Source organism: Crossiella sp. SN42 (assembly GCF_023897065.1).
Lineage (GTDB): Bacteria > Actinomycetota > Actinomycetes > Mycobacteriales > Pseudonocardiaceae > Crossiella.
Genome location: NZ_JAMHIV010000046.1, coordinates 1 through 57,671, shown reverse-complemented (window position 1 = coordinate 57,671; position 57,671 = coordinate 1). Strand labels below are relative to the sequence as shown.

Below are 57,671 nucleotides of genomic sequence, written 5' to 3'. Positions count from 1 at the left end.
GAGGGACGACCGGGATGCAGGTGGCAGTGACCGGGGGTACCGGGTTCGTCGGCGTCCGCCTGATCCGTCGGCTGCTGGCCGAGGGGCACACCGTGCTCGCCCCCGCCCGCACCGCCTCCGCCGCCACCCGCCTGCGCGCCCTGGGCGCCACCCCGGTCCCGGTCCTGGCCGCGCTGGGCAGCGCCGAGGTCGTCTTCCAGACCACCCGGTCCGCCCTGCCCCGCCACCCCCGCCTGGTGCTGCTCAGCTCCGACGCCGCCGTCCAGCACGGCCGCCCCTTGGTCGGCGCCACCGAAGACCTCCCGCTCCGCCCGCACTCGCCCTCGCCGGTGGCCGCCGCCCAGGCCCGCGCCGAGTCGGCCGCGCTGGCCCGCGGCGCGGTGATCGTCCGGCCGAGACTGCTGTGGGGCGCGGGCGATCCGGCGCTGCCCCGGCTGTGGGCCGCGGTGCGCGCGGGCCGGTTCAGCTGGGTCGGCGGCGGCTGTCAGCTGACCGACACCACGCACGTGGACAACGCGGTGCACGCGCTGCTGCTGGCCGCCCGGCACGGTCAACCCGGCGAGACCTACTTCGTCACCGACCAGGATCCGGTGGCCTACCGCCACTTCATCGCCGACCTGCTCGCCGCCGACGGCCTGACCGCCCCGGCCCGCACCCTCTCCTACCGCCGCGCGCACACCCTGACCGCGCTCAGCGAGGCGGCCTGGCGCGCCCTGCGCCTGCCCGGCAGGCCACCCCTGGACTACCTGACCCTGTGGCGCGCGGGCCTGGAGTGCACTGTGGACACTGCCAAGGCCCGCGCCCAGCTCGGCTACGAACCGGTCCGCTCCCGCGGCCAGGGCCTGGCGGAACTGCGGGATGCCTTGTCCTGCAACGCCTAGGGGGCTGGCCCCACCGCGAACTGTCGAGCTGCCCGGATCGAGCCGGCGCCGCGGGGCGCACAGGATGAACCCATGACCTTCAACCGGACAACGGTGCGCCGCGCCGCGGTCGTCCTGGCCGCGGGCGCGGTGTGCGCAACCCTGACCGCGGGCAGCGCGGGCGCGATCGTCGGTGGCAGCAAGGCGACGGGGCACTACCCGTTCATGGCCTCGATCCCGATCTCGCTGCCCGGCACGGACCTCAACGGGGTGTGCGGGGCCTCGCTGGTGCACCCGCGCTGGGTGCTCACCGCGGCGCACTGCCTCGACCCCGGGGTGGGCGCCAAGCCGGACGGGACCGTGCGGATCGGCAGCTCCCGCCGCTCCACGGGGGGCTCGGTGCGCGCGATCGAGTTCACCGTGACGCACCCCGGCTACCGGCAGGGCGAGCCCAACCAGGACGACGTCGCGCTGATCCGCCTGGACCGCCCGGTGCGGCAGCAGCCGATCCGGATCGCCGACGAGCCCGGCAGGCCCGGCACGCCGACCCGGCTGCTCGGCTTCGGCACCGTGGTCGACGCCGAGCCGCTCAAGGCCGTCTTCCCCGAACGCCTCCAGCAGCTCGGCACCCGGATCGGCGCGAGGACCGAGTGCGCGCCCGGCTATGCCGGCGACACCCGGCTGTGCACGGTGAGCCGGGTGCCGCGCGCGATGGCCTGCTTCGGCGACTCCGGCGGACCGCAGATCCGGCGCGGGCAGCACAGCCGCTGGGAGCTGGTCGGGGTCACCTCAGGCCCCGGCGACGGGCCGGGCGACTGCGCGAACGGCCCCGGCCTCTACAGCAGCGCGCCGGCCTACGCGGACTGGGTCCGGCGGACCATCGCCAAGAACCTAGTGCCCTGAGTCGGACGTTCGGTGGCGGTATCGGCGGTCCAGCTTTCCGCTGGGCGTGCCGCAGGGAAGCCCTCGTACCGGGTTGTACGTGGGCTTGCCGGCGGTGCGGTCAGCGGGAAGCTGGGCCGTCGAGACCGCTGGCGAACGTCCGACTCAGGGCACTAGCTCCACCACCACAGCCAGAGCGCGAGCGCGGCCACCACGAACACGCCGATCCCGGCGCACCAGGCCCCGGCCCCGGTGCGCCGGTCGGCGTAGGACTGCAACAGCACCGCGACCGCCGCGGCCAGCAGGTGCCCGCCGACCGCGATCCAGCCCGGTCCGGCCCAGGACTCGGTGGCGGCGAAGATCTGCGCGCCGATCACCAGGACCGCCAGCAGCACCACGGTGGCCGCCACCGAGCCGCTGAGGCCGCGGAGCACCGCGCCCAGCCGGACCCGGCGGGGCCGTTCGTCCAATGCTCCGGTCATGGCGCCAGCATCGCCCACGGCTCGAGCTCCGGTGCGGCCGCCTGGCCTTCCGGGCAGTGCCTGCGGAAGTCGCACCAGGAGCAGTGCCGTCCGGTCACCGGTGGGAACAGCGCGTCCCGGTCGCCACCGGCGGCCAGCTGCTCCCCGGCCAGGGCCAGTTCCTGCGCGGCCTCCTCGGCGCGGCGGACCTGGCGGGCCAGTGACTCGTCGGTGTGCTCCCAGGCGGCCACCTCGCCGGTGGGCAGGTGGTGCAGCTCGACCAGGTGGCAGGGGCGGCGCAGGGTGCGGGCGGCGGCCAGCGCGTAGAGCGCCAGCGCCTGCGAGCCCCTGGCGTCGTCGGTGGTCAGCGCGTGCCTGCCGGTCTTGTAGTCGACGATGACCAGCTCGCCGTCCCGCTCGTCGATCCGGTCCACCCTGCCCTCGGCCACGATGGTTCCGGTCGGCGTGGACACCCAGCGCTCCAGCCCGACCGGCTCGATGGTCACGTCCAGGTTCCGCACGTACTCGTGCACCCAGCCGCGGGCCCGCTCCCGGTAGGTCCCGGCCTGCTCGCCGTCGGCGAAGCCGTCGCCCTTCCAGTGCTTGACCACCAGCGACTCGGCCTGCTCCGGCGTGCGCCTGGCCACCGGCAGGTCGAAGAAGGCGCGCAAGGCGTTGTGCACCACCGCGCCCAGGGTGTTGTGCGCCCAGGCGCCGCCGCGCGCGGGCGCCGGGCGGTCCAGGTAGTTCATCCGGTAGCGCCGCGGGCAGCCGGTCCAGGTGGCCAGCTTCGCCGGCGTCACCCGCACCAGCTTGCGCGGCATGCCTTCGAGTTCCAGTCCGAGCTGAGCCACGCCACTCACCGTACTCAGCCGAGCACCGGCACCGCACTCGCCTTCGACACCAGCGCCTCCAGCTGCTCCGGCGCGGTGCTCTCCGCGCCGAGCCGGACGGTCTTGTTGGTGCCGTGGTAGTCGCTGGAGCCGGTCACCACCAGGTTCTGCTCCTCGGCCAGCGCGCGCAGCTCATCCCGGTCGGCGGGCTCGTGGTCGGGGTGGTCGACCTCCACCCCGGTCAGCCCGTGGCCCACCAGCTCCCTGATCACCTCGGCGGTGACCACCGGGCCGCGCCGCCGGGCGAAGGGGTGTGCGAACACGGTCACCCCACCGGCCGCGGCGATCATCTGCACCGCGCGCTCCACCGGGGTGTCGGTGCGCGGCAGGTAGTAGGCCCCGCCGTCGCGCAGGTACCGGGCGAAGGCCTCGTCCACCGTGTTCACCAGCCCGGCCGCGACCAGCACCCTGGCCAGGTGCGGGCGGCCGACCGAGGCGTCGGGGGCGAGCCCGGCGAACATCGCGTCCGGGTCCACCGGCAGCCCGTCGGCGGCCATCCGCTCGGCGATCAGGCGCAGCCGGGCGCGGCGCTCGGCGCGCAGCCGGGTCTGCTCGGCCACCACCGCGGGCGCGTCCGGGTCGAACAGGTAGGCCAGCAGGTGCACGGTGAGCCTGCCGCCGCGGCCGTCCGGCGCGATGCAGGACAGTTCCGCGCCCCTGACCACACGAAGGCCGGCCGGGCGGGCCTGCTCAGCCTCGGCCCAGCCGGCCGTCGTGTCGTGGTCGGTGATCGCCACCGCGTGCAGTCCGGCGGCCGATGCCGCGGCCATCAGCTCGGCCGGGGTGTCGGTCCCGTCGGACGCGGTCGTGTGGGCGTGCAGGTCGATGAGCACGCCCACGAGTGTGGACTACTCAGCCGATGATCTTCTTACCGGCCGTTTGCTTCTTCGCCTTCATCATGGTGAAGCGCTCGGCCTGGGCCTTCTTGTCACCGAACACCAGCTCGGAGATGGCGTCGTTGATCTGCTCCGGCTTCGGCAGGTACTCGATCTTGTTGAGCGCCTGGATCTGACCGGCCGACTCGACCACGATCGTGCCGTAGCCGAGCATGCGCCCGGTCATGGTCCGCTCGAAGGTCAGGTCGGTCACCTTGGTCACCGGCATCATGGCCACCTTGGTGGTGAACACGCCGCTGGTGATCATGAAGCGCTTGTCCGTGATGACCAGCCGCTCGACCCACCAGTCGATGACGATGTAGGCGAACCGGAGCAGGATGACCAGCGCCGCGTACCACAGGAGGTTCTGGATGATCCAGGCATCCGGTGGCAGCAGGTAGGAGATCATCACTGCTCCGGCGAGCAGCGCCATCGCCTCGAAGATATCCCAGAGCAGACTGGCCCAGTGCCGGCGCACGCGGATGACGCGTCGCTCGGTGTCGAGCAGGTACTCGTCGGAGTCACGAGGCGAGAACACGTGTGGCTACCTCCGGCCGCTAGTTGAACAGCGACCGGACGAAGGTGATGATCGACTCAGCCGCGCCACGAAGCGTGCCGAGGATGCCGGTGACGCCGTCGGCTGCCTGTGTTGGCTGTGTGACGAGCAAGAAGAGAACCAGAGCAACACCTGCGAAGATCAGGATCTTCTTCAAGTTCATGTAAACCAACCCCGTCCGCTAACGGCCTTGTTGGCGCCTGCGGAACCGTTGTACCGCACTCCGCCGCGCTATGGCAGATTTGTACCGCACTTGGGGCAGCGGATCACGTGGCCTTCCCAGGTGAACTACTCTCCGTGGTCATGCCGGAGGCCCAGGACCAGCGCGTCCGCTGTGTCGGCGCAGTCGTCTTCGACCCGTTCGGCCGCATTCTGTTGATACGCCGCGGCCGGCCCCCTTCGGCCGGTTGCTGGTCCATCCCCGGCGGCCGGGTGGACCCCGGCGAAGATGATCACAGGGCCGTGATCAGGGAGTTGTCCGAGGAGACCGGTCTGACCGGCACGATCGATCGCTGGATCGGTTCGGTAGACCGGCCCTCACCGGCGGGTATCTACGAGATCCACGACTACTCCGTCCGCGCCGATCCCGGCCTCATCCGGCCTGGTGACGACGCCTCCGCGGTGGCCTGGATGGACGGTGTGATGTTCGACGCACTGCACAGCGCAGGGTCCCTTTCGCCCGGTTTGGCGGAGGCGCTCGCCGGGTGGGGAGCGCTCCCCGCCGGAGCCGTGGCCGGGACCGGGCCGGCCTAGTTCGGACCGAGCCAGGTGAGTCCCCGGGTCAGCCGATCGGCGGTAGCCAGCCTGCGCACCCGGGGCTCGCCGCCGGTCCAGTTGATCACGCTCAGCACTCGGTCAGCCTCGGCCAGGTGAGCCGCCCCGTCGCGCGGTTCGCCGGGAAACGCCTGGTAACCCTCTTGGCTGACCCACCACAGTGGACGATGACTCGCGAGCGTGCGCAAGGCGTCCAGCCAGGCCGCCGCGAACTCGGCCGGGCGGCCGTCCAGCAGCCCGCAGCTGGTCACCACCAGCGGGTGCTCGGCCGGAATCCGGGCCGCCGCCTCCGCCAGTCCGGTGACCGGGTCGGCCCGCAGCAACGGCGGTTTGGCCGCGACCACCTCGTCCGCGGCCAGCCGGAGCAGCCGGAGCCTGCGCGGCTGGTCCGGCCAGACGCAGGCCTCCAGCCAGGTCAGCTCGTCCTCGTCGGCCACGTCCACCGGATCGGCGTCCAGACCGATCCTGGCCGCGATGGCGGGCAGCTTGGCCTGCTTGCCGAAGCCGTCGGCCGGCTTGGCCGCCGTCTCGGTGACCTGGCAGTCCAGCACCAGCCGGGCGGTCTTCTTGCCCCGGCTGATGTCCGGGCCGCCGCCGGCCACCGCGTAGCGGAAGCCGTAGCGGTCCGGCACCAGCCGGAACCCGGCCCCCGCGCCGGCCTCCAGCAGGCCGATCGGGGCCTTGCCCGCCTCCTTGGCCACCACGGCCAGGCCCGGGTAGAGCAGCGCGGCCGGGCGGACCAGCTCCTCCCGGACCGAGCGCTCGGCCAGGAACGGGCGGATCGCCTCGGCCCGCTCCAGCACGAAGGCGCGGAACAGCGGCCACAGCTCGCCGTCCGGGCCGTCCGCGCCGCCCAGGGAGGAGTAGTAGCGGGTCAGCGGGTGCCAGGGCTCGCGGAAGAGCACCCGCTGGGCCGCGGCCAGGAACAGCTCCGGCGAGGCGTCCCCGACCAGGGCGCTCACCTCGGCGTCCCCGGCCGCACCGGCGCTCAGGCACTCGTACAGCGGGGAGGCCGCGGCCTGGGCGGCGGCGAACTCGCGCAGCCTCTCGGCGGCAGGCGCGCTCACCGCGCTCAGGCCTTCGGCTCGGGGCGGCCGGGCTGCTCGCCGCCGCGCGCCTCGCCGTAGGAGCGCTTGGGCACCATCACCTTGCGCCGGAACACGCAGACCACGGTGCCGTCCTGCTTGTAGCCCTTGGTCTCCACGTAGACCACGCCGCGGTCGTCCTTGGACTTGGACTCGGTCTTGTCCAGGACCTCGGTCTCGCCGTAGATGGTGTCGCCGTGGAAGGTCGGCTTGACGTGCCGCAGCGACTCCACCTCCAGGTTGGCGATGGCCTTGCCGGAGACATCCGCCACTGACATGCCCAGCAGCAGCGAGTAGATGTAGTTGCCGACCACCACGTTCTTGCCGAAGTCGGTGGTCTCCCCCGCGTAGTGCGCGTCCATGTGCAGGGGGTGGTGGTTCATGGTGAGCAGGCAGAACAGGTGGTCGTCGTACTCGGTGACCGTCTTTCCCGGCCAGTGCTTGTACACCGCGCCGACCTCGAACTCCTCGAAGTACCGCCCGAACTGCACGCTGCCTCCCAAAGGTGGTGGCCGATCGACCATGACCGGGGAGGACAGTCTTGCCCGGGTACGGGTAGTCTCGACAACCGGTCTGTGAGCGAATCCACCGTTCCGGCCATGGCCCCGAGGAGGTGAGACGCGATGGGTACAGACAGCAACCCTCCCAGTACCGACCGCGTCCTCGCCGGTGGGCTCGCTACAACGAGGTAGGACCCATCGACCGGTCGGGACGCGCTATCGCGCCGGAGCCCCAGCCAGGTTCTGGCGGCACACCCGTGTTCGCGTCGCGTTCGACTGGAGCCTTCCATGTCCGTTCTGCCCACGCTCGGCCTGCGCGGCCGTGCTCCTCGTAACGGAAGTGCCATGCCGCAGCAGATCCCGGTGCCGCTGTCCGCCTACGTGGTGGACTGCGGCGTGTACGTCGACGGCAAGCGCCTGCCTGGGCGCTGGACCCACACCGGCGCGGTGGAGGAGGTCCGCAAGCGCGGCTCCGGCTTCGTCTGGATCGGCCTGCACGAGCCGGACGAGCAGCAGATCCAGAGCATCGCGGAGACCTTCGGGCTGCACGAGCTGGCGGTGGAGGACGCGGTGCACGCGCACCAGCGACCCAAGCTGGAGCGCTACGACGACAGCCTGTTCATGGTGCTCAAGACGGTGCGCTACGTCGCACACGAGTCGCCGACCACGGCGAACGAGATCGTGGAGACCGGCGAGGTGATGGTCTTCGTCGGCCGGAACTTCGTGATCACGGTCCGGCACGGCAAGCACCAGGCGCTGGCCGGGCTGCGCGCCGAGCTGGAGCAGGACGAGGAGAAGCTCGCCCTCGGTCCGGCCGCGGTGCTGCACGCCATCGCCGACCACGTGGTGGACACCTACCTGGACGTGACCAGCGCGGTCGAGGACGACATCGACACCCTCGAGGTGGAGGTCTTCGACCCGCGCAGCGCGGTGGACCCCGAGCAGATCTACCTGATGAAGCGCGAGGTCATGGAGCTGCGCCGGGCGGTGGGCCCGCTGGCCACCCCGCTGCGGCGGCTGGCCGAGGGCTACATCCCGCTGGTGCCGGATGAGGTGCGCACCTTCTTCCGGGACGTGGACGACCATCTCACCACCGTGCACGACCGGATCGTCACCTTCGACGAGATGCTGACCACGCTGATCGACGCGGTGCTGGCCAAGATCACGCTGCGGCAGAACAACGACATGCGCAAGATCAGCGCCTGGGTGGCCATCATCTCGGTGCCCACGATGATCGCCGGGATCTACGGCATGAACTTCGACGTCATGCCGGAGCTGAAGTGGACCTACGGCTACCCGGTCATCCTGTCGGTGATCCTGGTGGCCTGCCTGGTCCTGTACCGCATCTTCCGCCGCAACCAGTGGCTGTGAACCCATGTTGCTGAAAGCAGTACGCAGCCTGCGCACCTGGATCGTGCTCTTCGCCGCGGTCTGGATCACCGCGCTGATCATCATGATCACCAACCAGCCGGAGAAGGGCGCGGCCTCGGTGGAGGAGCTGGCCACCGGCGTGACCGACGCGCTGCGGGCGGCCGACGCGGAACGGCTGGCCGAGCTGGTCTCGCTGCCCAACGGGGCGGAGGAGGCCGCGCAGGCCACCGTGTCCGGGTTCGCCGAGGCCGGGGTCCGCGACATCAGCACCACCCCGGAACTGCTGCGCGGCCGGATGCAGCTGACCGTGAGCTACCTGCGGCCGGACGGCGCCCGGGGCACCCTGCACCTGCCGACGGTGCACGCGGACAACCGGTGGCAGGTGAACCCGATCCCGCTGCCCTGAGGGCTGTGTGACAGGACACCGCGGTCATCCGACCTTCGGATGGTCTGTTGGTAGGTAGCGGCGCGCATCATCGGGTTTCCTCTCCCAGCCGCCAGGGGGTTCCCGGTGTCCCGACTTCGCCTTGTGCTGCCCGCGTTCGCCCTGCTCGCCTGGCTTGTGGTGGGCGCGATCGGGTGGCCTGACCTGGGGAAACTCTCCCAGGTGCAGCGCAATGACAATGCCTCCTTCCTGCCTGCCAGCGCCGAGGCGACCAGGGCCGCGGACGAGCAGAAGCGGTTCACCGAGGCCGATGTGCTGCCCGCGGTGCTGGTCTTCGAGCGCGGCTCCGGGCTGACACCGTCCGATCAGGACGCGATCGCGCGCGCGGTGCGGCGGGCGTCCACTGTGGACGGCCTCAAAGGACCGGCTTCGGCGGTGCTGCCCGCGCCGGACGGGAAGGCGGCGCAGGCGCTGGTGCCGGTGGACGGCAGCGACGGGTTCCGGGCCGGTGAGACGGTCAAGGTGTTGCGGGAGAAGGTCGGGGACGGCCTGCCCGAGGGGCTGCACGCGCATGTGACCGGACCGGCCGGGATCGTCGGGGACTTCGCGGCCACCTTCGGCGGGATCGACGGGCTGCTGCTCGGGGTCACCGCGGCGGTGGTGGCGCTGATCCTGGTGCTGGTCTACCGGAGTCCGCTGCTGCCGGTGGTGGTGCTGGCCTCGGCCGGGCTGGCGCTGCTGGGCGCGGCGGCGGTGGTCTACCGGCTGGCCAGGGACGAGGTGCTCACGCTGAACGGGCAGAGCCAGGGCATCCTGTTCATCCTGGTCTTCGGCGCGTCCACGGACTACGCGCTGCTGCTGGTCGCGCGGTACCGGGAGGAGCTGCGGCAGGCAGGACCGAGGCTGGCCATGCGGCGGGCCTGGCGGGCCTCGCTGGAACCGATCTGCGCCTCCGCCGGGACCGTGGTGCTGGGCATGCTGTGCCTGCTGTTCAGCGACCTCAACTCGAACAAGGGGCTCGGGCCGGTGGCCGCGATCGGCATCGGCACCTCGCTGCTGGCCTCGCTGACCTTCCTGCCCGCCGCGCTGATGTTGCTGGGGCGCGGTGCTTTCTGGCCGCGCAAGCCAGCCGCGGCCAAGGACGGGATCTGGGGCAGGGTGGCCAGGCTGGTGGGCGCCAGGCCGCGCTGGACCTGGGTGCTGACCACCGCGGTGCTGCTGTTCGGGGTGGCGTTCGTGCCCCAGCTCAAGGCGGACGGGGTGGCCCAGACCGACGTGTTCCTGTCCACAGTGGACTCCGTGTCCGGGCAGCAGGCGCTGGGTCGGCACTTCCCCGGCGGCAGCGGCTCACCCGCGGTGATCGTGACCGCGGAGCAGACCGCGGAGCGGGTGGTCGCGGTGGCGCGGGATGTGCCGGGGGTGGCGGAGGTGGCGGCGTTGCCGAAGGTCGTGGACGGGCGGGTGGAGATCAACGCCACCCTGCGGGACGCGGCGGACAGTGAGGCGGCGATCGAGGCGGTGCGGGCGCTGCGCACCGCGGTGCACGGGGTGCCGGGGGCGGATGCGGTGGTGGGCGGGCCGACCGCGGCCCAGCTGGACGTGCAGGACACCGCGTTGCGGGACCGGGCGCTGATCATTCCGTTGGTGGTGCTGGTGATCCTGGTGGTGCTGGCGCTGCTGCTGCGCTCGCTGCTGGCCCCGCTGCTGCTGATGCTGACCGTGGTGCTGTCCTTCGCGGCCACCCTCGGCGTCTCCGCGCTGGTGTTCAACCACGTCTTCGACTTCCCCGGCGCGGATCCCGGGGTTCCGTTGTACGCCTTCGTGTTCCTGGTCGCGCTGGGCATCGACTACAACATCTTCCTGATGACCAGGGTGCGCGAGGAGGCCGCCCGCCGGGGCACCGAGGCTGGCACCCTGGTCGGGCTGTCGGTGACCGGCGGGGTGATCACCTCGGCCGGGGTGGTGCTGGCCGCGACCTTCGCCGCGCTGGCGGTGCTGCCGATCCTGTTCCTGGCCCAGATCGCGTTCCTGGTGGCCTTCGGCGTGCTGCTGGACACGCTGGTGGTGCGCTCGCTGCTGGTGCCCGCGCTCGCGGTGGACCTGGGGCGGGCGATCTGGTGGCCCAGCAAGCTTTCCCGCGCGCGGCAAGTGTCGGTGCTCAGTGACGTCGCAGCAGTGCGGCGAGCGGCGCGCTCACGGTGACGGCGGCCGCGGCCACCAGCACGGCGGTGTGCAGGCCGCTGGTGAAGCTGCGACCCCCGTCCAGGATCGAGCCGAGCACCGCGATGCCCGCCAGCCCACCGAGTTGACCGGCCACCTGCTGCACCGCCGAGGCCAGCCCGGCCTCCGCCGGCGGCGCGGCGGCCAGGATCGCCTCGGTGGCGGCGACCAGGGCCAGCCCGCCGCCGAGGCCCAGCGGCACGGTGGCCAGCGCGACCGCGGTGGCGCCGGAGGCCACGTCCAGCGTGGTCATGGTGAACAGTCCGGCCGCGACCAGCAGCAGACCGGCGACCGCGGGCGGGACCGGGCCGTGGCGGCGGGTCAGCGCGCCGCCGAGCGGGGCGCTGAGCACCACCACGCCGGTGACCGGGACCAGCCACAGCCCGGCGGTCACCGGGTCGAGGGCCTTGAGGTTCTGCAGGTACAGGGTGAGCAGGAACAGCACGCCGAACAGCGCGCCGAAGGTGACCGCGACCAGCGCCACCCCGGCCCGGAACTGCCTGGGGCGCACCAGGTCCAGCACCTGACGGAGGCGCAGTGCCTGGTCCGTGCGGGACTCCTGGACGAAGAGCAGGGTGAGCGCGATGGCGAGCAGGCCGACCGGCAGGTTGACGTAGAAGATCGCCGACCAGCCGCCCGCGGCCACCAGCAGGCCGCCGAGCAGCGGTCCGGCGGCCAGGCCGAGCGCGGCCACCGCGCTCCACACGCCGATCGCCGGCGCCAGCGTGCGCGGCGGGAAGCTGGCCCGCAGCAAGGCGAGCGCGGCCGGTTGCAGCATGGCGCTGAACACCCCTTGCAGCGCGCGCAGGGCGATCACCAACCAGACCTGTCCGGCCAGCGCGATGGCCAGCGAGGTCAGGGTGAAACCGGCCACCCCGCACAGGAACACCGCGCGCCGCCCGTAGCGGTCGGCCAGCGCGCCTGCCGGGAGCAGGGCGAGCGCGGTGGCCAGCAGGTAGGCGTTGGCCACCCACTGCAGGCCGGTCAGGGAGGCGCCGAGGTCGGCGGCCAGGTCCGGGCCGGCGATGGTGAGCGCGGTGCCGTCCACGCCGGTCATCACCGAGCCGACCGCGACCGCGGTGAGCACGAGCCAGGGCGAACGGGTCAGTTCCTCGGTTTTCACGAATTCCCACTAACGTCGAATTGAGGCTTCTCGTATGCACAGTGAACGCTGGCGCGACGACCGCGTGGTTGACATCCAGGTGAAATCTTCCGCGTTACGCCGGGAGGCCGAACTCACACTTCTGGTTCCCCGGCAGTGGCGCGAAAGCAAACAGGGCTGGCCGACGCTGTACCTGTTGCACGGCGCGGGCGATGACCATACCTGCTGGCTCCGCTGGACAGATATCCTTCACTTGGCCGACGAGGCCGGGATTCTGGTCGTGATGCCGCCGGGCGGCCGGGTCGGGCTGTACAGCGACTGGCTGGCGCCGGATCACGTGGGAACGATCCCACACTGGGATGAATTCGTTTTCAGTGAAGTTCCCGAGCTGCTGGAAAAGCATTACCGGGCCAGTGACGTCCGGGCCGGGGCCGGGGTCTCGATGGGCGGCTACGGCGTGCTGCGCGGCGCGCAGCGGCATCCCGGCTTCTTCCGCGCGGTCGCCTCCTTCAGCGGTCTGCTGCACACCACCCGCCGCGGCATGCCGGCCTTCGCCCGCGCGATGCTCCGCCGGGAAGGGGAAAAGGCCAGCTCACTGTGGGCGTCGCGGGCGCACTGGCTGGCCGAGGACCCCTACCGCAACGCCGAGGCGCTGCGCGGCACCCCGCTGCACCTGTCCACCGGCGACGGGCGGCGCGGCCCGCTGGACCGGCGGTTCTCCGGCGGCTCGGTGCTGGAGTGGATCATCGGCCCCGGCACGCTCGACCTGGCCGCGCGACTGGGGCAGCTGGGCATTCCGGTGAGCCTGCACGCCTATGCGGGCACGCACACCTGGCCTTATTGGCGGCGCGAACTGAACACTACCTTTCCTTTTCTGCTCTCGGCACTACGAAAGTAGGGTCTGGCACGTGCCTGGGTTCACATACCCAGGGAGGTTGCATTCCTAACGATCCGTTCGACAATGGATTCACACCGGCCATTCGACGACGCACGGCCGCTCCCTCAGCTCCCTTCCCCGAAAAGGGTGACTCTCCGATGAACCACATCGAATTCGCCGTGCCGGCACAGCACGACTTCACCGGGTCGATGCCGCTCACCGGTTTTCTGCACCGAAACGCGAACAGCGACCGCCCGGCATTCACCTTCGTCGACTACAACGAGGACCGGGCCGGGATCGAGCACACGCTGACCTGGCGCGAGCTGGACCTGCGGGCCCGCGCGCTGGCCGGGCAGCTGCGCCAGACCACCGCGCCGGGAGCCAGGGTGGCCATCCTGACCCCGCACGACCTCAACTACGTGGTCGCGTTCCTGGGCTGCCTGTACGCGGGCGTGATCGGCGTGCCGCTGTTCGCGCCCGAGGTGAGCCTGCACGGGTCCCGGCTGGTCGGCGCGCTGGCCGACTGCGATCCCGAGGTGTGGCTGGCCACGGAGAACGCGTTGCCGCAGGTGCGCAAGCTGCTCGACGGCGAGCTGGCGCCCAGCCCGAAGCAGGTGCTCGCGGTGGACAAGGTGGATCCGTCGGCGGCGGCGGGTTTCCGGCCCGCGCTGGTGTCCATGGACGACCCGGCCTACCTCCAGTACACCTCCGGCTCCACCAGGGCGCCCAGCGGCGCGGTGATCACGCACCGGAACCTGGTGGTGAACTCCGCGCAGATCGCCGCGGCCTACGGCATGGACGCCGGTTACACCTGCTCCGGCTGGATCCCGTTCTTCCACGACATGGGCCTGATGTCGATGCTCGCGGTGCCGGTGCTGCTGGGCGCGCACTCGGTGTTCTGCACCCCGTTCGCCTTCCTGCAGCGGCCGGAGCGCTGGCTGCGCCAGCTGGCCGCGCACCCGAACACGCTGACCGCGGCGCCGAACTTCGCCTACGACTACGCCGTCGCGCGCACCAGTGACGAGTTCAAGTCCACTGTGAACCTGTCCAGGGTCAAGATCATGATCAACGGCAGCGAGCCGGTGCGGGCCAAGACGATCGAGCGGTTCAACGCCGCCTTCGGCCCGGCCGGACTGGCCCCCGAGGCGCACCGCCCGTCCTACGGCCTGGCCGAGGCCACCGTGTACGTCACCGCCACCGGAGCCGCCGGACCAACCGTGCTCAAGGTTGACCGGGCCGAGCTCAGCGCGGGCAGGCTGACACCGTCCACTTCGGACACCGCACTCGAACTGGTCGGCGCGGGCACCGGCATCGCGTTGCGGGTGCTGGTGGTCGACCCGGCCACCGGCGCGGCGCTGCCCGAGGGCGCGGTCGGCGAGGTGTGGGTGCACGGGCCGAACGTGGCCGACGGCTACTGGCAGAAACCCGAGGAGTCCGCACAGGACTTCGACGGCCACCTGACCAGCGGCCCGGACTCGGCCCCGGAACGCGGCTGGCTGCGCACCGGCGACCTGGGCGCGCTGCACCAGGGCGAGCTGTTCATCACCGGCCGGGCCAAGGACCTGATCATCATCGACGGCAAGAACCACTACCCGCAGGACATCGAGGGCACCGTGCACGAGGCGCACCCCGCGGTCCGGCGGGACTACGTGGCCGCCTTCGCGCTCACCGAGGGCGCGGACGAGCGCGTGGTGGTGATCGCCGAGTACTCCCGGCACGTGCCGGAGCCGGACCGGGACCCGGCCGCGGTCGCCCTAGCGGTGCGCCAGGCCGTCTCGGCCCACCACGACCTGCGGCTGGCCGACTTCCGGCTGGTGCCGCCCGGCAAGGTGCGGCGCACCTCCAGCGGCAAGATCGCCCGCGGCGCGACCAGGGACCAGTACCTCAGCGGGGCATACGGAGAGCTGCTATGACCACCAGGCAACAACTCCAGGACTGGCTGCTGCGCCGGGTGGCCGAGACCGTCGGCCGCACGCCGGAGGAGATCGACGTGCACCAGCCGCTGGACAGCTACGGGCTGTCCTCGCGGGACGCGGTGGCGCTGTCCGGTCAGCTGGAGGACCACCTCGACCGCAGTCTTCCGGCGACGCTGGTCTGGGAGCACCCGACGATCGCCGGAATCAGCGCGGCCCTGCTCGATGGGGCCGCGCCACGGGCCGCTGACGCCGTCCCGCCCGCGGCGTCAGCGGCCCCGCAAGCCACCGAGCCGATCGCGGTGGTCGGCCTCGGCTGCCGCCTGCCCGGCGGGGTCGACGGCCCGGAAGCCTTCTGGGACCTGCTTTCCAGCGGCCGTGAGGTCATCTCCGAGGTGCCCGAGCAGCGCTGGGCCGGGCACGCCGGTTCGCCGGAGGCGGCCGAGGTGCTGGCCCGCACCACCCGCTGGGGCGGCTACCTGGACGACATCACCGGCTTCGACGCCGACTTCTTCGGCATCAGCCCGCGCGAGGCGGCCGGCATGGACCCGCAGCAACGACTGCTGCTGGAGGTCAGCTGGGAAGCCCTGGAGCACGCCGGGATCGCGCCCGCCGGGCTGCGCGGCAGCCGGACCGGGGTGTTCGTCGGGATCAGCGGCAACGAGTACGGGCAGCTGGCGATCAGCGAGGCCGAGCGGATCGACGCCTGGAGCGGCACCGGCGCGGCGCTGAGCATCGCGGCCAACCGGCTCTCCTACGTGCTGGACCTGCGTGGGCCGAGTGTGGCGGTGGACAGCGCCTGCTCCTCCTCGCTGGTCGCGGTGCACCTGGCCATGCAGAGCCTGCGCGCCGGGGAGAGCGAGGTGGCCCTGGCCGGCGGCGTGAACCTGTTGCTGGGCCCCGGTGTCACGGTCAACTTCGACCAGATGGGCGTCACCTCGCCAGATGGCCGGTGCCGGGCCTTCGACGCCGCGGCCAACGGCATGGTCCGGGCCGAGGGCGCGGGCGTGGTGGTGCTCAAGCGCTTGGCCGACGCCCGGCGGGACGGGGACCGGGTGCTCGCGGTGCTGCGCGGGTCGGCGGTCAACTCCGACGGCCGGTCCAACGGCATCACCGCACCCAACCCGGAGGCCCAGGAAGCCTTGCTGCGCACGGCTTACGCCAACGCGGGCATCGCACCGTCCGAAGTGGACTACGTGGAGGCACACGGCACCGGCACGCTGCTCGGCGATCCGATCGAGGCCGGTTCGCTGGGCGCGGTGCTCGGCGCGGACCGCGAGCCCGGCGCGCCGCTGCTGATCGGGTCGGTGAAGACCAACGTGGGTCACCTGGAGGCCGCGGCCGGCATCACCGGGCTGATCAAGGTGGTGCTGTCGCTGGCCCACGACGCCATCCCGGCCAGCCTGCACTTCACCGAGCCCAACCCGCACATCCCGTTCGACCGGCTTGGACTGGCGGTGGCCGCCGAGTCCCAGCCGTGGCCGCGTCAGGACCGCCCGGCCCGCGCCGGAGTCTCCGGTTTCGGGTTCGGCGGCACCAACGCGCACGTGATCGTCGAGGAGGTAGCCGCGACTGCCTCTGTTTCGACGGTGGAGGGGCCGGATGGCTACCTGTTGTCCGGCCCCTCTCCAGAACGAATCCGGGACAGCGCGGGCCGGCTGGCCGAGTGGCTGGCCACCGCGCAGACCGATCTCGGCGCGGTCCGCGACGCGCTGCACCGGCGGTTCGCCGGGCCGAGCCGGGCGCTGGTCACCGCCGAGAACAAGGCCGAGCTGCTGGAAGGCTTGCGCACGTTGGCCGCTGGCCGGGTCGCGCCGAACATCGCGGTGAGCCGGGGCGACCGGCTCGGTTCCGGGGTGGTGTGGGTGTTCTCCGGGCACGGCTCGCAGTGGGCGGGCATGGGCGCGGAGCTGCTGGCCACCGAGCCGGTGTTCGCCGAGGCGCTGTCCGAAGTGGACGAACTGGTGCGCGCGGCGGCCGGGTTCTCGCCGCTGGAGCTGTTGTCGGCCAAGGCCGAGCTGAACGGGTTCGCCGTGGTACAGCCGACGCTGTTCGCGGTGCAGGTGGCCCTGGCCGAGCTGTGGCGTGCCGCCGGGGTGCGGCCGGACGCGGTGATCGGGCACTCGGTGGGCGAGGTGGCCGCGGCCGTGGTGAGCGGCGCGCTGTCACTGGCCGACGGGGTGCGGGTGGTCACCGCGCGGTCCCGGCTGGCCGCGGAGCTGGCTCAGCCGGGGGTGATGGCCGCGCTGGAGCTGCGCGCGGACGAGCTGCCCGAGCTGGCCGCCGGACTGTCCGATGTGGACATCGCGGTGCGGAACGCGCCCGGCCAGACCGTGGTCGCCGGACCGGCCGAGGCGGTGGCCGAGCTGGTGGCCCGGGTGGAGGCGAGCGGGCGGATGGCCCGGCTGGTCAAGGTGGACGTGGCCAGCCACTCCGCCCTGGTCGAGCCGGTGCTGCCCGCGCTGGCCGCCGAGCTGCGCGGACTGCGCGGCCGCAAGCCGGAGATCCCCTTCTACAGCACGGTGTCCGAGCAGCCGAGGTTCGACTCCGGCTACTGGGTGGCCAACCTGCGGCAGCCGGTGCGCTTCGCCGAGGCGGTCTCCCGCGCGCTGGCCGACGGGTTCGGCGTGTTCCTGGAGATCGCCCCGCACCCGGTGCTGGCCCAGGCGATCACCGAGACCGCGCGGGCCGAGGAGGCCGATCCGGTGGTGCTGGCCAGCCTGCGCCGCCAGGAGCCGGAACGCAGGCAGCTGCGGCACGAGCTGGGCAGGCTGCGCCTGGCCGGGCATCCGCTGCCCAAGGCCGGGGCCGGGTTCGCCGAACTGCCCACCACGCCCTGGCGGCACCAGCCGTACTGGGTCGCGCCGAGCCGCCGCCGCGGTGGCGCCACCGCCGGACATCCGTTGCTGGGCACGCACCTGGAGCTGCCGGAGGACGGCAGGCACCTGTGGTCGGCCGAGGTCGGGCTGGAGGCGCTGCCCTGGCTGACCGACCACCGGGTGGACGACGTGCCGGTGCTGCCGGGCGTGGCCTACGCCGAGATCGCGCTGTCCGCGGCCAGCGCGGCCTTCGGGCTGCCGGTCGGGCAGGTGCAGGCCAGCGACGTGGCGCTGCACCGGCCGCTGGCGCTGGGCGCGCGCACCGGGCTGACCACGGTGCTGATCCCCGGCGGCGGGCTGCGCGGACTGGTCAACATCTACAGCCGGGCCGAGGACGACAGCTGGACGCTGCACGCCACCGCCAAGGTGGCCGCGGCCGAACCGGCGGAGGCCAAGCTGGCGCCCTTCGACGGCTCGGACCTGTTGTCCGGCCCGGGAATCGAGCGGGCCGAGCTGTACCGGCGGCTGCGCGCCCTCGGCCAGCAGCACGGCCCGGCCTTCGCCGGGGTGACCGAGGTGCACGCCACCGGCGACGGCACCGCCGCGGCCAGCGTGGTGCTGCCCGAGCAGGCCCCGCCGAACTCGCGGTTCGCCGCGCACCCCGCGGTGCTGGACTCCTGCCTGCAGGTGCTCGGCGCGGCGCTGCCGCCGGTGGCGGACAACGAGCTGCACCTGCCGATGGAGTTCGGCGCGGTGCGGGTCTACGGCGAGGTCAGCCAGGGCGGCCTGTGCCAGGTCCGGGTCTCCGGCGAGGGCGGCGGCATCCTGGCCGACGTCCAGCTCAGCGATCCGGACGGCAGGCTGGTGCTGGAGATCAACGGCGTGTTCGTGCGCAAGGTGCGCCGGACCGAGCTGACCGTGCCGCTGGGTGAGCTGCTGCTGGAAACGGTGTGGCAGCGCGCGGATCTGCCGCCCGCCCCGGTGGGCGAGACCAGCGGGACCTGGCTGGTGATCGGCGAGGACGACAAGCTGGTCTGCGACCTGGCCGACGGCCTCGCCGCCGCGGGCAGGCACCCGATCCTGCTGTCCACTGTGGACATCACCGCCGAGCTGCTGGCCGAGGTGCTGGACCAGGCGGCGCCGGCCGGGATCGTGCTGGTGCAACCGGATCCGGACGGTCCGGAGGGCCTGGACGCGGCGCTGCGGCTGACCGTGGCCGCCTCCGCCGTGGTCGGCGCGGTCGCCGAACGCGGCCTGACCCCGAGGTTGTGGCTGGTCGGCGGGGGCGGGGCCGATGTGGTGGGCGCGGAGCTGGTGCGCCCGGCCGCGGCCGCGCTGCGCGGACTGGCCAGGGTGCTGGCCTTCGAGCAGCCCGCGCTGCGGGCCAGCTGGGTGGACGTGGACGCCACCGCGGCGGTGGCCGAACTGCTGGCCGAGCTGCTCGGCGGCGGCACCGAGGACGAGGTGGCCTGGCGCGGCGGGGTCCGGTACGCGGCCCGGCTGCGGCGGGCGACCCTGCCCGAACCGGCCGAGGCGCCGGTGGTGCGCTCCGGCGGCGCGTACGTGGTCACCGGCGGACTCGGCGGACTCGGCCTGGTGCTGGCGAGCTGGCTGGTGGAGCGGGGCGCGGGCAAGGTGGTGCTCAACGGCCGGTCCAACCCCGGCACCACCGCCCGGCAGATGATCACCGAGCTGCGCGCCGCTGGTGCCGTGGTCGAGGTGGTCACCGGGGACATCGCCGAACCCGGGGTGGCCGAACGGCTGGTCGAGGTGGCCCAGGACGGGTCCAGCCTGCGCGGTGTGGTGCACGCGGCCGCGGTGCTGGACGACCGGGTGCTGGGCCGGCTGGACGCGGACAACGTGCGCCGGGTGTGGCGGCCCAAGGCCTACGGCGCCTGGCGGCTGCACGAGGCCACCAGCGGGCTGCCACTGGACTGGTGGCTCGGCTTCTCCTCCGCGGCCGCGCTGCTCGGCTCACCGGGCCAGGCCGCCTACGCCGCGGCGAACGCCTACCTGGACGCGGTCACCGCCCGCCGCCGCGGCGAGGGCCAGGTGGCGGCCACCATCAACTGGGGCACCTGGGCTGAGGTCGGCCTGGCCGCCCAGCGCGAGGTCGGCGCGGTCGCCGCGATCACCCCGGACCAGGGTGTGGCCGCGCTGGAGGCGGTGCTGGCCTCCGGCCGCCCGGCCACCGGCGTGCTGCGCCTGGACGTGCGGGCGCTGGCCGAGCTGTTCCCGGAGGCGGCCAGGACGCCGTTCTTCGCCGAGCTGGTCCCGGCCGCGCCGGTCGCCGAGGTCGAGTGGCCCGGGGTCGAAGCACTGTCCACAGTGGACCCAGCGGAGGCCCGCCGGATCGCGGCCGGGCAGCTGCGGGCCAGGGTGGCCGGGCTGATGGGCTTCGCCGCCGAGTCGCTGCCCGCGGAGTCGCCGCTGACCGGGCTCGGCCTGGACTCGCTGCTGGCGGTCCGGGTGAAGAACGCGGTGCAGCACGACTTCGGGCTCACCCTGCCCACCGCGCTGCTGCTGCGCGGCGCGAGCCTGGCCGAGCTGGAGACCTGGCTGTTCGGCGAACTTTCGCTGGGGGCCAGGGAGTCCGGTCCCGCGCAGCCGGTCAGGGTGCCGCCGAGGGACGCGGCCGAACGGTTGGTCAGCGCGGTGTGGCAGGAGGTGCTGCTGCGCCCGGTCGGGGTCACCGAGACCTTCGAGTCCGCCGGTGGCACCCCGGTGCAGGCCGAGCGGATCGCCGGGCTGCTGGCCGAGCGCAGCGGCCGGGTGCTGCGGGTGGACGAGCTGTTCGCGGTGCCCACGGTGGAGGGCATGGCCCGCTGGGTGCGGGAGCGCGAGGTCGGCAGCGGCCAGTCGCCGCTGCGGGTGCTGCGCAGGGACGGCGGCCAGCCACCGCTGTTCTTCTTCCACCCGGCCGGCGGCGACACCGCGGTCTACCGGCAGCTGGTCGACCTGCTCGACCCCGACCAGCCCGCCTACGGCCTGGACCGGGTGGACCACGTGCGCGAGCTGCCGGAGAAGGCGGGCTGCTACCTGGACCACGTGCGCGCGGTGCAGCCCAGCGGCCCCTACCGGCTGGCCGGCTGGTCCCTCGGCGGGTTCCTGGCCTACGAGGTGGCCCAGCAGCTCACCGCGGCCGGCGCGGAGGTGGAGCTGGTGGCGATGATCGACTCGCTGAACCCGCTGCCGCTACCGGCGGGCCTGGACGAGGTGCGGCTGGCCGAGCTGCGCTTCCGCCGCTTCGCCGACTTCCTGGAAGCCAGCTACGGCAGGCGGATCGAGCTGCCGTACGACGTGCTGGCCCGGCTGGACGACGAGGAGCAGATCGACCTGCTGATCGAGCAGATGACCGCGCACCAGCTGGTCAACGTGGAGGTGAGCACCGCGATCCTGCACCACCAGCGCACCTCGTTCCTGGACACCAGGGTCCTGGAGCGCTACCAGCCGGAGCTCTACGACGGCCGGGTGGTGCTCTACAGCGCCGCCGACAAGACCCCCGGCGGCCTGAAGGACCCGCGCTTCGACCGGGACGACGCCCCGCTGGGCTGGGACGAGTTCGCCCCGGCGCTGGAGGTGGTCCGGGTGCCCGGCCACCACCTCTCGGTGCTGGACCCGCCCAACGTCGAGGTGATCGGCGCGCACCTGAAGCAGCTGCTGCGTTCGCTGAGCTCAGCGCCGAACCGGCAGTGAGACCCCCGGCCCCGGCGAGCTCCGCCGGGGCCGGGGCGGGTCAGACCTCCGGGTCGGACTCCACGACCCGCCAGCTGACCGAGCTGATGCCCGGTTCCAGGCTCAGGCGGCTGACCGCGGACTCCAGTTCGGTGCCCTGCTTGCCCTTGCCGGACAGCCGCGCGGTGACCTCCACCTTGCCGGAGGCGCCCAGGTCCTCGCTTTCCAGGCCCTGCAACACAAATCCGGCCGTGGTCACCGACTGCACGACCAGCGCGCGGATGTGCGCCTCCTCGGCGTCCCGGCAGACCGCCTTGAAGTCGTACAGGTAGCGCCGGTCGGTCTCGGACTGGGTGCGGTCGACCTTGCGGGCCAGCGAGCGCAGCACCACGTTGGCCAGCACGATCGCCGCCGCCCCCGCCGCGGCGTGCGGGAACAGCCCGGCGCCAGCCAGGCAGCCGACGCCGGCCGCGCCCCAGATGGTGGCCGCGGTGTTGATCCCGCGCAGGCTCACCCCGTCCCGGATGATCACGCCCGCGCCCAGGAAACCGATACCGGAGACCACCTGGGCGGCGATCCTGGTCGGGCTGCCCTCGCCCGGGGTGAGCACGCTGAGCAGCACGAACAGCGCCGCCCCTGTGGCCACCAGCGCGTTGGTGCGCAGCCCGGCCATCCGGGCCCGCCACTGCCGCTCCAGCCCGATCACCGAGCCGAGCACCAGCGCCGAGCCCAGCCGGGCGGCGACCTCCCACCACAGCAACGTCATGACCGCTCTCCGTCCGCCAGCACCAGCTCCTGCGCCACCGCGTCGAAGTCGAACAGCTCGCCGTAGCGGCCCCAGTCCACGGCCACGGCGAGTTGCCGCATCGCCTCCTGTTGGGTGAACCCGCGGCGCAGCAGGTCCAGGAAGAAGGTCTGCCGCAGCCGTCCGGTGCGGCTGGTGCGCAACGCGTGCGTGATCATCCCGATCAGCGGCGCGTGCGCCTCGGCCAGCTTGGCGAACTGCCGCTTGCTGGCCGGGATGTCCGCCTCGGCCCACACCTGCCCGTCCAGGGTCAGGTGCGCCCCGGCCCCGGCCACCTCGACCAGGCCGAGCATGCCGGCCGCGTCCACCAGCGGCATCAGGTCGTCGACCTCGAAGGACAGCTGCGCGGCCAGCTCGGGCAACTCGGCTCGGCCGCCGCTGCCCGCGACCAGCTCGACCAGGCCCGCCAGGCCGCCGACGGTGGCCTCGGGGAGCGGGCGCATGAGCGGGGTGCGCGGGTCAGGAATGGTGCGGCCCGCGGCCGAGCCGGTGAGAGCGGTGTAGATCTGGTCCACCACGGCCAGGAACCCCGCACCGCGCCGGTCTCTCGGCCTGCTCAGCGGCACGGTGATCTCCGCGGTGATCCGGCCGGGGTTTGCTCCCAACACCAGCACCCGGTCGGCCAAGAGCACGGCCTCCTCGATGTTGTGCGTGACCACGCAGATCGCCCTGGTCGGGAACCGCGCGCTGCCCCACAGCGCCATCAGCTCGCTGCGCAGGTTCTCCGCAGTGAGCACGTCCAGCGCGGAGAACGGCTCGTCCATCAGCAGCGCGTCCGGCTCCAGCACCAGCGCGCGGGCGAAGCCGACCCGCTGCCGCATGCCGCCGGAGAGCTCCTTCGGGTAGGCCCCGGCGAAGCCGTCCAGGCCGATCAGGTCGATCATCTCCTCGGCCCGCCGCCGCCGTTCCGCCTGCGCGACCCCGCGCGCCTGCAAGCCGAGCTCCACGTTCTCCCGCACGGTCAGCCAGGGCAGCAGCGCGAAGCTCTGGAACACCATGGCGGTGCCGGGGTTCGCCCCGCGCAGCGCCTCGCCGCGGTAGCTGACCCGGCCGCTGCTGGGCTCGACCAGCCCGGCGATGGTGCGCAGCAGCGTCGACTTGCCGGAACCGGACTTGCCGAGCAGCGCGACCACCTCGCCCGCGCGCAGTTCCAGGTTGATGTCGGCCAGCACGGGCAGGCCGCTGAAGTTCTTGGAGACGTGCTCCAGTGCCACGATGGTCATGTCAGCACTCCGATCTCAGAGGTGGTAGCGGCGCTGGGCGAGGGCCTGGAGCGGCCGCCAGCAGAGCCGGTTGAGGGCGACGACGTAGGCGCTCATGACCACCACGCCGATCAGGATGTGCGGCTGGTTGCCGCTCTCGGTGGCGGTCTTGATGTAGGCGCCCAGGCCGGTGGCGGTGAGCGTGTCGCCGCCGTAGGAGACGAACTCCGAGACGATCGAGGCGTTCCACGCGCCGCCGGCCGCGGTCAGCGCGCCGGTGACCCAGGCCGGGAACACCGCGGGCAGGATCAGCCGCCGCCAGCGCAGCCAGCCGCGCAGCCGCAGGTCCGCGGCGGCCTCGCGCAGGTCGGCCGGGATCGCGCTGGCCCCGGCGATCACGTTGAACAGCACGTACCACTGCGCGCCCAGGCTCATCAGCAGGATGCCGCCCCAGTCCAGGGTGACGCCGGTGCCGATGAGCAGCGCGGTGACGAACGGGAACAGGAAGTTGGTCGGGAAGCTCGCCAGCACCTGCACCACCGGCTGGGCCAGCCGGGACACCCTCGGGTGCAGCCCGATCCACACCCCGACCGGCACCCACACCAGCGAGGACACCGCCACGATCAGCAGCACCCGGCCGAAGGTGACCAGGCCCAGCCAGGCGGCCTCGCCGACATCGGCCCAGCTCGCGGTGCCGGCCAGGTAGCCGACCGCGGACACCGTGCCCCAGCCCAGCAGCGCCAGCACCGCGACCAGCAGCGCAGCGTCACCCAGCCCGCGGCGGCCAGCCGAGACCTGCCAGTGGTCCCTCGGCCTGCCGAAGACCCTGGCCGCCCGGTCCAGCCCCTCGCCCAGCGGGCGCAGCAGCGCGGCCAGGCGGCGGGGCAGGCTGGAGCGGCGCAGCAGGTCCAGCACCAGGCTGCGCGGCGCGGTGGCCGCCTCGGCCTCCTCGATCCGGAACCGCTCGGCCCAGGCCGTCAGCGGCCGCCAGAACAGCAGGTTCACCGCCAGCACCAGCAGCACCATGGCGCCGATGGCCAGCAGCAGCCGGTCGTCCTGGGCGCGTTCGGTGGCCGCGGCCACGTAGCTGCCGATGCCGGGCAGCGCGTAGCTCTGGTTGAGCACGCTGATCGCCTCGGCGGCCACCACGAAGAACCAGCCGCCGCCGAAGCTCATCATCCCGTTCCACAGCAGCGGGATCACCGTGCTCGGCGCGTCCAGCTTCCAGAACCGCTGCCAGCGGGTCAGCCGCAGCATGGTGGCCGCCTCACCGAGCTCCCTCGGCTGCGCGCGCAATGCCTGGTACCAGGCGAAGGTCATGTTCCACGCCTGCGAGGTGAAGATGGCGAATACCGACGCGCATTCCACCCCGAGCGTGGAACCCGGGAAAAGCGCGATGAATCCGGTGACCGTGACGGAGAGGAAACCCAGGATCGGCACCGACTGGAGAATGTCCAGGGCAGGCAGGATGATCTTTTCCGCGCGCCGGGACCGGGCCGCCAGCGTGCCTGCCACCATGGTGAAGACCAACGAGAGCGCGAACGCGGCGAACATCCGCAGCAGCGTGCGGCCCGCGTAGTAGGGCAGCACCGAGGGATCGGTGCTGATCCGGTCCAGGGAATGGTCGGCGGGCAGCGGCGCGATGACGCCCGCGCCGAGGCGGATGGCCAGGTAGAGCAGCAGGCCGACGCCCAGCGCGACGGCGGCGTCGGTCAGCACGGCGCGACGGCGTGCGGGCACGCCAAGGACAGCGAACATGACGGGATCCGAACTGTGCGAATGCCGGAAAAAGGGCAGCAGAAGTCACCGGCTACGCCAGCTCAGGGCGCACCGGGAAATAAGAGAAGAAAGAAGTCAGAAACGACTACTAGGAGGATCACCGAGAGTCATGGGCGATCACCTCCTAGCGCGCGTGCGAAATCGAGCAAACCTTCAGCAGGCTAGCAGCGATTCCGGATCAGCTCCAGCGTTGTTCGTCCCATGTGAACGGGATCCCATGTCCGGAGCCACTGCCCAGGTGCAGCGAAATTCCGGCAGGCCACAATCGGAGCAACAGGTCGAAGCGGAACAAACCGCCCACCCGTTCCCTGGGCTCGTAGACCAGCAGCGCCAGCGGGCTCTCCTCGGTGGCGCGGGCGGCCGCGTCGGCCAGCACGGTGCGGCCCTGCGCGCGCTGCGCGGGTGAGACGTACTGCCAGACCACCGAGTGCCAGACCACGGTGAGCACGCCCGGCCGCGGCTGGGCCAGCTGCCGCCGCAGCCACTCCGGCCCGGCGGCGCGCTCCACCTTCACCGGGTCGTCCACGGCCAGCCGCATGGCCCGCTGCAACCGGCGCCAGCGGTCCAGCTGGTCCGGCCAGATGAAGGAGGACAGCTGCCGCTGCCCGTCCAAAGTGGACACGTCCACCGGGTTGAGGTCACAGCCTGCGCGCTCCACCAGCTCCAGCGGCAGGTCCAGGTCGACCGGCGGCAGGCCGGTCCACTCCGGGTCGAGCAGCAGGCGGCTGCCCTTGTCACCGAGCACCCTGCCGTCGGCCAGCCGGTAGCCGACCCGGTGCGGGCGCAGGTTCAGCCCGCCGCTCGCGCCGATCTCCAGCAACCGGACCGGATACGGCTCGGCCCGGCCGACCGCGGCGGCGGCCCGGCTCGCGGCCACCAGCAGCCCGCCGTAGAGCGGGGCGGTGCGGCCGGGTTCGTTGGTCTGCACGACCGTGGAGCGCACCAGGCCGCGCAGCTCGTCGGCGTGCTCGGCGAGCACCGGCTGGGCGTCCGACCAGAGCTTGCCCAGGTCGGTGGCGCCGCCGACGCTCGGGTAGTGCTTGGCCAGGCTGGGGGCCTTGCCCTCCAGCACCAGCCGATGCAGTGAGCCTGCGAATCGCAGACCGGGCACACTTCCGCGCCGGTCCCGCTCGGATCCGGCCATCACCGACGCCGTGACGCCACCGGCGGCCAAGTCCTCGGCCGCGGCGGTCAACAGGGCGTGGTTGAGCGGACTCCGCTGGCGGCAACCACGGGCGGCATCCTGGAACAGCTCCACGAGCACAGAGGCGAGGCTAGTCCTTCAAGAACACTGATCGGCAGTCCCCCCAAGGGTTTTCACCCGGCTGCGGAAAGCCGCGGGCAGGAAGCTCAGCACCCGCGGCTCCCCGTGCGGGCGTGGCTACCGAATGTCGACCGCCACCGCGTTGTACGGCGTGGTCGGCGTGGGCGGAGTGGTGAAACGGGCGTTCGGCAGGTACAGCCGGTGACCGAACTGGGCCACCGTGGCGGGCACGTCGAATCTCGGATCGGTGATGGACCGGGTCAGCTTGCCGCTGCTGCCATCCTCGGCCAGCCGGAACTGGGTCACCACGTTGAGCCGGTTCTGCACCACGAACAGCGTGCGGCCCAGCCGGAGCAGCCCGTCACCGTTGGTCAGCAGCGCGCCGCCCAGGTCCACCGTCCTGGCCACGCCGGTGCGCGGGTCGACCCGGAACAGCTTGCCGGTGTTGGACTGCACCACCAGCAGCGCGTCCCCGTCCGGCGTGGTGACCAGGCCGTTGGCGTTGACCCCGGTGGCGCCCTGGACGAAGTCGCCGGTCAGCGGGATGGTGCTGAACTCACCGGCGGCGGGCAGCGAGCCGTTGCGGCCCAACGGCAGCCGGTAGAGCACCGGCTTGAACGAGTCAGTGAAGTAGGCGGCCGAGCGGGTGAGCACAACATCGTTGACGAAGCTGGTGCCCGGTTCGGCGAAGGCATAACTGGCAAGGACCTTGCCCGTCCGGGTGTCCACCACCCGCGCGTCCCCGCCGTTGCCGCCGGAGACGAACAGCCGCCCGCGCCCGTCCACCTTCAACCCGAGCGACGGGGTGCCTGGCCCCTTGCTGAACACGCTGCCCTTGCCGGTGGCCAGGTCGACCTTGAAGATCGAACCGTCCACTCTGGACCCGAAGTAGGCCGAGGCGCCGCCGATGGCGATGCCCTCCGGCTGGAACCCGTTCGGCAGCGGGAACTCAGCGGGGAACGGCGCGGTCCCGGCCACCGCGGCCGGCGCCCCGGCCAGCGCGGCCACCAGCACCGCGGTCCCCGCCAGCAGTCTCCGAACGCGCATCGCTGTTCCTCCCAAGCCGTGGCGAACCTGACCCAGCGACCCTGTCGGACCCAGCTGATGACTTGCTGAAGATGTTGGTGGCAGAGGGGTTCAGCGGTTCATGGTGCGCGGTCCGTTGCGCGGGACCACACCCCGCCGGATGGAGTCCTCGTGGGTGAGCCGCACCCACTCCTTCACGTGCGGACGGCTGAGCAGGAAGAGCACCGCGCCGCAGGCCGCGAGCATGAGGAAGGTGCCCAGCACGGGCAGCAGACTGATCGAGATGTTGCGCATCAGCGAGCGGACCAGGCCGATCGAGCAGATCACGATCGGCAGGCCGGTGGCCATCTGCGACTGTTGCAGGTTGGGGAAGTCCTTGTGCGCGAGGGAGAGCGCGCCGATCAGGTTGAGCAGGCCGGGCCCGGCCACGATGACCGAGATCGGGATCATCACGATCAGGCTGCCCTCGCCGCCGATGCTCATGGCCAGGATGACGATGCCGAAGGCCAGCATGCCGAGGGCCAGCAGGTAGTTGAGCACGATCGCGACCGAGACCTCGCTGGGCCGGTTCGCCTGACCGGGGAGCACCTGCTTGCCGGGACCGGCCTGCGGCGGACCGGGCTGGTAACCGGGGTGCTGCTGGTAGCCGGGCTGGGGCTGGCCGGGCGGCGGGCCACCGGGCTGTTGATACCCGGGCTGGGGCTGGCCCTGCGGGTAGCCGCCAGGCTGCTGGTAGCCGGGTTGTGGCTGGTAGGGCGCTTGCGGCTGCTGGTAGCCGGGCGGCGGGTACCCGCCCTCGTACGGCTGCTGCGGTTGCGGCGGCTGACCCCACTGCGGTGGCTGCGTCATCGTCTCCCCCTGCCTCGACACTGCCCTGGCAAGCTACCGCACCCTGCCGCTGAACGGCCTACTCTCGCCCCATGGCACGGGTGCTCGTGGTCTCCGACGAGGTGGTCGCCCAGCTGTGGACCGAGCAGGTCCGGCAGCACCGGGTCGACCTCATCCTGGGCGCGGGCGACCTGCCCTTCGACTACCTGGAGTACCTGGTCAGCACGCTGGACCGGCCGTGCGTGTTCGTGCCCGGCAACCACGACCCCGACCTGTCTGGCTACAGCAACGTGCGCGGCCTGTGGACCAGGGACGGCATGCCGGCGCGCTGGCCGGGGCCGGCGGGGGCGGCCAACATCGACGGCGCGGTGGTGGACGTGGCCGGGCTGCGGATCGCCGGGCTGGGCGGTTCGATCCGGTACAACGCCGGGCCCAACCAGTGGACCGAGCGGCAGCAGGCGCGCCGGGCCAGGCGGCTGGCCAGGCAGGCGGACTGGCGGCGGCTGCGCGACGGGAAATCCGTGGACGTGCTGCTCACCCACTCGCCACCCTTGGGCTGCGGGGACCGGGAGGACCCGCCGCACCGCGGGTTCGCCTGCCTGCACGACACCGTGCACCGGCTGCGGCCCCGGCTGCTGCTGCACGGCCACATCCACCCGCACGGTGAGATGACACCTGATCGTCGGCTGGGCGACACGCTGGTGCGCAATGTTGTGGGCTATCACCTGCTCGACATCGGATCCACCGAGGAGGTTCGGCGTGCGCGGTGACACCGGTTTCCCCCGGGCCGACGCGGAGAACGACTTCCTGCGCGCCCGGCGGCGGCAGGTGCTGGCCAGGCTGGCCGCCTGGCTGCGCAGGGAGCCCGACGACGTGAACATCATGCTGCCCTTCGACGAGGTGGTGGCCGCGCTGGGCCGGGAGAGCGAACGGCGGCTCGGGCTCCAGGTCATCCGGCTGGACTCGATCGTCGGCAGCGTGGACCGGACCAGGGACTTCGACCGGCGGTTCCGGCCGACCTCGGCCAGGGTGCGGGAGCGCTGGCAGCGGCTGGCGCTGGCCCAGCGGCGCGGGGAGAGCGTGCCACCGATCGAGGTCTACCGGATCGGCGACCTGCACTTCGTCAACGACGGGCACCACCGGGTCTCGGTGGCGCACGCGCTGGGCCTGCGCACCATCGAGGCCTACGTGACCGAGGTGCGCACCAAGCTGGACCCCTACGGCGTGCGGCACCGCGGCGACCTGATCGTCAAGGACTACCGGCGGATCTTCCTGGAGCGGGTGCCGCTGGTCGGGCAGGCCAGGGCCGCGGTGGTGATGAGCGACCCGTGGGACTACGCCGAGCTGGGCGAGTCGGTCGAGGCCTGGGGCTTCCGGCTGATGCAGGACGAGGGCGAGTTCCGGGACCGGGCCACCATCGCGCGGCGCTGGTTCACCGAGGAGTTCACCCCGGTGGTGAGCATGCTGCGCCAGGCCGACCTGGTCGGCGAGCGCACCGAGGCCGAGGCGTACCTGGTGGTCAGCGGCGAGCGCTACCGGCTGATCCGCACCCACCAGTGGAGCGATGAGGTGGTCAACGCGCTGCGGGACCGGATGCGGTCCTAGCCAGAAGAAGTCCTGATCGTCGCCCAGGCCACCCGCCTGCCGTCGCCGGTGGGCGTGTAGCCCCAGGTGTGCGCCACCGCGGCCAGCTCCCGGCCGCGGTCGACGCCGCCGCCCAGCTGCGGCAGGAACGGGTCGTCCACCCGGACCGCCACGGTGAGCAGCCCGTCGCACAGCTCGACCCGCAGCAGCAGGCCCTCGCCCCAGGAGGAGTCCCCGGCCAGCGCCTCGAAGATCAGCCGCTCGGCCACCGAGGTCGCGGCCGCCGCCGAGGCGGGCACGCCCCAGTTCCGGCACACCTCGCCGACCACCTCGGCCACCCACTGCGGGCTGACCCGGCAGACCGGCACGCTGAAGCGCACCCGGTTGCGCGGCGGCGCGTCCAGCACCGAGGCCAGCGCGGCGGGCACGGTCGGGAACACCGGCACGAACTCCAGCACGGTGCTGCGGTCCATCACCGCGCGCAGCTCCGGCCCCGGCGCGGCCAGCAGCAGCGGCACGCCCGGCCAGCGGGCCACCGACAGGCGGACCACGGCGAAGACCGACAGCGGCGCCGGGGTCAGCGCGGTCAGCCTGGACAGGTCGACCACCAGCGCGTGCGGGGCGGGGTCGACCGCGTGCAGCAGCACATCGCGCAACTGCGGGTAGGAACTGGAGTCGAGCAGGCCCTCCACCCGCAGGACGGCGGCATCGCCACCGGCTTCGACCCGCGTCACCAGGACGCTGTCTTCGACCGACATCATCTCCAGCCTCGCTCTTTCTGGCGGCCCGCGAGGACTCTTCAACAGGAGTAAGTGGCGGTGGCGTCGATGGTCGAGGGGGGAGTCAGACATCGACGCCACCCGCCTCCGGCACGGCCACGCAGGGGTCAGCAAACGCGTCGCGCCGGTCCGGAGGGCTCCCGGGGGGAGTGGAACCCTCTGTAGTCATCGTCGGCCGCCCGCGCCCGCGAGAGGACGGGATAAATACCTATCTTTCGGCCGAACCGCTGTCCCGGTTGCGCCGTTGCGCGACCCAGGCCGCGATCCGGGCCCTGGAGCTGAAGCCCAGCTTCTGCAGGATCCGCTCCACGTGGCCCTCCGCGGTGCGCACCGCGATGACCAGGCGCTCGGCGATCTCCTTGTTGGACAGGCCCTCCGCGACCAGCTCGGCCACCTGCCGCTCCCGCTTGGTCAGCGCGTCCGGCGCACCGGCCCTGACCGGCCGGGACCTGGCCGGTGGGCGCAGGTCGAGGGCGAGGTCGATGGCGGCCTCGGTGGTCAGGTCGCGGCCGCGCTCGTGCGCCGCGATGTAGGCGGCCTCGCCGAGCGCGGCCCTGGTCTCGGCCACGCAGCCGGCGTGCGGCTGGAGGAAGTGGCGGGAGCCGAACAGCGGGTAGCCGACCGCGCCCCACTGCGCCTCGGCCGCGCCGAGCAGCACCGCGGCCCGCTCCGGCCTGCCCTCGGCCGCGGCGGTCCAGGCCAGCAGCTCCACCGCGAGCACGATGCCGAGCAGGTCGTGGAAGTCCCGCTTGACCCGCAGTGAGGCCTGCGCGCCTGCCCGCGCGGCGGCCAGGTCACCGCGGCAGAAGTCGACCAGGCCGAGGCAGAAGGTGGCATACGCCGAGGCCCACCGCTCACCGGCGGCGCTGCTCAGCCCGTAGGCGGTGTGGCACAGCCGCGCGGCCCGGTCGAACTCGCCGCGGAAGCTCAGCGCCACGGCCAGTTCCACGTAGCTCATCAGCACGTGCCCGTTGACCAGGCCGAGCCGGTTGTAGCGGTCGATCGCCGAGCCGAACAGCTCGACCGCGTTGTCCAGGTCGTCGCCGAGCAGGCTCAGGCAGCCCAGCCGGTGCACCGCGTAGGCCAGCACCACCTCGTCGCCGTCGCCCTCGGCCAGCGCCTTGACCTCGGTCAGGCAGTCCCGCGCGACCGCCAGCCTGCCCTGCAGGTTGGCCACGTAACCGTTGACCCACAGCGCCTTGCGCCGCGCGGGCCGGTCAGCGAGGTTCTGCTCCAGCGCCCTGCCGAGCCAGTAGCCGCCCTCGGCGAGGTAGCCGCAGCCCGTCCAGTAGCACCACAGCGCGCCGGCCAGCCGCAGGCCGCACTCGGCCCGCTCCGGCGCGGACAGGCAGAACTCCAGCGCGGCCCGCACGTTGGCGTGCTCGGACTCCAGCCAGCGGAAGGTCTCCAGCTGCCTCGGCCCGAACCACTCGCGCTCGGCGCGCTCGATCAGCCGCAGGTAGTGCGCGCAGTGCTTGTGCTGCACCACGATCCGGGCCGGCTCGCCCAGCTTCTCCAGCCCGAACTGGCGCAGGGTCTCCAGCAGCCGGTAGCGGGCGCCCGCCGGATGGTCCTCGCGGCTGAGGATCGACTTGTCCATCAGCCCGGCGACCAGGTCGAAGACCTCCTCCACCAGCAGCCCGTCCCCGCTGCACACCGCGCCTGCCGCGGCCAGGTCGAAGCTGCCGGCGAACACCGAGAGCCGGGCCCACAGCAGCTGTTCCCGCGGCGCGCACAGCTCGAAGCTCCAGTCCACCGCGGCGCGCAGGGTCTGGTGCCTGGGCAGCGCGGCCCTGCTGCCGCCGGTGAGCAGGCCGTAGCGGTCGTGCAGCCGTTCCTCGATCTCGCCGACGGTCAGCGCGCGCACCCGCACCGCGGCCAGCTCGATGGCCAGCGGCAGCCCGTCCAGCTGCTTGCACAACCGGGCCACCGTGGGCAGGTTCTCCGCGGTCAGGGTGAAGTCCGGGGCCACCGCGGCGGCCCGTTCGGCGAAGAGGGTCAGCGCGGTGTCCTGCCGCCGCGCCGCCTCCGGCTCCGGCACCACCAGCGGCGGCACCGGCCAGACCTGTTCGCCGGCCACGCCCAGCGGCTGCCTGCTGGTGGCCAGCACGCGCAGGCCGGGGGCGGCGCGCAGCAGCCGGGCGGCCAGGGCGGCGCAGGCGTCGAGCAGGTGTTCGCAGTTGTCCAGCACCAGCAGCAGGCTCCGGGCGCGCAGCTGTTCGGCGAGCACCTCCAGGCGGTCCCGGCCGGTGTCGTCGTGCAGGCCGAGCGCGGTGGCCACCGCGTGCGGCACCAGCTCCGGGCCGGTCAGGTCGGCCAGCTCGACCAGCCAGACGCCGTCCCGGAAGGAGCGGCGCAGCTCGGCGGCGGCCCTGGCGGCCAGCCGGGTCTTGCCGACGCCGCCCACGCCGGTGAGGGTGAGCAGCCTGGTGCCGCTCAGCTGGCGTTTGACCTCGGCGATGTCCGGACGGCGCCCCACCAGAGTGTTCACCTCGGCCGGCAGGTTCCCCGCCGGCCGCGGTGACAGCGCGCTCCCCACGAGGAGGACCCTAGGTCGCCAGGGGTAGCCAATCAACCACGGTCAGCGTGGTGCGCCCGACCGGTCCACCGCTTCCTTGATCGCCCGGTCCACCGCCTGCTGGAACGCGGTGACCACGGCCCTGGTGGTGGCCGGGCGCAGCTTGCGCAGCGCGATGATCAGCTGCTCGCGCTCCTCCGGCGGCCTGCCGTGCTCCTGGTAGGGCCGCAACACCCTGGTGGAGAACAGCTTGCGCAGGTCGGCCGCGATCCGCTCGGCGTGCTTGTTGATCACCTCGCCGGCGTCCATCAGCAGCTCGAAGGGCATCGGCAGGTCGATCAGCTCCAGCGCGAGGGAGAACTCCACCGCACTGGCCACCCGGAACTTGTCCTCGTCCACCATCTCCAGCACGTGCAGCATGAGCAGGCGGCCGAGCTCCTCGTCGGTGAGCCTGCGCCCGGCGCGGCGGTCCACCGCGTCCCGGTCCATCTCCTCGTACTCCCCGGCCCACGGCGCGACCAGCGCGCCGTGCAGCGCGATGTCCTGCACGGTGGCATCCGGTTCCAGCCTGGCCATGTAACGCTCGACCGCGGCCAGGGTGAAGCCCAGGTTCTGCAGCTCGCGGATGAGGTCCAGCCTGGCCAGGTGCTCGGGCCCGTACAGCCCAACCCGGCCGCGCAGCGTCGGCGGCGGCAGCATGCCCTTGCCCGCGTAGAAGCGCACCGTGCGCACGGTCATTCCCGCGCGGGCGGCCAGCTCGTCCACGGTGAGCGTCGGATCCTCGGCGTCCAGCACGGAGTGGACAATACACCCCTGTTGGTGTGACAGTAGTGGTGTCACACTCATCGCGGCACGTTCTCGCACCGGTGGAGGTACTCCGATGGCTGGCCCGCTGAGCGGGATCAGGGTGGTCGAGCTGTCCGGGCTCGGGCCTGGCCCCTTCGCCGGCATGCTGCTGGCCGACCTGGGCGCGGACGTGGTGGTGGTGCAGCGGCCCGGCGGCTCCGTGCTGACCGGCACCGGCCGCTACGACGTGCTCAACCGGGGCAAGCGGTCGCTGGTGGCCAACCTCAAGGATCCGGCCGAGAAAGAACTGGTGCTGCGCCTGACCGAGCGCGCCGACGTGCTGCTGGAGGGCTTCCGCCCCGGCGTCACCGAACGCCTCGGCCTCGGTCCGGCGGACTGCTGGGCGCGCAACCCGAAGCTGGTCTACGGCCGGATGACCGGCTGGGGCCAGGACGGCCCGTGGTCGTCCATGGCCGGGCACGACATCGGCTACATCGCGGTCACCGGCGCGCTGGGCGCGATCGGCCGCGCGGGCGGGCCGCCGCAGGTGCCGCTCAACCTGCTCGGCGACTTCGGCGGCGGCGGGATGTACCTGGTGGTCGGCGTGCTGGCCGCGCTGCTCAGCGCGAAGGCCACCGGCAAGGGTCAGGTGGTGGACGCCGCGATCGTGGACGGCACCGCGCACCTGGCCACGCTGATCTTCGGCATGCTGGCCAGCGGCGGCTGGCAGGACGAGCGCGGGGCCAACATGCTGGACACCGGCGCCCCGTACTACGACGTCTACCCCACCGCCGACGACCGGCACCTGGCCGTGGGCGCGATCGAACCCCAGTTCTTCGCCGAGCTGCTGACCAAGCTCGACCTCGCCGACAAGGCTCCGCCGCAGCACGACACCGCCCGCTGGCCGGAGCTGCGCGCGCTGATCGCGGAGGCCGTCCGCGCCCAGCCGTTGTCGCACTGGGCCAAGGTCTTCGACGGCAGCGACGCCTGCGCCGCCCCGGTGCTGAACCTGACCGAGGCGCCCGACCATCCGCACCTGGCCGCCCGCGGCACCTTCACCGAACGCGACGGCGTGCGCCAGCCCGCCCCCGCGCCCCGCTTCTCGCACACCCCCAACCCGCCGGTCGGGCCGCCGCCCGCGCCGGGTGAGCACACCGAGGAAGTCCTGACCGACTGGGACGTGTCCCGCCCCGCCTGATCCCCCTGCCGCACACCCCATCCCGGGAGAGTTCGATGCGCCGCGACATCTTCACCAGCGAGCACGACGAGTTCCGCGAGCTGGCCCGCACCTTCATCGCCAAGGAGGTCGAGCCGAACCACGCCCGCTGGGAGGAGAACGGCATCGTCGACCGGGAGGCCTGGCTGGCCGCGGGCCGGGTCGGGCTGCTGGGCATGGCGGTGCCGGAGGAGTACGGCGGTGGCGGCGCGCCGGACTACCGCTTCAACCTGGTGCTGGCCGAGGAGCTGGTGCGGGCCGGCGCCAGCGGCCTGGCGCTGCCGCTGCACAACGACATCATCCTGCCGTACCTGCTGAACCTGGCCACCGAGGAGCAGAAGCGCCGCTGGCTGCCCGGGTTCTGCTCGGGCGAGCTGGTCAGCGCGATCGCGATGACCGAGCCCGGCACCGGCAGCGACCTGCAGGGCATCACCACCACCGCGGTCCGCGACGGCGACGAGTACGTGCTCAACGGCCAGAAGACCTTCATCAGCAACGGGATCATGGCCGACCTGGTGATCGTGGCGGCCAAGACCGATCCGGCCGCGGGCGCGCACGGGGTCAGCCTGCTGGTGGTGGAGCGCGGCATGACCGGGTTCAGCCGGGGCCGCAACCTGGACAAGATCGGCCAGAAGGCGCAGGACACCGCCGAGCTGTTCTTCGACGACGTGCGGGTGCCGGTGAGCAACCTGCTCGGCGAGGAGGGCAAGGGCTTCGTCTACCTGATGCAGAACCTGCCGCAGGAGCGGCTGTCCATCGCGGTGGCCGCGGTGGCCGGGGCCGAGCGGGTGCTGGAGCTGACCAAGCAGTACTGCAAGGACCGCGAGGCCTTCGGCAGGCCGATCGGCAAGTTCCAGCACAACCGGTTCCTGCTGGCCGAGCTGGCCACCGAGATCACCATCGCCAGGGTGTTCGTGGACCGCTGCGTCACCGAGCACACCAAGGGCGCGCTGGCCATCGACGAGGCCGCGATGGCCAAGTGGTGGACCACAGAACTCCAGACGAAGGTGGCCGACCGCTGCCTCCAGCTGCACGGTGGGTACGGCTACATGACCGAGTACCCGGTGGCGAAGGCCTTCCTGGACGGCCGGGTGCAGACCATCTACGGCGGCACCACCGAGATCATGAAAGAGATCATCGGTCGCACCATGGGGTTCTAACGGAAGGACGACGATGGCCCGATACCGGCGGCTGGAGGTCATCCGGGGACTGGATCCGATCCGGGACCACTGGGAGATCTACCGCCTGTCCGCCAGTTTCGAGTTTCCCTGGGACTACCGCAAGGCGCTGGAGTTCGCGCTGTTCCGCACCTACGCGGTGCCCAGCATCTCCGCGCTGCTGGACCGGACGCGGGAGTTCGCGCAGCGCCCGCAGCGGCGCTACGACGACACCCTGCTGCTGATGGGCGCGCTGACCGAGCACGGCTACGACTCCGCGCACGGGCGGACCGCGCTCAAGCGGATCAACCAGATGCACGGCCGCTACGAGATCAGCAACGACGACATGCTCTACGTGCTGTCCACCTTCGTCTACGAGCCGATCCGGTGGCTGGCCAGGTACGGCTGGCGGCCGCTGCACGAGCACGAGCGGCTGGCCGCCTTCCACTTCTACCGCGAGGTGGGCAGCCGGATGGGCATCAAGCAGATCCCGGACGGCTACGGGAAGTTCGAGTCGTTCAACCGGGAGTACGAGCGCGCGCACTTCCAGTACCGGGACAGCAACCAGCGGGTCGGCACGGCCACCGTGGACCTGTTCTGCTCCTGGTACCCCGCGCCCAGCAGACCGGCGGTGCGGCGCGCGCTGTACGCGGCCATGGACGAGCCGCTGCTGCGCGCCTTCGGCTTCCCGCGCCAGCCGGCCTGGCTGGAACGCGCCGTCGGGCGGGCGCTGGCCGGACGCGGGAAGCTGGTCCGGCACCTGCCGGTGCGGCGGCACTCCCGCAGTGCCTCCGACCCGCGCAACCGCAGCTACCCCGGCTTCCCGGAGGGCTACCGGATCGCCGATCTGGGCGTTCATCCGGAGTGAGGTGGGTCTCAGGAGACTCGCCCGCACCACTGTGACATCATTACTGTCACATCACCAGTGCACGATTCACGAGCCGCGATCAGGGAGGCTCCCCGCCGATGACGTCAGAGGCCTTTGTCTACGAAGCCGTGCGCACCCCGAGGGGTCGCGGCAAGAACACCGGATCGTTGCACGGCACCAAGCCGATCAGCCTGGTCGTCGGGCTGATCGACGAGCTGCGCGAGCGCCACCCCAGCCTGGACCCGAACTGGATCTCCGACGTGGTGCTGGGCGTGGTCTCCCCCGTCGGCGACCAGGGCTCGGTGATCTCCCGGATCGCGGCGCTGAAGGCCGGCCTGCCGGACACCGTGGCCGGGGTGCAGATCGACCGCTTCTGCGGCTCCGGCCTGGAGGCGGTGAACCTGGCCGCGCAGAAGGTCCGCTCCGGCTGGGAGGACCTGGTGCTGGCCGGTGGCGTGGAGTCGATGTCGCGGGTGCCGATGGCCTCCGACGGCGGCGCCTGGTTCAACGACCCGGAGACCAACTACGCGGTGGACTTCGTGCCGCAGGGCATCAGCGCGGACCTGATCGCCACCATCGAGGGCTTCAGCCGCGACGACGTGGACGCCTTCGCGGTGGAGTCGCAGAGCCGCGCGGGCAAGGCGCAGGCCAACGGGTACTTCGACCGCTCGGTGGTCCCGGTGCGCGACCGCAACGGCCTGACCGTGTTGGAGCGCGACGAGTTCCTCCGCCCCGGCACCACCCCGCAGGCGCTGGCCGGTCTCCAGCCCTCCTTCGCCGGGATCGGTGAGATGGGCGGCTTCGACGCGGTGGCGCTGCAGAAGTACCACTACGTGGAGAAGATCAACCACGTGCACCACGCCGGCAACTCCTCCGGCATCGTCGACGGCGCGGCGCTGGTGCTGGTCGGCTCCGAGCGGGCGGGCACCGAGCTGGGCCTGACCCCGCGCGGGCGGATCGTCTCGGCCGCGCTCAGCGGCGCGGACACCACCATCATGCTCACCGGTCCGGCCCCGGCCGCGCGCAAGGCGCTGGCGCTGGCCGGGCTGACCGCCGAGGACATCGACCTCTACGAGATGAACGAGGCCTTCGCCGCGGTGGTGCTGAAGTTCATGCGCGACCTGGACGTGCCGCACGAGAAGGTCAACGTCAACGGCGGCGCGATCGCACTGGGCCACCCGCTCGGCGCGACCGGCGCGATGCTGCTGGGCACCGTGCTGGACGAGCTGGAGCGGCGCGGCGGCCGGTACGGCCTCATCACCCTGTGCATCGGCGGCGGCATGGGCGTCGCGACCATCATCGAGCGACTCTGAGAGCGGAAGGCGACATGTCGGAACACACCTCCACCATCCGCTGGGACGTCGACGAGGACGGCATCGTCCTGCTCACCCTGGACGACCCCGAGCAGAGCGCGAACACGATGAACGAGCGCTACACGCGCTCGATGGCCGAGACGGTCGAGCGGCTGGAGGCCGAGCGCGAGCAGATCACCGGTGTGGTGATCACCTCGGCCAAGAAGACCTTCTTCGCCGGTGGCGACCTCAACGACCTGCGCCAGGTGACCCCGGCCGACGCGCAGCGGTTCTTCGACGGCCTGACCGAGGTCAAGGCGCAGCTGCGGCGGCTGGAGAAGCTGGGCCGCCCGGTGGTGGCCGCGCTCAACGGCACCGCGCTGGGCGGCGGCCTGGAGATCGCGCTGGCCTGCCACCACCGGATCGCCATCGACGACGGCCGCAGCAAGTTCGGCCTGCCCGAGGTCACCCTGGGCCTGCTGCCCGGCGCGGGCGGGGTGACCCGCACGGTGCGCATGCTCGGCATCGCCGACGCGCTGCTGAAGCTGCTGCTCCAGGGCCAGCAGCTGCGCCCGGCGCAGGCCAAGGAGACCGGCATCGTCGATGAGCTGGTGAGCAACCGGGAGGAGCTGATCGCCCGCGCCAAGGAGTGGGTGAAGGCCAACCCGGACGCGGTGCAGCCCTGGGACGTCAAGGGGTACAAGATCCCCGGCGGCACCCCGTCGAACCCGAAGTTCGCGGCCAACCTGCCCGCGTTCCCGGCCAACCTGCGCAAGCAGCTCAAGGGCGCGCACTACCCGGCCCCGCACAACATCCTGTGCGCCGCGGTCGAGGGCAGCCAGGTCGACATCGACAACGCGCTGGTGATCGAGAGCCGCTACCTGACCGAGCTGGCCGCCGGGCAGATCTCGAAGAACATGATCAAGGCGTTCTTCTTCGACCTGCAGCACATCAACGGCGGCGGCTCCCGCCCGGCCGGGGTGCCCAAGTACGAGCCCCAGAAGGTCGCGGTGCTGGGCGCGGGCATGATGGGCGCCGGCATCGCCTACGTCTGCGCCCGCAACGGGATCGAGGTCCTACTCAAGGACGTCTCGGTGGCCGCGGCGGAGAAGGGCAAGGCCTACTCGCAGACCATCCTGGACAAGGCGGTCTCGCGCGGGAAGCTCACCCAGGACAAGCGGGATGAGGTGCTGGCCCGCATCACGCCCACCGACAACGCCGCCGACCTGGCAGGCGCGGACCTGGTGATCGAGGCGGTCTTCGAGGACGTCTCGTTGAAGCACAAGGTCTTCGCCGAGGTGGAGCCGGTGGTCGCGCCGGACGCACTGCTGGCCTCCAACACCTCCACGCTGCCCATCACCGGCCTGGCCGAGGGCGTGTCCCGGCGGCCGGACTTCGTCGGCCTGCACTTCTTCTCCCCGGTGGACAAGATGCCGCTGGTGGAGATCATCCGCGGCGAGCAGACCAGCGACGAGGCGCTGGCCAAGGCCTTCGACGTGGTGCTCAAGATCAAGAAGACCCCGATCGTGGTGAACGACAGCCGCGGCTTCTTCACCAGCAGGGTGATCGGCACCTTCCTCAACGAGGGCGTGTCCATGCTCGCCGAGGGCGTGCCCGCGCCCAGCATCGAGCAGGCCTCGGCCCAGGCGGGCTACCCCGCCCCGGTGCTCCAGCTGATGGACGAGCTGACCCTCACCCTGCCCCGCAAGATCCGCAACGAGACCAAGGCCGCCATCGAGGCGGCGGGCGGGACCTGGGTCGCCCACCCGGCCGAGGCGATCATCGACCGCCTGGTCGAGGAGTTCGACCGCAAGGGCAAGTCCAGCGGCGCGGGCTTCTACGACTACACCGACGGCAAGCGCACCGGACTCTGGCCCGGTCTCGCCGAGCACTTCCCGGCCACCCCGAACGCGATCCCGTTCGAGGACCTCAAGGAGCGCATGCTCGTCATCGAGGCCATCGAGACGGTCAAGTGCTTCGAGGAGGGCGTGCTCAACTCGGTGCCGGATGCCAACATCGGCTCCATCTTCGGCATCGGCTTCCCGGCCTGGACCGGCGGCGTGATCCAGTACATCTACGGCTACGAAGGCGGCGTGGACGGCTTCGTCGCCCGCGCCAAGGACCTGGCCGCCAAGTACGGCGACCGCTTCACCCCGCCCGCCGTGCTGTCCGACCCCTCCGCCCGGGAAAAGCTGCTGGGCGCCTGAGGCGACGCGAAGCGGGGCGGGGACCGAGTTCCGGTCTCCGCCCCGCTTCGCGTTGTGCTCAGCTGGAGTACGTCAGGTTCTTGCCCGACTGCGGGTCGAACAGCTGGATCTTGTCCGGGTCGAACCAGACCTCCAGCGGCTGCCCCTCCGTCGCGCCGGAGGTCGCGGACAGCCGGGAGATGATCTGGCTGCCCTCGGCGCTGCTGGACCCGATGTCGGTCAGGCCGGCGTCCGCGGCCAGCTCCTCCAGGTCCGCCGAGCTGGCGCGCTCGCCGGAGACGGTGAAGTAGGCGTACTTGTCCGAGCCCATCGACTCCAGCACGTCCACGTGCGCGGTGAAGATCGCGCCGCGGGCCTTGGCCACCGGGTCCACGATCGCGGCGTCCTCGAAGTGCTCGGGGCGCACGCCCACGATCACCTCGCGGCCCGCGCCCGCCTGCGAGACCAGCGAGCGCACCCGGTCCGAGAGCGGGATGTCGCCCAGGCCGCTGCGGACCGTGCCCTCCTCCAGGGTCGCCGGCACGAAGTTCATCGCCGGGGAGCCGATGAACCCGGCCACGAACAGGTTCGCCGGGTTCTCGTAGAGGAACTGCGGGGCGCCGATCTGCTGCACCACACCGCCGCGCATGACCACGACCCGGTCGCCGAGGGTCATCGCCTCGGTCTGGTCGTGCGTCACGTACACCATGGTGGTGCCCAGCTTCTTCTGCAGCCGGGAGACCTCGGTGCGCATCTGCACGCGCAGCTTGGCGTCCAGGTTGGACAGTGGCTCGTCCATCAGGAACGCCTTGGGGCTACGCACGATCGCCCGGCCCATGGCCACCCGCTGGCGCTGGCCACCGGAGAGGTTGGCCGGCTTGCGGTCCAGGTGCTGACCCAGGTCGAGCACCTCGGCGGCCTCGTTGACCTTGCGCTCCACGGTGGCGTTGTCCACCTTGGCCAGCCGCAGCGGGAAGGCCATGTTCTCCCGCACGGTCATGTGCGGGTAGAGCGCGTAGGACTGGAACACCATGGCGATGTCCCGGTCCTTGGGCGCCCGCTCGTTGACCCGCTCCCCGCCGATGCGCAGCTCGCCGGAGGTGATGTCCTCCAGGCCCGCGATCATGTTCAGCGTCGTGGACTTCCCGCAACCGGAAGGGCCCACCAGGATGATGAACTCACCGTCGGCGATCTCGACGTTCACCTCCTGCACGGCGAGCGCGCCGTCCGGGTACTTCTTGGTCACCTTGTCCAACACGATGTCGGCCACGACTCACCTCACCCCTTCACGGCGCCGGACGTCAGCCCGGCGACGATGCGGCGCTGGAAGAACAACACGAACAGAATGATCGGCACCGTGATCACGACCGCGGCCGCGGAGGTGGTGCCGGTGGGGTCCTCGAACTGCGAGTCCCCGGTGAAGAACGCCAGTGCCGCCGGCACCGTTCGCGAGGTCTCGGTGGAGGTCAGCGAGATTGCGAACAGGAAGTCGTTCCAGCAGAAGATGAACACCAGGATGGCCGTGGTGAACACCCCCGGCGCCGCCAGCGGGGCGACCACCTTGAAGAACGCCTGGCTCGGGGTGGCCCCGTCCATCTTGGCGGCCTTCTCCAGCTCCCACGGGATCTCCCGGAAGAACGCCGAGAGCGTGTAGATCGCCAGCGGCAGGGAGAAGGTGATGTACGGCAGGATCAGGCCCGGCCAGGTGTCGAACAACCCGAGCGAGCGCTCGATGTCGAACAACGGCGAGACCAGCGAGACCTGCGGGAACATCGCGATCAGCAGCGAGACGCCGACCAGCGCCCGCTTGCCGGGGAAGTCCAGCCTGGCGATCGCGTAGGCCGCCATGGTGCCCAGCACCACCGCGATGGCGGTGGCGATGATCGCGATGCCGATCGAGTTGACCAGCGGCCGGAGGAACCCGGTGGTGTTGAAGATCGCCTCGTAGTTGGCCAGCGTCCACTCACTCGGCAGCAGACCGCCGTCCTTGACCGCCTTGGGGGTCTTGAAGGACAGCGAGACGATCCACAGCACCGGGAACAGCGCGTAGATCACCACAACGGTGTTCAGCAGGCCCCAGCTCCACTTGCGGCCGGTCGTCTCGGCTCCACCGATGGCCATCAACGCCTCCCCTGCGGGTCGCTGCCGGGTGCCGCGGTGCCGAACACCTTGATGAACACGAAGGCGATGATCGCCACCGCGATGAAGATCAGCACCGACATGGTGGACCCGATGCCCAGGTTCAACCCCTTGATCAGGTTGTTGTAGGTCAGCATCGACACCGAGGACGTCTCCTGCGCACCGCCGGTGAGCACGAAGATGTTGTCGAAGATGCGGAAGGCGTCCAGGGTGCGGAACAGCAGCGCGACCAGGATGGCCGGCTTCATCATCGGCACGATGACCTTGGTGAAGCGCTGCCAGCCGGAGGCGCCGTCCAGCGCGGCGGCCTTGAGCAGGTCATCCGGCACCAGCGCCAGCCCGGCCATCAGCAGCAGGGCCATGAACGGCGTGGTCTTCCAGATCTCCGCCACCGAGATGATCATCAGTGACTGGACCTTGTCGGTCAGTGGCGCGGCCTCCCCGGCGAACCACTCGGCCAGGTACCCGGTGCCGGGCGTCCAGGCGTAGCGCCAGGAGAACGCGGCCACCACGGTCACGATGCCGTAGGGGATCAGCGCCGAGGTGCGCACCAGCCCGCGCCCGACGATGGTGCGGTGCATGATCATGGCCAGCGCCATGCCCAGCACCAGCTCGATCACCACGGTGACCAGGGTCAGCAACGAGGTGATCCCGAACGCGGTCCACCAGTAGCTGTTGCCCAGCACGGCCACGTAGTTGTCCAGGCCGACGAACTCCCGCTTGTCCGGGAACTTCAGGTCGAACCGCTGCAGGGACAGCCAGACCGAGTAGATGATCGGCCAGCCGGTGACCGCGACCATCACCAGCGCGGCGGGGGCGCACAGCAGCAGGCCGAGCTTGCGCTCAGCCTTCTTCCCTTCGCTGAGCACGACTTTGGTAGCCATTACGGCATCACCCCCTTCGAGTCGAGCGCCTCCTGGACCTCGGTCCGCAGCCGGGCCGCGGTCTTCTCCGGGTCGATGGCCGAGGGCGGGGACAGGATGAGCGACATCACCGAGGCGACGTTCTGCCAGGCCGGCGTCATCGGCCGGTTGGAGGCATCCCGCAGCTCCTCGCGGATGGTCTCCTTGAACGGGTACTCCTCGAGCATCTCCGGCCGGTCGTAGACCGAGTCGATGGTCGGCGGCACACCGTCGTTGAGCGCGGAGAACAACTGGTTCTCCGGGCTGCGCAGGCAGAGCGTGGCGGCGAAGGCCAGCTCGGGCTTGCGGGTGTACCGGCTCACGCCCCAGTTCGCGCCGCCGATGGTGACCCGGCTGGGCTGGTCCGCCGTCGCGCCGGGGAACCGCGCCCACTTGAACTTCTTGGCCAGCTCCGGGTTGCCCTTCTGCATGGCCGGGTAGACGAACGGCCAGTTCAGCTGGAAGGCCGCGTTGCCCTTCTCGAACTCCAGCCGGACCCCGTCCTCCTTGGAGTTGGTCAGCGAGGCGCTGGCGATGCCGGAGGTGGCGAAGTCCTTGAGCAGCTGCAGGGCCTTGACCGCGCCCTCGTCCACCACGGCCCTGGTGCCGTCGTCAGAGATGATCTTCCCGCCGAGCGAGGCGACCAGGGTGTTGTAGTGCACCACCAGTCCCTCGTACTGCGCGCCGGTGAGCACCGCGGTGTGCGGCTTGCCCTCGGCCTTGAGCTGCTGGGCCTGGGAGATCATCTCGCCCCAGGTCTTCGGCGGCGTGGACACCACGTCGTCGCGGTACCAGAGCAGCTGGACGTTGGTGTTCTTGGTGGCCGCGTAGGTCTTGCCCTTGTACCGGGTGGACTCCAGCGGGCCGGCCAGCACGTCGGCCTCGGCCTCCGCCTTGTTCTGTCCCGTCCACTCCAGCAGCCAGCCCGCCTCGGCGAACTCGGCCAGCCACGGGCTGTCCAGGTAGACGATGTCCATCTCGTCGTCCTCGGCGGCGAGCCTGCGCACCTGCTGCTCGCGCTGGCCGTCGGCTTCCCTGGGCAGCTTGTTCCACACGATCTGGTACTTGCCTGCCGCCTGCTGGTTGCAGCGGTCGACCACCTTCTGGAAGTTCTGTTCCGGTGCGCCGTAGAGGTTGATGATGTTGCCACCGGACTCGCCGCCACCACACGCGGCCAGCACCGGTGTGGCGACCACGGCGGCGGTGAGCAAGCTCAACGTCCGTACGCGTCTGGTCCGACTGCCTCGCCAGGGGCCATCCATGCGCCCTGCCTCCCTTCCTGCTGAAACCCGGAAGGCAAGCCTGGACCGCGTGCAGACGACCTGGCCGACGAAGCGTGAGAACGGGCACCTCGTCGTGCCCTCCCGGAGTTGGGAACCGAACCTAGAGCCGCTGATCAGTGGCCGCAACCGGCAAGCAGCAACGATTCAGAAACACAGAAGTGGGAAAATTTTCCTACCCGTTCGGCGCAGCGTTACCCAGTCAGTCCGTCTTGGAGATCGGCCCGCGCATGGCGAGCTTGGCCAGCATGTCCCTGCCCTGCTCAGCGTTGCGCGGCGAGCAGAGCACGTCGTAGCGACCGGCCACCAGCTGGCTGGCCGAGACGAAGTCCCGCTTGCCGCGCTGGGTGGCGTACCCGGCCGCGGCGAAGATCATGAAGAACACCACGCCGGTGATCAACGAGATCAGGATCGGGCCGAGCGCGAGCCCCTGCTGGTTGCTGAACAGGCTCACCAGCACACCGACGAACAGGCCGAACCAGGCCCCGGAGGCCGCGCCGGTGCCCAGCACCTTGCCCCAGGTCAGTCGCCCGGTGACGCGCTCCACCAGCATCAGGTCCACCCCGACGATGGTCACGTCCTGCACCGGGAAGGAACTGTCGGCGAGGTAGTCGACCGCCCGCTGCGCCTCCTCGTACTTGGCGTAGGAGCCGATCGGCCACCCGGTGGGCGGGGTGGGCAGGCCACCGGGCCGGGAACCGGAGAACGAACTGGTCAAGACAAGCACCTCCGCAGGACTGAAGCCTCAATCCTGCCAAGGTTGCCCGGTTTACGCCCTCCGACGCGCGCGGAATTCAGTTCCGGAGACCGTAGTCACGCAGCAGTCCCCTGCTGATGATCGTCTTCTGGATCTCGCTGGTGCCCTCGCCGATGAGCAGGAACGGCGCCTCGCGCATCAGGCGCTCGATCTCGTACTCCTTGGAGTAGCCGTAGCCGCCGTGGATGCGGAAGGCCTCCTGGGTGACCTCCACGCAGTACTCGCTGGCGATCAGCTTGGCCATGCCGGCCTCGACGTCGTTGCGCGCGCCGGAGTCCTTGAGCCGGGCGGCGTTGACCATCATCAGGTGCGCGGCCTCGACCTTGGTGGCCATCTCGGCCAGCTTGAACGCGATCGCCTGGTGCTGGGCGATCGGCTTGCCGAAGGTGGTGCGCTGCTGGGCGTAGGAGACGGCCAGCTCGAAGGCGCGGATGGCGATGCCGCAGGCGCGCGCGGCCACGTTCACCCGGCCCACCTCGACGCCGTCCATCATGTGCGCGAAGCCCTTGCCGGACTCGCCGCCGAGGATCGCCTCCGCGCCGATCCGGAAGTCGTCGAAGACCATCTCGGTGGTGTCGACGCCCTTGTAGCCCATCTTGTCGATCTTGCCGGGCACGGTCAGGCCGGGCAGCACCTCGCCGTAACCGGTGGGCTTCTCCACCAGGAAGGTGGTCAGGTTCTGGTGCGGCTTCTCCCGGCCCTCGTCGGTGCGCACCAGCACCGCGGTCAGGTTGGAGGTGCCACCGTTGGTCAGCCACATCTTCTGGCCGTTGATCAGGTAGCTGTCGCCCTCGCGCACCGCGCGGGTGCGGATCGCGGCCACGTCGGAGCCCAGTTCCGGCTCGGACATGGAGAAGGAGCCGCGCAGGTCGCCGGTGGCCATCCGGGGCAGCAGGTCCTGCTTCTGCTCATCGGTGGCGTGCTGCTTGACCATGTGCGCCACGATGAAGTGGGTGTTGATCACGCCGGAGACGCTCATCCAGCCGCGGGCGATCTCCTCGACCACCAGCGCGTAGGTCAGCAGGGACTCGCCGAGCCCGCCGTACTCCTCGGGGATGGTGAGCCCGAACAGGCCCATCTCCTTCATGCCCTCGACGATGTCCGCGGGATAGCTGTCACCGTGTTCCAGGGCCTGCGCGTGCGGGATGATCTCCTTGTCCACGAACGCGCGGACGGTGCTGAGGATCTCCTGCTGGATGTCGGTGAGACCGGCGGTCTGGGCGAGCCTGGCCACGACGCTCCCCTTTCTACAGCACTGTAGGCGCGGTTTGTTACCGGCGAGTATGGCTGCTTCGGGGTGGTCGCGCGCTGTGAAGGTGCTCACCACAGCGGGTCAGCCGGCCACCAGCTCCAGGCTGGCCCCGCAGTGCCGACAGGTCTCGGCATAAACATGGACGTCCGCGGCACAACCGTCGCAGGGGCGCAGACTGCGTTCCAAAAGATCATCGTCGGTGCGTTTCCGGAAAAAGAACATGCCAGCAGACTCGCTGGTCAGCACCCCCGCAAAGCAAGCCAGGTTGCGTTTTCGTGTGCCATCTCACTGAATTCGACGACAATTAGTGGCCGATCAATTCTGCCGCGTAGTTCGATCATGAATTACCTGGAGAACTCATGCGGCCGGCGTTCCGGGAGCGTGTCGGTGAGGCTGGCCAGCGCGGTGACCGCGTAGGTGGCCACCACCGCGCAGGCGGTGAACCACCACCCGATCGGCAGTCCGTAGCCGGCGAAGAGCAGCGCGCCACCGGCGAAGACGGCCGCGCTGAGCAGGGCGGCCAGCACCCTGCGGTCCACCCGCATCCAGCAGGTGGCCAGCCAGGTGGTCAGCGCCGCGCCCACGGTGATCGCGGCCGGACCGAAGGAGAGCCCGGCCGAGGCCGCGTACACCCCGCCCGCGCCGGCCAGCACGCCGAGCCCGGCCAGCGCGGCGGGCCTGCGCACCCCGCCGACGGACCTGCGGCGCACCGCGCGGACCGCGGCCCTGGCCGCGAGGAAGACCACCGGCACGGTGGCCACCACCAGCGCCCAGCGGCCGAAGTCCCACACCGTCGGCCCGACCCTGGTCCACCAGGGAATGTCCACCCAGTCGTCCGGGCGGTGCGCGGTGACCAGCCCGGCCAGCGCGACCGCGGTGGTCAGCAGCGCGCGTTCCGGCGCGGTGACGAAGAACAGCACGGCCAGCAGCAGCGGTTTCAGCGCGGACATGGCCACCCGGGCGGCGACCATCGGCACCGTGTGCGACTCCGGCTTGATGGTGCGGTGCGCGAGCAGGCCGAGCCGGATCGCGGTGCGCGCCATCCGCACATCGCCCAGGTCCCTGATCTCCTGGTGCCCCACCTGGTACTCGGCGACCTTCTTCTCCAGCGCGCCCGGCGGCACCGGCGCGGCGGGTTCCGGGCTGCCCGGGTTGGCCCCCAGCTCGACACTGTCCACAAAGGACATCTCGGCGGCGATCACCGCCCACTGCACGCGTTCGGTGAGCGCGGCCCTGGTCTCGCGCAGCGCGGGCGGCACCGGGTTGGGCGCGAGCACCTCGGCCAGCTCGGCCCGCACCGCCTCCCGGCGGGTCTCGAACCGCCTGCTGAGGAAACGCCGCCATTCCTTGTCCGCCACCGGGTTCTCCGTGCCCAGCTCGACCGGGCCGGGCGGGGTGGTGGCGATCCGCTCGATGTCGGCGAAGAGCTCGTCCAGCTCCCGGCCGCGGGCGAACTCGCGCAGCCGGGCCGGATCGGTGAGCAGCGAGACCAGGCTGGCCGCGGCGTCCAGCCTGCCCCACATCCAGTCGTTGGCCCGCCACTTCGCCGAGCAGAAGGCGGCGAACGCGCCCAGGTCGGTGCCGCAGAGCTTGTCGTCCGGGCTGAGGTTGTCCTTGCCCGCCAACAGTTCCCGGAAGTTGATCGGGGTGGGCGCGTCACTGGCGATGCGCATGAACCTGATCCGCCCGCCCGCGCTCTGCGCCGCGTGCAGCGGTGCGGTGAGCGCGACCACCTGGGCCAGCGTGATCGGCAGGTCGGGCGCGGTCTCCAGCAGCTGGTGCACCACGGCGTCCAGCTCGGTGTCGGTGCTGCGCGGGCGGCGCGGCGCGGCCTCGGCCAGCCGGGTGGCCGCGGTGTAGACGGCGGGCCAGGCCAGCCCGAGCGCGTCCACCGCCCTGGGTTCCAGGTCCTGCTCCCGCTCCTCCACCCCGTCGGCTTCCAGCGCCTCGGCCAGTTCGAGCAGCCGTCCCTGGAACCGCTTGTTCGCCTCGACCTGCTCCTGCTCGTCACCGGGATCGGGGGTGAGCGCGGCCTCCAGCACCCAGCCCAGCGGCTCGCTCACCCCTGGCCCCAGCTCGCGCTGCGCCTGCCGGTACTCCTCGAAGGTGGCGCTGACCCAGGCCCGCAGGTCGGTGGGTTCACCCGGCTCGGCCGCGGCCAGCGCGGGCCAGCGCCCGTCCGCGTGGTCGGCCAGCACGTCGGCGATCTGGCGCAGCCGGTACAGCACCGCCTTGACCTCGCCGATCGCGGGCAGATAGGCCTCGTCAGCCCACAGTTCCAGTTCCCGAGCCCAGCGGATGCACAGGTCCACCGCCGCGCCGAGCGCGGTGACATCGGCGAACACGGTCTCCGGATCCGCGGCGGCCGCGGCGGCGAGCACCTCGGTCAGCCGCGGCGCCACCGAGCGCCGGGCCTGCGGCGACCACCCGGCCACCGGATCGTCGTGCAGCGGGGCGCGGCGCAGCAGACCGGGCGGCCGCTTGCCCGGGTCGAGCAGCGTGACGGTGATCCGCTCGGCGTCCAGGCAGGCCCGCAGGTGCGCGTGCGCAGGCCCGATCCGGCGCACCAGCTCGGTGAGCCCGGTCCCGCGCTCGGCGACCGGCAGCGCGGTCAGCGGCGCGAACAGCGCCCGCCGCCGCAGCTCGATCCGCCGCACCTCCCGGTTGTGCGCGTCCAGCTCCTCGATGTCGGTGAGCAAGGACTCCTGGTTGTACCGGGCGGCCAGCGCCGCCAGCCCCACCGGCAGTCCGCGCCGCCGCTGGCTGACCGGCTTCGCGGTGGTGCCCACGATCGGTTCGGGGTTGAGGTAGACCAGCCACCGCTCGGTCGGCCCGTCCGCGGGCGAGGCCGCGATCGCCTTGATCGCCGCCCCCACCGGAATGTTGTCCAGCACCCCGCCGTCGATGACCTGGAACGCCTTGGCCCCGGCAGGCGCGGTCTCGGAGAAGCACCCGTTCAGATCCACCTCGCCGGACGGCGTGTCCGGCTGCGCCCGCACATTCGCCGGCTCGAACGCCAGCGGGAAGGAGGAGGTCGTCCGCGCCGCCTGCGCCAGCTGCGCCGCCGTCCGCCGCGCCTCGGTGCCCGCCGCGAAGTCCGACAACGGATCCCCGGCACACCCCCGGTGCCGGAACCGGAACGCGGCCGAGCGCCGCCGCTCCCGGATGGTGGCCAGCCGGTCGTCCCACCGGGTCACCGTGATCGGGTCCAGCAGCGTCGCGGTCAGCAGCAGGTCCACCCGGTCCGCCAACGGCCCACGGGCGGGCTCGGCCACCAGCTTCTGCAACCGCTGCCGCAGCTCCTTGCCGAAGTACCCGTCCCCCTCCAGCAACGAGGGCGGCTTCGCCTGGAACATGGTCGGCGTCGCCCGGCACATCGCGTCCAGATCGCCCAACTGCACCCAGAGATCCCGGATGGCGTCGAACCGGAACCCGTACACCAGGCTCGCCGCCATGATCGCGCTGTTCAGCCCACCCGCCGAAGCCCCGGTGAGCACATCGATCCGCACCGACTCGTACCCGGCCAGCCCAGCCAGCCCCGCCCACGGGTTCCCGGGATCGTCCGCCGCCAGCGCACACCGCAACCGCGCGATCTCCGAAGCCGCCCCACCGATCCACACCGCCAGCGACACCCCACCCCGCATGGACAGGGCAAGCCGCAGCTCCTGGCGGTTGTGACCGGGCTCGGACGCGGCGGTCCCGGCAGCGGGGTCGAGTGGGCCCATGGGATCAGTGTCTGATCAACGGGACCCGGATGGGGCGGCGTGCGGGAAGTCCACACGGTTGGCCGAGTGGGGGCGCGCCGACGGTTGCCCGAACGGGCAGTCACCGGGCGCGACGGGCCAGCTCGGTGAGCCAGGCGTCGAGGTGCGGGCACTGCGCGCGGAGCGCGGGGAGACCGAGGTCCTGGATGGCCTTGGGACCGTGCGCGGTTTTCAGGTAACCGGGGTGGTAGCGGAGCAGCCGCTTGGACGGCGCGGAATCCGGACCGTCGTTCACCAGTTCCGGCCCACCCGCTTTGACGCAGTCCCGGCTGAGCCTGGTCGCCAGTTGTGGAGAGCGAACATGCGCGGCGAGTTGGTCTCCGGCGGCGAAGACCCAGCTCTCGGTCTCGTGCAGGACCAGGTGCGGCACGAACCGCGGATCGCCGATCGCCGCGGCGACCTGCTCCTCCACCTGGCGGACCCGGCCGAGCGGATCACTCAACGCCCGCGAGGCCATTCCCGGAGCGTCTCCCGGGAACGCGTAGTAGTCGATGACAGTGGTCAGCACGGTGATGCTGCGATCGTGCAGCAGACGCCGGATGGTGTCCTCGACCCGCGCCCACCGGCTCACCCCGCGCAGCGAGGAATGGGTGACGCCGTAACCGAGTCCCGTCAGCTCGGGGCCGAACAGTTCACGTACCAGGATCTCCTCGGTCTGGCCTTCCACGAGCAGATGGATCCGCTGGTACTCAGCCACGTGCCGAGCCCTCGTTGGTGGGACGGCCACCGATCAGGTTCATCTCCCAGATCTCACCGAGGGAGTACTCGTCCAGCCAGATCCGCAGCGCTTCCGGATCCGGCCGGTGGAACCGCGAGGCGCCCTCCGCTCGCTCGACCACGATCAGGTCGTCCACGGTGAACTGGTTCATCAGGGTCACCGACTGGGTCGCGATCAGCACCTGGCTGCGGGTCGAGGCCGCCCGCAGCAGGTCGGCGAGCTGGACGATCGCGAAGGGGTGCAGGCCGAGCTCGGGTTCGTCCAGCACCACCAGGGCGGGCAGCCTCGGGTGCAGCAGAAGTGTGGCCAGGCAGACGAACCGCAAGGTGCCGTCGGACATCTGCCCGGCGGAGAACACCTGGTCAGATCCTTGCTGCCGCCAGCGGAGCAGCACCCGTTCTTCTTGGTTCGGCTCGAGCACGAAATCCCGGAAGAACGGGGCAACCAGCCGGATCGCGTTGACGATCTGGTCGTAGGCGGCTGCGTAGCCGGTGTGGTGGTCATCGCGCAGGGCGAGCAGCACAGCGGCCAGATTTCCCGCGTCCTGCCGAAGCATCAGGTTGTCGGCGGTTGACGTCATGCGTTTCGGCGGCGCGCTCACACCGGCGTCGTGGAAATGGAACACACGGCAGCCACGGAGCAGTTCGACCACATCAACGTGCGCCGAGATTTCCCGGTGCCGAACATCCCGATACATGCCGGTCTCTCGTCCGCCGTGACCGAGGGCGACGACCGAGCCCTTGTTGGAGAGAGTCTCGCGAGAAAGGACGAGGTAGTCCTCCCCCGCAGGCTCCAGCACGGCCTCGTAAGTGATCGAGCTGGCGGTCAACCGGAGGTGGATCTGGTCGCTTTCCGCTCCCTCGTTGAGCAGAACAGCGGCACCACCGTTCTTGCCGACGAAGTAGCCAAGCTCCTCATCGGCGATCCGGCCCAGCATCTCGAAGGCACGGATGAAGTTGCTCTTGCCCGCACCGTTCGCACCGACCAGCACGTTGAGCTGCCCCAGCTCGACCGAAGCTGACCTGATCGAGGTGAAACCCTCCACCAGGATCTGCCGCACCCGCTGCTCGGTCACGCGATCACTCTACGGCCGGACGCCGCGGCCGGTCAGCCGCGGCGCCGCGCGCGCCTCAGCTCTCCGGCGGCGTCCACCGGTCCGTGCGCGACATCCCGGCCGCCCGTCCCTTCGCGCTGATCACCAGCGCCATCTTCCGCGAGGCCTCGTCGATCATCTCGTCGCCCAGCATCGCCGCGCCGCGCTTGCCACCCGCCTCCGAGGTGAACCACTCGTAGGCGTCCAGGATGTTCTCCGCGTGGTCGTAGTCGGACTGGTTCGGGCTGTAGGCCTCGTTCGCGGCCTCCAGCTGGCCGGGGTGCAGGACCCACTTGCCGTCGAAGCCCAGCGCGGCGGAGCGGCCTGCCACCCGGCGGAAGCCGTCCACGTCCTTGATCTGCAGGTAGGGGCCGTCGATGGCCTGCACGTCGGTGGCGCGGGCGGCCATCAGGATGCGCATCAGGATGTAGTGGTAGGCATCGCCCACGTCGTAGCCGGGGGGCTGTTCGCCGACGACCAGGGACTTCATGTTGATGGAGGCCATGAAGTCGGCCGGGCCGAAGATGATGGTCTCGATGCGCGGGGAGGCGGTGGCGATGGCGTCCACCTCGACCAGGCCCTTGGCGTTCTCGATCTGGGCCTCGATGCCGATCTTGCCGACCTCGTAGCCCATGGTCTTCTCGATCTGGGTCAGGGTCAGGTCCAGCCAGGCGACCTGGTCGGCGGTCTGCACCTTGGGCAGCATGATGCAGTCCAGGTTCGCGCCCGCGCCCTCGACCACCTCGACCACGTCGCGGTAGGTCCACTCGGTGGTCAGGTCGTTGACCCGGACCACCCTGGTCTTGCCCTCCCAGCCGCCCTCGTTCAGCGCCGCCACGATGGTCTTGCGGGCGGCCGGCTTGGCCAGCGGGGCACACGCGTCCTCCAGGTCCAGGAACACCTGGTCGGCTGGCAGGGTGCGGGCCTTGTCGATCATCTTCTGGCTCGAACCGGGAACGGCGAGACAGGAACGACGGGAACGCCTGCGGTCGACCACTGCGGACCTCCTTGTACCGACCAGTAACAACGCGGCTTGGGCGAATGCTGGCACGCCGATCAAGACTCGGCCACTCCGCTGAGGTCTCTCTCACAACGCGTGCGATGCTGAACCGGTGGAGACCACCCGACTGCTGGACGCGGCCCTCCGCAAAGCGGCCGCGGTCTGGATCACCCCGGCCGGCGGCCGGGCGAGCCTGGTGTGGGCGCTGTGGCGGGACGGCGCGCTCTGGATCGCGGTCGGCGGCGCGGAGCAGACCGTGCCCGGACTGACCGACGGCGCCGCCTGCACGGTCACCGTCCGCTCCCCCAGCACGCACTCCCACCTGACCGAGGTGGCCGCCATCGCCCGGCTGACCGAGCCGGACCAGGACACCCGCACGGCGCTGGCCGCCGCCCGGCTGAACGCGGAGCTGCGCTGCGCCCAGGTCTTCCGGGTCGAACCGACGTGATCGCGGTCCCCGCCCGGTTCGTCTCCGAGATCATCGCCAGGCAGGGCGACACCGCGCGGCCGTGGCTGGACCAGTTGCCCGAGCTCATCCGCGACCTGTGCGGGTTCTGGCGGGTCGAGGTGGACGGCCCACTCGCGCACGGCCGGTTCGCGCTGGTGGTGCCGGTGCGCAGCGGCGAGGACCGGTACGTGGTCAAGGTCTCCTGGCTGGACGAGGACACCAGGCACGAGTCCACCGCGCTGCACCGCTGGGCGGGCTGCGGCGCGGTGCGGCTGCTCGCCGAGGACCCGGCCCGCGGCGCGATGCTGCTGGAACGCCTGGACGAGCACCGCACGCTGGAGCGGGAGCCGCACGACACGGCCTGCGAGATCGTCGGCAACCTGGCCAGGCGGCTGTGGGTGCCGCCGCCGCCGAGCGTGCCCCGGCTGATCGACGACGCCCTGCTGTGGGCCGCGGACGCGCACCACGAGTGGGACCGGGTCGGCCAGCCCGTGCCGCACCGGCTGGTCGGCCGGGCGGTGCGCGCGCACATCGAGCTGACCTCCGGCGGCTACCGGCCCTCGCTGCTGCACCGCGACCTGGAGTTCGCCAACGTGCTGGCCGGCCGCCGCGAACCCTGGCTGGCCATCGACCCGAAGCCGATCTCCGGCGACCCGCACTACGAGCTGCTTCCGTTGCTGCGCAACCGGTTCGGCGAGCTCGGCGGCGCGGCCGGGCTGCGCAGGCGGCTGGCGCTGCTGACCGACGCCAGCGGGCTGGACCTGGCCCGCTCGCGGGAGTGGGCGCTGGCCAGGGCGGTGGACGAGTGGATCAGCGCGGTCGGGCAGGGGCCAGCGCACCAGGAACGGGCCGAGGTGGCCAAGACGCTGGCGGAGTGGCTGGCCGAGAGCTAGGCGAGGGCAGGACGGGCGCGCGGCTGCTCCCGGGCACGAGCTAGTCCGGCACGCGCAGGCTGCCCTGGCCCACCTCGACGACCCCGCCCCACACCGTGACCTCCCGCGCCAGCCCACCGGCCGCGGTCACCGCGCAGTGCAGCTCCGACGGCCGCCCCACCCATTCCCCCTGCCGCACCAGGTACTCCGACCGCCCCTCCGCCGGCAGCAGCCCCCGCGCCACCAGCCACACGCCCAGCCCCAGCGCTGCCGAGCCGGTCGCCGGGTCCTCGCCACCGGTGCCGCGGAACATCCGCACCGTCGCGGTCCGGGCGGCCGGGTCCCAGGCCACCGGCACGATGCCGCGGCCGAGCACCGCGGCGAGCACCAGCTCCGGCCGGGCGGTGGCGGCGGGCAGTTCAGCCGGGTCGGCCAGGAAGTAGTTGAAGTCCAGCCCGCAGCCCGCGATGCCGGCCTTGACCGAGGTCTCGGCCGGGCGCAGGCCTACCGCCTCGGCCAGCACCTCGGCGTCCAGGTCCGCGCCGAGCACCGGGGTGCCGCCGGTGAGCCGGGCGCCGCGCTCGTCGACCTGCACCGGCAGCAGGCCCGCGCCGCACTCCTGCACCGCGGTGCCGTGCCCGAGCACCCCGTCCCTGGCCAGCACCCAGGCCGTGCCCACGCTGGGGTGCCCGGCGAAGGGCAGTTCGACCAGCGGGCTGAACGCGCGCAGCCGGTAGTCCGCGCCGGGCTGGGTGGGCGGCAGCGGGAAGGCCGTCTCGGAGAGGTTCAGCTCACGCGCGATGGCCTGCATGGACCGGGTGTCCAGCTCCTCCGCGCCGTGCACCACGGCCAGCGCGTTCCCGGCGTAGGGCGTGGCGGTGAACACGTCCACGAGGTCCATGCGGAGGGTCTTGCCCGGTAGTGCCACGGCCGTGACGTTAGCCTGCGGTCATGCCAGGTCCGAACCGGGTTTTCGCCGCACAGCTGGCCGGTCTGACGGTCTTCGGACCGGACGGTGAGTCCATCGGCAAGGTCAGGGATGTGGTGGTGGGCCTACGGGTGGACCGCTCGCCACCCAGGGTGCTGGGGCTGGTGGTGGAGCTGATCACCCGGCGGCGGATCTTCGTGCCGATGCTGCGGGTCACCTCGATCGAGCCCAGCGCGGTCGCGCTGGCCACCGGTTCGGTGAACCTGCGGCACTTCCACCAGCGGCCCAACGAGGCGCTGATCATCGGCGAGCTGCTGGACGCGCACGTGACGCTGGCCGACGGCGGCACGGCGGTGGTGGTCGACGCCGGGCTGGAACCCACCCGCACCAGGGACTGGCTGGTCAACAAGCTGGCCGTGCGGCAGCGGTCCGGGCGGCTGGGCAGGCGCGGGCCGGTGCAGGTGCTGGCCTGGGAGAAGGTGGGCGGGCTGGCCCGCGCGCGGATCGCCGAGCAGCCGCAGGGCACCCAGCAGCTGCTGGCCGTCTTCGACGGGATGCGCGCGGTGGACGTGGCCTCCGCGCTGCACGAGCTGCCGTCCAAGCGCCGGTACGAGGTGGCCGACGCGATGGACGACGAACGCCTGGCCGACGTGATCGAGGAGCTGCCGGAGGAGGACCAGAAGTCGCTGCTGCGGCACCTCGGCGAGGAGCGCGCCGCGGACGTGCTGGAGGCGATGAACCCCGACGACGCGGCCGACCTGCTGGCCGAGCTGGACGAGGGCGACAAGGACCGGCTGCTGGAGCTGATGGAGCCGGAGGAGTCCGCGCCGGTGCGCAGGCTGCTGGAGTACTCCTACGACACCGCGGGCGGTCTGATGACGCCGGAGCCGATCGTGCTCGCCCCGGACGCCACCATCGCCGAGGCGCTGGCCAGGGTGCGCAACGGCGACCTGACCCCGGCGCTGGCCAGCATGGTCTTCGTCTGCCGCCCGCCCAGCGCCACCCCGACCGGCCGCTACCTGGGCTGCGTGCACTTCCAGCGGCTGCTCCGCGAACCCCCCTCGGACCTGGTGGCGGGCTTGCTGGACAAGGACCTGTCCCAGCTCTCGCCGACCGCGACCCTGTCCGAGGTGACCCGCTACTTCGCCGCCTACAACCTGGTGTGCGCGCCGGTGGTGGACGAGGGCGAGCACCTGCTCGGCGCGGTCACCGTGGACGACGTGCTGGACCACCTGCTGCCGGAGGACTGGCGGGCGAGCGGCCTGCCCGACACCGAGGTCACCGAGGAATCGAGCCCAGAAGGACCGAACGCGGAGGACCGTTCCCATGCCTGAGCTGCTGCCCCGCCGCAGGCTCGACCAGCCCCGCCAGCCGCGCAGGCTGTCCTTCGAGCTGGACCCGGAGGCCTTCGGCCGGTTCTCCGAACGGATCGCCCGGTTCCTGGGCACCGGCACGTTCCTGTTCTGGCAGACCGTGCTGGTGATCGTGTGGATCAGCTTCAACCTGCTCGCGGTGTCCCTGCAGTGGGACCCCTACCCGTTCATCCTGCTCAACCTGGCCTTCTCCACCCAGGCCGCCTACGCCGCCCCGCTGATCCTGTTGGCGCAGAACCGCCAGGACGACCGCGACCGCATCTCCCTGGAGGAGGACCGGGCCCGCGCCGAACGCACCAAGGCCGACACCGAGTACCTGGCCCGCGAGCTGGCCGCGCTGCGCCTGGCCGTCGGCGAGGTCGCCACCAGGGACTACCTGCGCAGCGAGCTGGACCGCCTGCGCACCGACCTGGCCGCGCTGGAAGGCGACCGCAAACCCAAGCGCGACAAGCGCGACAAAGCCGCGGACCGGGTCCGCGAGGACCCGCGCTGGGCGGATGACCGGGTCTGAGCCCCCACCCCCCTGCCGCCCAGCCACTTGTTGCGAAAGAGGCGTGGCGCGCCAGCGACACGGCGGGCTCTTCACTCAGCGGTGGGGTTGATTTTT

49 protein-coding genes are annotated in these 57,671 nt (G+C 71.6%); 20 read left to right on the top strand and 29 right to left on the bottom strand.

Annotated elements, in window-relative coordinates:
- Positions 1–14: 14 nt before the first annotated feature.
- The gene (locus M8C13_RS39615) at positions 15–881 is read left to right on the top strand and encodes an NAD(P)-dependent oxidoreductase (RefSeq protein ID WP_252485964.1); all 867 of its coding nucleotides are present in this window, start codon (positions 15–17) and stop codon (positions 879–881) included.
- 72 nt (positions 882–953) lie between these two features.
- Positions 954–1,763, top strand: a complete 810-nt coding sequence (locus tag M8C13_RS39610; RefSeq protein ID WP_252485963.1) for a trypsin-like serine protease — start codon at positions 954–956, stop codon at positions 1,761–1,763.
- Between the two features lie 152 nt (positions 1,764–1,915).
- Here M8C13_RS39610 and M8C13_RS39605 read toward each other — a convergent pair whose 3' ends face one another.
- From M8C13_RS39605 to M8C13_RS39585, 5 genes are read right to left on the bottom strand one after another with little or no spacing between them, the layout of a single operon-like run.
- Positions 1,916–2,224 carry a hypothetical protein gene (locus tag M8C13_RS39605; RefSeq protein WP_252485962.1) on the bottom strand — a complete coding sequence of 103 codons (309 nt, stop codon included), beginning with the start codon at positions 2,222–2,224 and terminating at the stop codon, positions 1,916–1,918.
- On the bottom strand, positions 2,221–3,027 hold the full coding sequence (locus M8C13_RS39600) for a PD-(D/E)XK nuclease family protein (protein WP_252485968.1): 807 nt from the start codon (positions 3,025–3,027) through the stop codon (positions 2,221–2,223). The genes M8C13_RS39605 and M8C13_RS39600 overlap by 4 nt, the downstream gene beginning before the upstream one ends.
- A 44-nt stretch (positions 3,028–3,071) precedes the next feature.
- Positions 3,072–3,929, bottom strand: a complete 858-nt coding sequence (locus M8C13_RS39595; RefSeq protein WP_252485961.1) for a PHP domain-containing protein — start codon at positions 3,927–3,929, stop codon at positions 3,072–3,074.
- A gap of 19 nt (positions 3,930–3,948) precedes the next feature.
- Positions 3,949–4,509: a PH domain-containing protein gene (locus M8C13_RS39590; RefSeq protein WP_185000006.1), complete on the bottom strand. Its 561-nt coding sequence runs from the start codon at positions 4,507–4,509 to the stop codon at positions 3,949–3,951.
- Between the two features lie 19 nt (positions 4,510–4,528).
- Positions 4,529–4,690: a hypothetical protein gene (locus M8C13_RS39585; protein WP_185000007.1), complete on the bottom strand. Its 162-nt coding sequence runs from the start codon at positions 4,688–4,690 to the stop codon at positions 4,529–4,531.
- A gap of 140 nt (positions 4,691–4,830) precedes the next feature.
- Here M8C13_RS39585 and M8C13_RS39580 point away from each other — a divergent pair, with 140 nt between their 5' ends.
- The gene (locus M8C13_RS39580) at positions 4,831–5,280 is read left to right on the top strand and encodes an NUDIX hydrolase (protein ID WP_252485960.1); all 450 of its coding nucleotides are present in this window, start codon (positions 4,831–4,833) and stop codon (positions 5,278–5,280) included.
- On the opposite strand, the gene M8C13_RS39575 is transcribed toward M8C13_RS39580, so the two are convergent.
- Both M8C13_RS39575 and M8C13_RS39570 read right to left on the bottom strand, forming a co-directional pair.
- Positions 5,277–6,368, bottom strand: a complete 1,092-nt coding sequence (locus tag M8C13_RS39575) for a DUF2332 domain-containing protein (RefSeq protein WP_252485959.1) — start codon at positions 6,366–6,368, stop codon at positions 5,277–5,279. The genes M8C13_RS39580 and M8C13_RS39575 overlap by 4 nt on opposite strands.
- A 5-nt stretch (positions 6,369–6,373) precedes the next feature.
- A complete protein-coding gene (locus tag M8C13_RS39570) occupies positions 6,374–6,877 on the bottom strand; it encodes a MaoC family dehydratase (protein ID WP_252485958.1) in 504 nt (167 codons plus the stop codon).
- Positions 6,878–7,174: 297 nt separating this feature from the next.
- On the opposite strand from M8C13_RS39570, the gene corA reads away from it, so the two are divergent.
- The 3 genes from corA to M8C13_RS39555 all read left to right on the top strand — a co-directional run bounded on the left by corA (position 7,175) and on the right by M8C13_RS39555 (position 10,844).
- The gene (corA, locus tag M8C13_RS39565) at positions 7,175–8,257 is read left to right on the top strand and encodes a magnesium/cobalt transporter CorA (RefSeq protein ID WP_252485957.1); all 1,083 of its coding nucleotides are present in this window, start codon (positions 7,175–7,177) and stop codon (positions 8,255–8,257) included.
- Between the two features lie 4 nt (positions 8,258–8,261).
- Entirely contained in the window at positions 8,262–8,663 is a 402-nt protein-coding gene (locus M8C13_RS39560; protein WP_252485956.1) for a hypothetical protein, read from the top strand.
- A 105-nt stretch (positions 8,664–8,768) separates the two neighbouring features.
- Complete coding sequence (locus tag M8C13_RS39555) at positions 8,769–10,844, top strand: MMPL family transporter (RefSeq protein ID WP_252485955.1); 2,076 nt, start codon at positions 8,769–8,771, stop codon at positions 10,842–10,844.
- On the opposite strand, the gene M8C13_RS39550 is transcribed toward M8C13_RS39555, so the two are convergent.
- Entirely contained in the window at positions 10,801–11,985 is a 1,185-nt protein-coding gene (locus M8C13_RS39550; RefSeq protein ID WP_252485954.1) for an MFS transporter, read from the bottom strand. The two genes, M8C13_RS39555 and M8C13_RS39550, sit on opposite strands and share 44 nt — an antisense overlap.
- 34 nt (positions 11,986–12,019) lie before the next feature.
- Between M8C13_RS39550 and M8C13_RS39545 the strand changes: the two genes are divergently transcribed.
- The 3 genes from M8C13_RS39545 to M8C13_RS39535 all read left to right on the top strand — a co-directional run bounded on the left by M8C13_RS39545 (position 12,020) and on the right by M8C13_RS39535 (position 21,269).
- Positions 12,020–12,862 carry an alpha/beta hydrolase family protein gene (locus M8C13_RS39545; protein WP_252485953.1) on the top strand — a complete coding sequence of 281 codons (843 nt, stop codon included), beginning with the start codon at positions 12,020–12,022 and terminating at the stop codon, positions 12,860–12,862.
- A gap of 137 nt (positions 12,863–12,999) precedes the next feature.
- Positions 13,000–14,754, top strand: coding sequence for a fatty acyl-AMP ligase (locus tag M8C13_RS39540; protein ID WP_252485952.1), 1,755 nt, complete (start codon positions 13,000–13,002; stop codon positions 14,752–14,754).
- A complete protein-coding gene (locus tag M8C13_RS39535; RefSeq protein ID WP_252485951.1) occupies positions 14,751–21,269 on the top strand; it encodes a type I polyketide synthase in 6,519 nt (2,172 codons plus the stop codon). Before M8C13_RS39540 ends, M8C13_RS39535 begins: the two co-directional genes overlap by 4 nt.
- 40 nt (positions 21,270–21,309) lie before the next feature.
- On the opposite strand, the gene M8C13_RS39530 is transcribed toward M8C13_RS39535, so the two are convergent.
- The 6 genes from M8C13_RS39530 to M8C13_RS39505 all read right to left on the bottom strand — a co-directional run bounded on the left by M8C13_RS39530 (position 21,310) and on the right by M8C13_RS39505 (position 28,173).
- Positions 21,310–22,014 (bottom strand): MgtC/SapB family protein, encoded by a 705-nt coding sequence (locus M8C13_RS39530; RefSeq protein ID WP_252485950.1) that lies wholly within the window; start codon positions 22,012–22,014, stop codon positions 21,310–21,312.
- On the bottom strand, positions 22,011–23,276 hold the full coding sequence (locus M8C13_RS39525; protein WP_252485949.1) for a nitrate/sulfonate/bicarbonate ABC transporter ATP-binding protein: 1,266 nt from the start codon (positions 23,274–23,276) through the stop codon (positions 22,011–22,013). The genes M8C13_RS39530 and M8C13_RS39525 overlap by 4 nt, the downstream gene beginning before the upstream one ends.
- A 15-nt stretch (positions 23,277–23,291) precedes the next feature.
- Positions 23,292–25,013 (bottom strand): ABC transporter permease subunit, encoded by a 1,722-nt coding sequence (locus M8C13_RS39520; RefSeq protein ID WP_252485948.1) that lies wholly within the window; start codon positions 25,011–25,013, stop codon positions 23,292–23,294.
- Between the two features lie 199 nt (positions 25,014–25,212).
- Positions 25,213–26,298: a DUF2332 domain-containing protein gene (locus tag M8C13_RS39515; protein WP_252485947.1), complete on the bottom strand. Its 1,086-nt coding sequence runs from the start codon at positions 26,296–26,298 to the stop codon at positions 25,213–25,215.
- Between the two features lie 117 nt (positions 26,299–26,415).
- Positions 26,416–27,345, bottom strand: coding sequence for a superoxide dismutase (locus M8C13_RS39510; protein WP_252485946.1), 930 nt, complete (start codon positions 27,343–27,345; stop codon positions 26,416–26,418).
- A 90-nt stretch (positions 27,346–27,435) separates the two neighbouring features.
- Positions 27,436–28,173, bottom strand: coding sequence for a hypothetical protein (locus M8C13_RS39505; protein WP_252485945.1), 738 nt, complete (start codon positions 28,171–28,173; stop codon positions 27,436–27,438).
- Positions 28,174–28,244: 71 nt separating this feature from the next.
- Here M8C13_RS39505 and M8C13_RS39500 point away from each other — a divergent pair, with 71 nt between their 5' ends.
- Both M8C13_RS39500 and M8C13_RS39495 read left to right on the top strand, forming a co-directional pair.
- Entirely contained in the window at positions 28,245–28,922 is a 678-nt protein-coding gene (locus tag M8C13_RS39500; protein WP_252485944.1) for a metallophosphoesterase, read from the top strand.
- The gene (locus M8C13_RS39495; RefSeq protein WP_252485943.1) at positions 28,912–29,757 is read left to right on the top strand and encodes a chromosome partitioning protein ParB; all 846 of its coding nucleotides are present in this window, start codon (positions 28,912–28,914) and stop codon (positions 29,755–29,757) included. Before M8C13_RS39500 ends, M8C13_RS39495 begins: the two co-directional genes overlap by 11 nt.
- Here the strand turns inward: M8C13_RS39495 and M8C13_RS39490 are convergent.
- The 3 genes from M8C13_RS39490 to M8C13_RS39480 form a co-directional block, all read right to left on the bottom strand.
- Positions 29,754–30,494 (bottom strand): STAS domain-containing protein, encoded by a 741-nt coding sequence (locus tag M8C13_RS39490; RefSeq protein ID WP_252485942.1) that lies wholly within the window; start codon positions 30,492–30,494, stop codon positions 29,754–29,756. The two genes, M8C13_RS39495 and M8C13_RS39490, sit on opposite strands and share 4 nt — an antisense overlap.
- A 229-nt stretch (positions 30,495–30,723) precedes the next feature.
- A complete protein-coding gene (locus M8C13_RS39485; protein WP_252485941.1) occupies positions 30,724–32,994 on the bottom strand; it encodes a LuxR C-terminal-related transcriptional regulator in 2,271 nt (756 codons plus the stop codon).
- A gap of 102 nt (positions 32,995–33,096) precedes the next feature.
- Positions 33,097–33,828 (bottom strand): MerR family transcriptional regulator, encoded by a 732-nt coding sequence (locus tag M8C13_RS39480; RefSeq protein ID WP_252485940.1) that lies wholly within the window; start codon positions 33,826–33,828, stop codon positions 33,097–33,099.
- Between the two features lie 85 nt (positions 33,829–33,913).
- On the opposite strand from M8C13_RS39480, the gene M8C13_RS39475 reads away from it, so the two are divergent.
- From M8C13_RS39475 to M8C13_RS39455, 5 genes are all read left to right on the top strand, one after another.
- Entirely contained in the window at positions 33,914–35,017 is a 1,104-nt protein-coding gene (locus M8C13_RS39475; RefSeq protein WP_252485939.1) for a CaiB/BaiF CoA-transferase family protein, read from the top strand.
- Positions 35,018–35,052: 35 nt separating this feature from the next.
- Positions 35,053–36,195, top strand: a complete 1,143-nt coding sequence (locus tag M8C13_RS39470) for an acyl-CoA dehydrogenase family protein (RefSeq protein WP_252485938.1) — start codon at positions 35,053–35,055, stop codon at positions 36,193–36,195.
- A 13-nt stretch (positions 36,196–36,208) separates the two neighbouring features.
- Complete coding sequence (locus M8C13_RS39465; protein ID WP_252485937.1) at positions 36,209–37,060, top strand: oxygenase MpaB family protein; 852 nt, start codon at positions 36,209–36,211, stop codon at positions 37,058–37,060.
- Between the two features lie 98 nt (positions 37,061–37,158).
- Positions 37,159–38,373 (top strand): acetyl-CoA C-acetyltransferase, encoded by a 1,215-nt coding sequence (locus M8C13_RS39460; RefSeq protein ID WP_252485936.1) that lies wholly within the window; start codon positions 37,159–37,161, stop codon positions 38,371–38,373.
- 14 nt (positions 38,374–38,387) lie between these two features.
- Positions 38,388–40,559 carry a 3-hydroxyacyl-CoA dehydrogenase NAD-binding domain-containing protein gene (locus M8C13_RS39455; protein ID WP_252485935.1) on the top strand — a complete coding sequence of 724 codons (2,172 nt, stop codon included), beginning with the start codon at positions 38,388–38,390 and terminating at the stop codon, positions 40,557–40,559.
- A gap of 58 nt (positions 40,560–40,617) precedes the next feature.
- On the opposite strand, the gene M8C13_RS39450 is transcribed toward M8C13_RS39455, so the two are convergent.
- From M8C13_RS39450 to M8C13_RS39400, 11 genes are all read right to left on the bottom strand, one after another.
- Positions 40,618–41,808 (bottom strand): ABC transporter ATP-binding protein, encoded by a 1,191-nt coding sequence (locus tag M8C13_RS39450; protein WP_252485934.1) that lies wholly within the window; start codon positions 41,806–41,808, stop codon positions 40,618–40,620.
- An 8-nt stretch (positions 41,809–41,816) separates the two neighbouring features.
- Positions 41,817–42,659 (bottom strand): carbohydrate ABC transporter permease, encoded by an 843-nt coding sequence (locus M8C13_RS39445; RefSeq protein WP_252485933.1) that lies wholly within the window; start codon positions 42,657–42,659, stop codon positions 41,817–41,819.
- Positions 42,659–43,561 carry a carbohydrate ABC transporter permease gene (locus tag M8C13_RS39440; protein ID WP_252485932.1) on the bottom strand — a complete coding sequence of 301 codons (903 nt, stop codon included), beginning with the start codon at positions 43,559–43,561 and terminating at the stop codon, positions 42,659–42,661. The genes M8C13_RS39445 and M8C13_RS39440 overlap by 1 nt, the downstream gene beginning before the upstream one ends.
- On the bottom strand, positions 43,561–44,841 hold the full coding sequence (locus tag M8C13_RS39435; protein WP_374213318.1) for an ABC transporter substrate-binding protein: 1,281 nt from the start codon (positions 44,839–44,841) through the stop codon (positions 43,561–43,563). The genes M8C13_RS39440 and M8C13_RS39435 overlap by 1 nt, the downstream gene beginning before the upstream one ends.
- Before the next feature lie 220 nt (positions 44,842–45,061).
- Positions 45,062–45,577, bottom strand: coding sequence for a general stress protein (locus M8C13_RS39430; protein ID WP_256510488.1), 516 nt, complete (start codon positions 45,575–45,577; stop codon positions 45,062–45,064).
- A gap of 76 nt (positions 45,578–45,653) precedes the next feature.
- Positions 45,654–46,850, bottom strand: coding sequence for an acyl-CoA dehydrogenase family protein (locus M8C13_RS39425; protein ID WP_252485929.1), 1,197 nt, complete (start codon positions 46,848–46,850; stop codon positions 45,654–45,656).
- A 99-nt stretch (positions 46,851–46,949) separates the two neighbouring features.
- Positions 46,950–47,114 (bottom strand): hypothetical protein, encoded by a 165-nt coding sequence (locus M8C13_RS39420; RefSeq protein ID WP_252485928.1) that lies wholly within the window; start codon positions 47,112–47,114, stop codon positions 46,950–46,952.
- Positions 47,115–47,212: 98 nt separating this feature from the next.
- The gene (locus M8C13_RS39415) at positions 47,213–50,593 is read right to left on the bottom strand and encodes a patatin-like protein (protein ID WP_252485927.1); all 3,381 of its coding nucleotides are present in this window, start codon (positions 50,591–50,593) and stop codon (positions 47,213–47,215) included.
- A 100-nt stretch (positions 50,594–50,693) separates the two neighbouring features.
- The gene (locus tag M8C13_RS39410) at positions 50,694–51,329 is read right to left on the bottom strand and encodes a DUF4276 family protein (protein ID WP_252485926.1); all 636 of its coding nucleotides are present in this window, start codon (positions 51,327–51,329) and stop codon (positions 50,694–50,696) included.
- Entirely contained in the window at positions 51,322–52,410 is a 1,089-nt protein-coding gene (locus M8C13_RS39405; RefSeq protein WP_374213323.1) for an AAA family ATPase, read from the bottom strand. The genes M8C13_RS39410 and M8C13_RS39405 overlap by 8 nt, the downstream gene beginning before the upstream one ends.
- A 70-nt stretch (positions 52,411–52,480) precedes the next feature.
- Positions 52,481–53,440 carry a CoA ester lyase gene (locus M8C13_RS39400; RefSeq protein WP_252485924.1) on the bottom strand — a complete coding sequence of 320 codons (960 nt, stop codon included), beginning with the start codon at positions 53,438–53,440 and terminating at the stop codon, positions 52,481–52,483.
- Between the two features lie 115 nt (positions 53,441–53,555).
- On the opposite strand from M8C13_RS39400, the gene M8C13_RS39395 reads away from it, so the two are divergent.
- Together M8C13_RS39395 and M8C13_RS39390 are read left to right on the top strand one after the other, a co-directional pair.
- Positions 53,556–53,891, top strand: a complete 336-nt coding sequence (locus M8C13_RS39395) for a hypothetical protein (protein ID WP_252485923.1) — start codon at positions 53,556–53,558, stop codon at positions 53,889–53,891.
- Complete coding sequence (locus tag M8C13_RS39390; protein WP_252485922.1) at positions 53,888–54,784, top strand: aminoglycoside phosphotransferase family protein; 897 nt, start codon at positions 53,888–53,890, stop codon at positions 54,782–54,784. Before M8C13_RS39395 ends, M8C13_RS39390 begins: the two co-directional genes overlap by 4 nt.
- 40 nt (positions 54,785–54,824) lie before the next feature.
- On the opposite strand, the gene M8C13_RS39385 is transcribed toward M8C13_RS39390, so the two are convergent.
- A complete protein-coding gene (locus M8C13_RS39385) occupies positions 54,825–55,691 on the bottom strand; it encodes a PhzF family phenazine biosynthesis protein (RefSeq protein ID WP_252485921.1) in 867 nt (288 codons plus the stop codon).
- 23 nt (positions 55,692–55,714) lie between these two features.
- Between M8C13_RS39385 and M8C13_RS39380 the strand changes: the two genes are divergently transcribed.
- Both M8C13_RS39380 and M8C13_RS39375 read left to right on the top strand, forming a co-directional pair.
- Positions 55,715–57,025, top strand: coding sequence for a magnesium transporter MgtE N-terminal domain-containing protein (locus M8C13_RS39380; protein WP_252485920.1), 1,311 nt, complete (start codon positions 55,715–55,717; stop codon positions 57,023–57,025).
- A complete protein-coding gene (locus M8C13_RS39375; RefSeq protein ID WP_252485919.1) occupies positions 57,018–57,575 on the top strand; it encodes a DUF1003 domain-containing protein in 558 nt (185 codons plus the stop codon). Before M8C13_RS39380 ends, M8C13_RS39375 begins: the two co-directional genes overlap by 8 nt.
- Positions 57,576–57,671 lie beyond the last annotated feature (96 nt).

Coding starts and splice junctions, on each gene's coding strand:
- corA (WP_252485957.1), top strand. CDS start 7,175: ATGTCCGTTCTGCCCACGCTCGGCCTGCGCGGCCGTGCTCCTCGTAAC.
- M8C13_RS39540 (WP_252485952.1), top strand. CDS start 13,000: ATGAACCACATCGAATTCGCCGTGCCGGCACAGCACGACTTCACCGGG.
- M8C13_RS39415 (WP_252485927.1), bottom strand. CDS start 50,593: ATGGGCCCACTCGACCCCGCTGCCGGGACCGCCGCGTCCGAGCCCGGT.
- M8C13_RS39520 (WP_252485948.1), bottom strand. CDS start 25,013: ATGTTCGCTGTCCTTGGCGTGCCCGCACGCCGTCGCGCCGTGCTGACC.
- M8C13_RS39445 (WP_252485933.1), bottom strand. CDS start 42,659: ATGGCCATCGGTGGAGCCGAGACGACCGGCCGCAAGTGGAGCTGGGGC.
- M8C13_RS39530 (WP_252485950.1), bottom strand. CDS start 22,014: ATGACGTTGCTGTGGTGGGAGGTCGCCGCCCGGCTGGGCTCGGCGCTG.
- M8C13_RS39465 (WP_252485937.1), top strand. CDS start 36,209: ATGGCCCGATACCGGCGGCTGGAGGTCATCCGGGGACTGGATCCGATC.
- M8C13_RS39475 (WP_252485939.1), top strand. CDS start 33,914: ATGGCTGGCCCGCTGAGCGGGATCAGGGTGGTCGAGCTGTCCGGGCTC.
- M8C13_RS39560 (WP_252485956.1), top strand. CDS start 8,262: ATGTTGCTGAAAGCAGTACGCAGCCTGCGCACCTGGATCGTGCTCTTC.
- M8C13_RS39440 (WP_252485932.1), bottom strand. CDS start 43,561: ATGGCTACCAAAGTCGTGCTCAGCGAAGGGAAGAAGGCTGAGCGCAAG.
- M8C13_RS39380 (WP_252485920.1), top strand. CDS start 55,715: ATGCCAGGTCCGAACCGGGTTTTCGCCGCACAGCTGGCCGGTCTGACG.
- M8C13_RS39535 (WP_252485951.1), top strand. CDS start 14,751: ATGACCACCAGGCAACAACTCCAGGACTGGCTGCTGCGCCGGGTGGCC.
- M8C13_RS39580 (WP_252485960.1), top strand. CDS start 4,831: ATGCCGGAGGCCCAGGACCAGCGCGTCCGCTGTGTCGGCGCAGTCGTC.
- M8C13_RS39610 (WP_252485963.1), top strand. CDS start 954: ATGACCTTCAACCGGACAACGGTGCGCCGCGCCGCGGTCGTCCTGGCC.
- M8C13_RS39525 (WP_252485949.1), bottom strand. CDS start 23,276: ATGACCATCGTGGCACTGGAGCACGTCTCCAAGAACTTCAGCGGCCTG.
- M8C13_RS39600 (WP_252485968.1), bottom strand. CDS start 3,027: ATGCCGCGCAAGCTGGTGCGGGTGACGCCGGCGAAGCTGGCCACCTGG.
- M8C13_RS39455 (WP_252485935.1), top strand. CDS start 38,388: ATGTCGGAACACACCTCCACCATCCGCTGGGACGTCGACGAGGACGGC.
- M8C13_RS39605 (WP_252485962.1), bottom strand. CDS start 2,224: ATGACCGGAGCATTGGACGAACGGCCCCGCCGGGTCCGGCTGGGCGCG.
- M8C13_RS39510 (WP_252485946.1), bottom strand. CDS start 27,345: ATGCGCGTTCGGAGACTGCTGGCGGGGACCGCGGTGCTGGTGGCCGCG.
- M8C13_RS39470 (WP_252485938.1), top strand. CDS start 35,053: ATGCGCCGCGACATCTTCACCAGCGAGCACGACGAGTTCCGCGAGCTG.
- M8C13_RS39460 (WP_252485936.1), top strand. CDS start 37,159: ATGACGTCAGAGGCCTTTGTCTACGAAGCCGTGCGCACCCCGAGGGGT.
- M8C13_RS39545 (WP_252485953.1), top strand. CDS start 12,020: ATGCACAGTGAACGCTGGCGCGACGACCGCGTGGTTGACATCCAGGTG.
- M8C13_RS39435 (WP_374213318.1), bottom strand. CDS start 44,841: ATGGATGGCCCCTGGCGAGGCAGTCGGACCAGACGCGTACGGACGTTG.
- M8C13_RS39500 (WP_252485944.1), top strand. CDS start 28,245: ATGGCACGGGTGCTCGTGGTCTCCGACGAGGTGGTCGCCCAGCTGTGG.
- M8C13_RS39490 (WP_252485942.1), bottom strand. CDS start 30,494: ATGTCGGTCGAAGACAGCGTCCTGGTGACGCGGGTCGAAGCCGGTGGC.
- M8C13_RS39505 (WP_252485945.1), bottom strand. CDS start 28,173: ATGACGCAGCCACCGCAGTGGGGTCAGCCGCCGCAACCGCAGCAGCCG.
- M8C13_RS39615 (WP_252485964.1), top strand. CDS start 15: ATGCAGGTGGCAGTGACCGGGGGTACCGGGTTCGTCGGCGTCCGCCTG.
- M8C13_RS39585 (WP_185000007.1), bottom strand. CDS start 4,690: ATGAACTTGAAGAAGATCCTGATCTTCGCAGGTGTTGCTCTGGTTCTC.
- M8C13_RS39375 (WP_252485919.1), top strand. CDS start 57,018: ATGCCTGAGCTGCTGCCCCGCCGCAGGCTCGACCAGCCCCGCCAGCCG.